Genomic DNA, 57017 nt, shown 5'->3' with positions numbered 1-57017 from the left:
CCATTCGGCCGTGTCTTGACCGCCATGGTCACGCCGTTCGACGAGAACGGTGAGCTCGATGTGGCGCTCGCACAGGAGCTCGCCACGTACCTGGTTGATCGAGTCGGGAACGACGGGCTGGTCGTCAACGGCACGACCGGGGAGAGCCCGACGACCACCGACGAGGAGAAAGAACGACTCCTGCGCGCGGTGGTGGAAGCAGTCGGTGACCGCGCGACCGTGGTGGCCGGCGCCGGGACGAACAACACCGAGCACTCGGTGGAGCTGGCCCGGTCCGCGGAGAAGGCCGGCGCACATGGTCTGCTGGTGGTCACCCCCTACTACTCCCGGCCGCCGCAGGAAGGGCTCTACCAGCACTTCTGGACGGTTGCCGATGCCACCGACCTGCCGGTGATGCTCTACGACATCCCGCCGCGGTCGGTGGTGCCGATCCAGATCGACACGCTCAAGCGGCTGGCCGAACACCCGCGGATCAAGGCGGTCAAGGATTCCAAGCACGACCTGCTGGCCGGCAGCGAGGTCATGGCGGCCACCGACTTGGCCTACTACTCGGGTGAGGACCCGCTGAACCTGCCGTGGCTCTCGGTGGGCGCGGTCGGTTTCGTCAGCGTGATCGGGCACGTGGTGGGTGACCGGTTGCGCAAGATGCTGGACGCCTACGAGTCCGGTGACATCAAGACCGCCCACGAAATCCACTATGGACTTCTGCCGGTCTACCGAGCGATGAACGGGGTGGGCGGGGTAATCTTCGCCAAGACCGCGCTCCGGCTGTGCGGCTACGACACGGGGCAGCCTCGGCTGCCGCTGCCCGCCGCCACCGACGAGCAGGTCCGGTTGATCACTAGCGACCTATGGGACGCTGGCCTGGTATTGGTCAATCCTGACGCCAATCCAGACGCCGCAGCAGAGGTGACCCAGCATTGAACGTGAAGGCGACAGCCACCGAGCACCACGTGCTCGCCCCTACCTCGTCAACACCGCCGCCACCGCTGGCGGAGGGAGGTCTCCGGGTGGTGGCACTCGGTGGCATCGGCGAGGTCGGCCGCAACATGACGGTGTTCGAGTTCGCCGGCCGGCTGCTGATCGTTGACTGCGGGGTGTTGTTCCCCGAGGACGACGCGCCCGGCGTGGACTTGATCCTGCCGGACTTCGCACCGATCGAGGACCGCCTGGACGACATCGACGCCTTGGTGCTCACCCACGGGCACGAGGACCACATCGGTGCGGTCCCGTTCCTGCTGCGGATGCGTCCGGACGTGCCGATCATCGGTTCGCGGTTCACCCTCGCCCTGGTCGCCGCCAAATGCCGGGAGCACCGGCTGGAGCCCACGCTGATCGAGGTCGCCGAAGGCCAGCGCAGCAAGCACGGCGAGTTCGACCTGGAGTTCTTCGCGGTCAACCACTCGATCCCGGACGCGCTGGCGGTGGCCATCCGCACCCCGGCCGGCGTGGTGCTGCACACCGGGGACATCAAGCTGGACCAGCTGCCGCTGGACAACCGGCTGACCGACCTGGCCGGGTTCTCCCGGTTGGGCGACGAGGGCGTCGACCTGCTGCTGGTGGACTCCACGAACGCCGAGGTTCCGGGCTTCGTGCCGCCGGAGCGGGACATCGGCCCGGTGCTGGACGGCGTGATCGGCAAGGCCAGCCAGCGGGTGATCGTGGCGTGCTTCGCCAGCCACGTGCACCGCGTGCAGCAGGTGCTGGACGTCGCCAAGAGCCACGGCCGCAAGGTGTGCTTCGTCGGCCGCTCCATGGTCCGCAACATGGGCATCGCCGCTGATCTCGGCCTGCTGGAGGTGCCGGAGGGCCTGCTGGTGGAGCTGGACGAGGCGCTGACGATGCCCGAGGACATGGTGGTGTTCGTCTCCACCGGTTCGCAGGGCGAGCCGCTGTCGGCGCTGTCCCGCATGGCGCGCGGCGAGCACAAGCAGATCCGCATCCGCGCCGGCGACACCGTGGTGCTGGCCAGTTCGCTGATCCCGGGCAACGAGACCGCGGTGTTCGGGGTGGTCAACGGGCTGATCCGGCTGGGCGCGGAGGTGGTGCACCAGGCGAACGCGAAGGTGCACGTCTCCGGGCACGCGTCGGCGGGCGAGCTGCTCTACCTGTACAACGCGGTGCGCCCGAGCAACGTGATGCCGGTGCACGGCGAGTGGCGGCACTTGCGGGCGAACGCCGAGTTGGCCCGGTTGACGGGCGTGCCGGCGGACCGGGTGGTGATCGCCGAGGACGGCGTGGTCGTGGACCTGGTGGACGGCATCGCCAGCATCGCCGGCAGGTTCGAGGTGGGCCACGTCTACGTGGACGGTCTTTCGGTCGGGGACGTGGGCGAGTCCACGTTGTCCGACCGGCTGATCCTCGGCGAGGGCGGTTTCATCTCGATCAACGTGGCGGTGGACGTGTCCACGGGCCGCGCGGTGTCGTCGCCGACGATTTCCGGCCGCGGGTTCTCCGACGACCCGAAGGCGCTGGACGACGTGGTGCAGCTGGTGGAGATGGAGTTGGCGCGCACCGAGGCGGAGGGCATCACCGACACGCACCGGATCGCCCAGGCGGTGCGCCGGGTGGTGGGCCGCTGGGTGGCCGAGACCTACCGCCGTCGGCCGATGATCGTGCCGAACGTGCTGCCGGTGGAGTCCTGAGCTGTTCCGCTGCGCTCGGTCTGCTGCCGGCAAACCGGTTTCGCGTTTCGCGGTGTTGCGCGGTTTTCGCTGGACGTGAGCCAGGGGCCGGGGTTCTTGCCCGGCCCCTGGTTTTCGTTCGCCGCCTGGTTCATCGGTAGGCGGGCACGCTGCGCAGCGCTTGGACCATTTCGTTGAGGGCGGCGGTGAGCCTCCGGTTGTCGGCGGGGACCAGGTTGAGCCATTCCCGCCCGTCTCCGCTGGGTTTGCGCTGCACCAGGTAGCTGCCGTTCTCGGTGGTCATGAACTGCAGCTTGACCGGGTGCTTGTTGGTCTTGCGGATCTTCTGGTCGTAGGCGCGGACGCTGAACACTCCTTCCCGGAGGCGTTTGCTGCCGTAGGCCTCGGCGAGTGTTTTGGCGTCGTTGCTGCGGATTCCGCTGGAGGTGAACGCCGCGATCAGGCCGGCGCCGTTGCCGCGCAACCGCTCGCGGGCCTGGTCGAAGTAGTCGGCGGGCACGGAGACGGAGGCGCTGCGGGCCGGGGTGAGCTGCCCGACGAGGTTGGCGGCGTTGCCGACGGGCCCGCCGTATTCCTGCCGGGTGATGAGGATGTTCTGCAGCTCGGTGGCTTGTTCTCCGTCGGCTTGGTAGGCCTGGATGGTGGCCCGCCCGTATTCCACGAAGACGGCGTTGTAGCTTTCGCCTTCGCGGGAGTGCACGGCGAGTCCGACGGCCAGGGGCGGTCGGGCCAGCAGGTGGATGGCGTCTTCGAGGAACGGGTCGAGGTCCTCGTGCTGGAGGAGGCCTTGCTGGGCGAGTTGCTGCCGTCCCCGGTCCAGGGCTTGCCGCTGTTGTTGTTCGGTGGCTTCGACGGGCATCCAGCCGACCCGCAGCAGCGGGTGCAGCATGAGGTCGAAGCGGCTGCACAGGTAGTAGGCCGCAGCGGGTGGCAGAACGATTTGTGGTGCGGCCACTTAGTTACCTCCCGTTGTTCCAGTCGCCGAACACGGGCGGGGCGACCGGGTCCATGTCGTCCAGGAAGATGTCGTCGTTCTCCAGCAGCCAGCTGGGGCGGTCGTGCTCTTCGTCTTCGCCGCCTTGGCCGCCGCGGGCTGCCCCGGCGCCGCCCATGGCGCCGCCGGCCATGCCGCCGCGTCCCGCACCGGCTCCAGCGCCGGGGCCTCCAGCTGCGGCGGGGTTACCGGCTCCAGCGCCCACGGCGCCGACACCGGCACGGCCTCCGGCTCCGAGCTGGCCACCAGCGCCGGCACCAGCACCGGCTCCGGCTCCAGCGCCAGCTCCGAGGGCCCCGGCGCCGCCGGCCATGCCACCGCGGCCGCCCATGCCGCTGGCTCCAGCACCGCGGCCGCCCATGCCGCCGGGTCCGTGCGGGGCGGGGGCCCACTTGCCGTTGTAGGGGTTTTGCCGTTCCCACTGCCCGGTGTGCGGGTTCTGCCGGTAGAGGGTGCCGTCCGGGCCGCGCACCACTCCCGGGGGCAGGGCTGGGCTGCCGGCCCAGGACGAGCCGGTGCTGGCCGGGACTCCACCGCCGGCGCTGCTGCCCCCGCCGCCCGGCGTGGCGGTGCTGGGCAGGCTGCCGCTGCCGGAGGGGGAGGCCCAGGCCGAGCTGGTGCTGGCCGGGGTGGACGGGGTGCTCATGGTGGTGTTGGCCATGTAGCTGCTGGCCGGCGGCTGGGACGACTGCGGGGGCAGCTGCCGCTCCTCCGGAGGCTTCTCCTCAGGCTGGAACTGGGGCAGACGGCCGACCACGCCCTCGGTTTTGGCCTGGTAGCCGGACATGACCAGCTGGGCCTTCTCATTGGTGGCGTGGAAGGCCTCTTGGCGTTCTTCGTAGTCGCTCATCCAGCTGGTGAGCGCGAACTCATCCAACCCCCAGTTTTCAACCCAGCCCTTCTGGGGCGGATCGAACTGCATATCCACGCCGTTGGGCAGCTTCTGCCCCGGCGCGGGTAGTTCGTGAAAAGTGCTGTTCTGGTTGTTTACTTGTTCTTGGAGAGCAGCTCGGACTTTGTTAACAGCATTGGCAGCTTGACCAAAACGCTCATCAAGCTTACCGATCGAGGCCTGGGCTGCCTCGCTGGCTTCGCCTTCATGCGCCTCCGCAGCCCTCTTCAAGGCTGCCTGGAGGTCTGTCCGAAGCTTTTGAAGCTGACTTTCCACTTCCTGCCATTGCGGAATGGCTTCTTGAGTTGGCTTCGGCAGCTCGGTGGCCTCGAAAGATCCGGCCATCTGCTTGCGGTACTCTTTCGCCGGACTGACATAGCACGGCTCTACTGATTCTGAATCAAGCGGCAGCGGAATGCTCATGAAGATCCCCCATTCCTAGTTGTTCAGTTAGCTGCCGGAAGATTTGGAACCGCTGCTTCGAGAGCTTTCCGGGCAGGGCCGCAAGCGTCGGTTTGAGAGGAATCCCTGCCTGAAGCGACTAGAATTTGATTGGTGTTTGTGGCGAGGAAAAAGTCGCAGAATCCGTACTTGGCAGGTTCGCCCTGGTTGGCTCGGATGGCGGGATGGCCATCGACGGTGAATTCTTCGTAGTCTACGTAAGCTTCTTTACTGTTGCGAAATTCTTGAAGGCTACGATTAGACAATACCGTCAAGGTGACGATTTTAGAAAGGTCTTCTGTGTACCAGTCGCACCCGGCGCCTTCGTCAGTCTTTCTGCCTTCTGGTTCCAGTCCGAGTTCCACCCTGGTTTGTTCAGGAAGCATGTTGCAGGGATCGACAGCGGTGGCGTCTTTGGGATTGGGAACTTGGACCGCAGAGGCCTCTGATGTAGTTGGTTGAGGTGGCTGGGCAGCTGGTTCTTCACTAGAGCACGCGGTGAGCGACATGGCCGCTGCGAGCACGGCAAAGGACCAAGTTTGTCCCTTGCTGCAACCTTGTTTCATTTCAGACCTCCTGCTTAATCTTTCCGGAATCAATAGAAGCGTTGTCTTCCGCTCTCTTGTATTCTTCGAGAACAGCCCTGTATGATTCTACTTTTTCTTCGACGATTTTTAATATTTCATTCGTTTCCGCTAGGAATGAATTTTTTTCGTTTAGGGCTATGTCTTTAAAGGCCTGGTGAGCGCCTCGCGTATGCTTGTCTCCCGCGCTGAGTTCTCCTGGGACCAAGTTGGCGGTTTTTCGGCGTAAATCGTTTATAGAAAACTGGAGATCTCTTAGGTCTTTAATGGCCTTCTCGAGGGCGTCTGGGTCGAGTTGGTAGCCGGGCACTGTTTCCCCCTCTTGTTGCGGCTGACTAGTGTCCAGTCATACAAACTAGGCGTGCGGATGGTAGCGGTGGGCCGGCATGCTTGTATCGTTCACCCGTACGCCGTAGTACCGTTATGATCTTGCAACCTTTGGTGTGATGTGAATCGCTCGTCTAGTGAAGACTGTCGAGCTCAGCTGCTGTTTTGATCGGTGAGGTGTGCTGTTGGTGCAGCCTGGTGCCTGTGGGACAGGACTGCATGCCTCGCAGGGGCCTACAGCAGTTGACTGTCTCTTGAGTGCTTGGGCGCCGAACGTTGCGATGGAAGCCTGTCTGGTCTGCTCGGTGATGCTCACGAGCTGGGCCGGGTAGCGCCACAAGTGGTCGTTTGAGCTGTTGTGAAGCCTCGTCCCTTGATTGGTTAGTTGGCCGCTGGGAGGTTCGGCACAGCTGCTTCCAATGACTTTTGGGCCAACCCGCAGGGGTCAATAATTGGGAGGTCCATTGTGGTTACAGTCAGTACCTGGTTGTCATTTATAGCGACAGCCATGGCGCAAATACCATCAGCTGAGGGGTCTCCTTGGTTTGCGCGGACGGCTGGATATCCCGCGATGGTGAATTCCCGGTAGTCTGGGTAGAACGACTTGTCGTCGTAGTAATCTTGAATTTTCCTATCCATGACACCAAGAGAGACGCTCCGCTCGCCGTTCTCCGTTTCCCAGATGCATAGCTCATCTGGGCTGTCTGGTGAGGGTATACCTTCCCGCTTGAAGCCAAGCGAGCTCGCGTCCTCTGAGGACAAGAAGTCGCAGGGATGAGTATTTGCCGCATTCTTGGGGTTTTCTACTTTCGACTCTGCCTGCGGCTGGTTGTTGGATGTAGATGCTTCACCTGCTGTACTAGCGTTGTCTTCGCTGCATCCTCCTAGAAGTAGGGAGAAGGCCATGAATGCAGAGACGAGGAAAGGAGAAACGATCGACTTCATCTGACTCCTTGTTTTGATTTTTACCAACAAAATATCGCTTCTACCTGGTGGCGTCTATCTTTCCCTAAAAGATGGATTGAATGGGCAGTCCTATCGGCCTAACCTTTCTGTAGTAGCTGTGTGCTGAAACAATCTATCAGTTCATGCTCGTTATTGTGGTTTTCTAATTGGCCGAGGGTAAATTCGGAATAGCTGCTTCTAGTGATTTTTGGGCTAGGCTACAAGGGTCGGTGTAGGAAGAGTCTCTGGCTGTGGCGTACAGGACTTGGTTGCTGTTTGTGGCGAGGAAGATGTCGCAATGGCCATCTTCTGTGGGGTTGCTTCGGTTTGCGCGAACTGCAGGGTGTTCGGCGATGGTGAGTTCTCCGTAGTCCGCATAAGTGGATTTGTTTTCGTAGTATTCTTGTATGCTGCGATTTTCTATTGGAGACAGAGAAGCATATAGTGAAAAATCTTCTGAAGCCCATTGGCAAGAGTTTTCTTGCTTCGAAGGTCTGCCCTTGGGGCGTAATCCGAGCTCAACCGCAGTTTGCTCGGTAAGCATGTCGCAGGGATCCACAGCGGTGGCGTCTTTGGGGTTGGGGACCTGCACGCCAGAGGACTCGGCCGAGTTGGTGGGCTGGGGTGGTTGGGCGGCTGGTTCTTCGCTGGAGCACGCGGTGAGCGACATGGTCGCTGCGAGCGCTGCGATGGACCAAGCCCGAACCTTGCTGCAACCCATTCCCGTGGTCACCCTTCCTTGGAAACCCCTGCACATCCGCTTCTTGCGGCGAATCCCGCCAACACCGACCTGACCAGCCCGCTGTGCCATGGGCGAAACCAGCCCTGGTCAGCGCGGTCGAACACCACCAGCAGGCCCCGGTGCGGCCGGTCGATGCCCAGCCATGCAAACTAGGCGCACCCGAGATCGCCGTGGGGCGGAGTAGCAGCACCGTTCACCTGCGCGCCGCGAAGCCGTTGCGGTCTTGAAACCTGCGCGCCTGCCTACCGCTCTCGCCTGCTGCCGAGCGGCGCGCGACAAGCCGGCAAAAGCCGCACCGAATTGCTCCACCACTTTGATCCGCATGCCGCAGCAAGATCATTCGGTCAGCTCTCGTCCCACCCGACACCACCGCCATAGCGTCACCGGGGAGAAGTGAAAAGGTGGTGGGGGACTTGGACTTCACGTCACTGGTGGTGCTGAAAACCAAGGAAGGTGAGCGCAAAGCCCTCGAAGAAGCCAAGAACGCCGAAACAGCAGGAATGCGCATCTGCCTGGAACTCACCGACAGGCAAGACCCGATGCCTCGAAAATGGGCAGAACTCGTCGCCAAACAGCGGCTGAGCGGGACCACCTTCCTCGTTGATGCCACCCGGCTGGAGCAAGTCAGCCCGAACCAGTTCGAGGGGCCGCTGGGTTACGCGTCCGACCAAGTGATCAAGCAGATGGGGTTGCTGCAGCGGTGCCCCTTCATCCCCGTGGTGCCGCTCAACGCCCGCGAAGAGCACATCCCCGAAGCGGCAGCCCTGCGCGAAGAGCACGACAGCCTCATCGGCGTGCGAATCCAGGTGGCCGGGCAACACCCCCAGGAGGCGGTCGAGCTGCTCCAGCGCCGCATGAAGCAGCTCCGCGTCGAACCCGACATGGTCGCGCTGCTGCTCGACACCGAATACCTCGCGTCCGAAGAAGTTCAGCAGCGGCGAGCCGCGCAGTGCGCTGCTCTCCTCGCCGAAACAGCCCGCCTCCCATTCGAATCCACGACCCTGCTCGGCAGCTCAATACCGCCCGGCAACAAGCGGTCCCAACTGAAGCCGGGGAATTTGATCCGGCACGAGCTGCGGCTCTGGCGCCAATTCAAGAAGACCAACCCGGCGCTGCACTACGGGGACTACGGGGTCGTCCACCCCGTACCGGCCGAGCCACCCGCACAGGTGGGCGGTGGCAAGTTCAACCCCTACCTCTTCTACACGGCAGGTGAGCGCTCCCACTTCTCGCTGCGGAAACTGGACCGCGATCCCCGCACCGGGAAAGTGCTGGACAGCGAAGACCCCGCCGAGCACTTCCAAGACCTGGCCGAAGAGGTCATCAACTCCGACTACTACCAGCAGCACAGCACCGACAGCTGGGGAGACGAGTGCCTGCAGAAATGCGCTAAGGGGAACGAAAGGGCTGGTAGCCCGGCGAAGTGGATCGCCATCGGCACCTCGCACCACCTCGCCCACCTCAGCCGGAAGACCGGCTAGTACCGCCCCCTTGACGTTCCGAGGAAGCGGACCTGCGGAAAACCACTCCCGCTGGAGAACCGGGGGGCACAACACCTCCCCGTGGACCGCGCGGGACTCGTGCCGCGAGGTGCTGCGCCCGACGCGCCACGCGCGAGCAGAACGAGCGAACATCTGCCGAACTTCGCCCTCGGCGGGGCTCTGCCGGCGAGAATCGAGCCCATGGGTGGGCAGGAGCGGGCCGAGAAGTCCAGGCACAAGGTGGCGGTGCTGGTGCGGGACGGGCTGCTGCCGATGGAACTGGGGCTGGTGCACCAGCTCTTCGGCCAAGCCGCGGACGGAGAACCGCTGTACGAGCTGGTGACGTGCACGTTGGTGTCGGGCCTGGTGCGCACGGACGCGGACTTCCCGATCCTGGTGCAGCACGGCCCGGAAGCGTTGGCCGATGCCGACACGGTGCTCATCCCCGCCTCCCACGAGCTGGACATGACCGAAACCGAAGGGCGGCTGCCAGGGCTGCTGGCGGAAGCATTGGCCCAGATCCGGCCGGGCGCCCGCTTGGCCTCCATCTGCACCGGGGCGTTCGTGCTGGCCGCGGCGGGCAAACTGGACGGGCGCCGGGCGACCATGCACTGGAAATCGGTGGACAAGTTCCGCCAGCTGTACCCGAAGGTGCTGCTGGACCCGAACGTGCTCTACACCGACGAAGGGGACGTGCTCACCTCGGCGGGAGAAGCAGCCGGGATCGACCTGTGCCTGCACATGATCCGCAGCGACCACGGCGCCGCGGTGGCCAACGAGGTGGCGCGGGCGACGGTGGTGCCGCCGCACCGGGACGGCGGGCAAGCGCAGTTCATCAAAATCCCCGTCCCGGAGCCGCGGAGCCCGTCCACCTGGCGAGCACGCGCGTGGGCGCTGGAGAACCTGCACCTGCGGTTCACGCTCAAAGACCTGGCCGACAAAGAAGCGATGAGCGTCCGGACCTTCACCCGCCGGTTCCGCGCCGAAGTGGGGGTGCCACCGGGGCAGTGGCTGCTGCAGCAACGCCTCCAACGCGCCCGGCAACTGCTGGAAGAAACCGACCTGCCGGTGGAACAGGTGGCGGCGCGAACCGGGTTCGGCACCACGGTGTCGCTGCGGCAGCACTTCCAAACCGCGCTGGGGGTGTCGCCGAGCGCTTACCGCAGCACCTTCCGCGGTCGGTCCACTGCGGAACCCCGGGCGAGCGCGGGGCGGGGATAGCCGACCACCGCGTCCGCGTTCCTCCACTGTGGTCCCGCGGGGCAGCGGGAGGTTCAGCTCGCCGGACGCCACGGGCTGCGCTTGCCCGACACCGGTCGCGTCGGGTCCGCCAGCCGCGGCTCCTCCGGCTCGTCGGCGCGCAGCGGCGCGAGGTTGGCGGTGATCGAACGCATGATCCGGTCCCGCGCCCGAGCCGCGTCACCCACTCGACCGGCCGACAGCCCGCTCAGGTCCACCGGTTCGCCGAAGTGCACCTGGAGGACCGGTCGGCGGCGCAGCGCCTGCAACCAGGAGAAGAACAGCACCCACACGTCCCGCAGCCCGGTCACCCGCACCATGCCGTAGCACATGGCCTCGTGCGCGCCCCACTGGCTGACCGGGATCACCACCGCCCCGGACGCCAACGCCATCCGGGCCACCCCGGTCTTGCCGCGCTCCGGCCACAACCCCGGCTCCAAGCTGATCCGGCCCTCCGGGTAGACCACCACCGGTCGGGGCGAATCGCGCAGCGCTTCCACCACCCGGTCCAGCGCGTGCGCCGCGCTGCTCTTGCCCCGGTCCGCCCGGATGTGCCCGCACGCCCGCAGCACCTGGCCCAGCACCGGGGTGTCGAACAGCCCGCCCGTGGCCACGAACCGCGGCGCCAACCGCTGCTTCCGGCACGCCGCCAGCAGCACCAGCGGGTCCGCGTTCCCGATGTGGTTGGAGGCCAACAGCACCGGGCGGTCCCGCAAGTCCTCCGGCACCTCCCCGGTGACCACCAGCCGCCCGGTCAGCACGACCAGCAGCGCGTCCAGCTGCATCAGCAGTCGCCACAGCAGCGGGGTGCGCCGGAACCGCTCGCGGCGACGCTCCCGGGAAGACGGCTGGGCCGGTTCGGACGGCAGGGCAACCATGCTTGTGAGGATGGCACGCCAACCCGTCCGGAGGGGCCCGGGGCGGGGAAGTCGCAGCACATCGCTGTGGCTGGAGTGACTGATGGGACAGCGCCAGCTACCGTGTCAAGCATGGCGAGCCGGACAACGAATCGTGGCACGGGCTCGACGCGTACCCGCAAGACGAGCAGCAGCAAATCCACCGCGAAAACCCGCGGACCGGCGAAAACCCGCAGCAGTACGCGCAGCCGCTCCGGCTCCCGCACCAAGCCCCGCCGGTCCCGCGCCGGCAGTTCCAGCCTCGCTCGCGGCGTGGGCACCGTCGTGCGCGCGGTGGGCAAGACCAAGGAGATCGACCCGGCCCACCGCCGGGACGGCCTGGCCCTGCTGTACCTGGGGCTGGCCGTCATCGCCGCCGCCGGCGTGTGGTGGCAAGCCGGCGGTCCCGTGGGCCACTGGTTCGACTGGGTGGTGCGGTTCATCATCGGCTCCGCCGCCATCGCGCTGCCCCTCGTGCTGCTGGGCGCCGCGATCGTGCTGATGCGCACCGAGCACAACCCGCAAGCCCGGCCGCAGATCGTCCTCGGCAACCTCCTGCTGGGCGCCTGCGTGCAGGGCAACCTGCACATCTTCGGCGGCGCACCGCTCGAACCGAAGGACTGGACGCAAGCCGGCGGTGCCCTCGGGTTCGTCGCCGGCGGCCCGCTCGCCTACGGGCTCACCGCGTGGGTGGCGGTGCCGGTGCTGCTGCTCGTCGGGTTCTTCGGGCTGCTGGTGAGCACCGGAACACCGCTGCGGGAAATCCCCACCAAGCTGCGCCAGCTCGGCCAGGAAGCCGAAGCGGAGCAGCGCAAGAACAGCGCGGGGAAGGAGGAGAAGGCGGACACCGCCGCCACCGTCAAGCTCCGCCGACCGGCCCGCCGCCGGCAAGCCGCCATGGCGGCCGGAACCGCGCCGGAACCCGCCGAGGAACCCAGCACCAAGCCGGTGGCGAAACCAGCTGCCAAGCCGGCGAAGACCCCCAAGGCCGAACCCGAGCCGGTGGCCACCGCGGCTCGCACCACCGCCGCCGAACCGGCGCGCAGCAGCGGGAAGCCGAAGCGCAGCCGGGACGTGGAAGGCGACTACAAGCTCCCGCCGCTGGAACTGCTCACCGAAGGTTCCGCGCCGAAGAGCCACAGCAAGGCCAACGACGCCATGATCGAGGCGATCAACGGCGTCCTCGAGCAGTTCAAGGTCGACGCCGAAGTCACCGGGTTCACCCGCGGCCCGACCGTCACGCGCTACGAGGTCGAACTCGGTCCCGGGGTGAAGGTCGAGAAGATCACCGCGCTCACCAAGAACATCGCCTACGCCGCTGCCACCGACAACGTGCGGCTGCTGGCGCCCATCCCCGGCAAGTCCGCGGTCGGCATCGAAGTTCCCAACACCGACCGGGAAATGGTGCACCTGGGCGACGTGCTGCGCTCCCCGGAAGCGGCCGAGGACTCGCACCCGCTGGTGATGGGGTTGGGCAAGGACATCGAAGGCCGCATGCTGACCGCCAACCTGGCCGCCATGCCGCACCTGCTGGTGGCCGGGTCCACCGGCTCCGGCAAGTCCAGCTTCGTCAACTCGCTGCTGGTGTCCCTGCTGTCCCGGGCCACGCCGCAAGAAGTGCGGATGATCCTCATCGACCCCAAGATGGTCGAGCTCACCCCGTACGAGGGCATCCCGCACCTGATCACCCCGATCATCACCCAGCCGAAGAAGGCCGCCGCCGCGCTGGCCTGGCTGGTGGAGGAGATGGAGCAGCGCTACCAGGACATGCAGGCCAGCCGGGTGCGGCACATCGACGACTTCAACCGCAAGGTCAAGTCCGGGGAGATCACCACCCCGCCCGGCAGCGAGCGGGAATACCGGCCCTACCCGTACATCCTGGCGATCGTCGACGAGCTGGCCGACCTGATGATGACCTCGCCGCGCGACGTCGAGGACGCCATCGTGCGGATCACCCAGAAGGCCCGCGCCGCCGGCATCCACCTCGTCCTGGCCACCCAGCGGCCCTCGGTGGACGTGGTGACCGGGTTGATCAAGACCAACGTCCCGTCCCGGTTGGCGTTCGCCACCTCTTCGCTGACCGACTCCCGGGTCATCCTCGACCAGGCCGGTGCGGAGAAGCTGATCGGCATGGGCGACGCCCTGTACTTGCCGATGGGGTCGTCCCGCCCGGTCCGGGTGCAGGGGGCCTACGTCAGCGACGAGGAGATCCAGCGGGTCGTCTCGTTCACCAAGGAGCAGGCCGAACCGGAGTACACCGACGGGGTCACCAGCGGGAAGTCGGGGTCGAAGAAGCAGGTGGACGCCGACATCGGGGACGACATGGACCTGCTGCTGCAGGCCGCGGAACTGGTCGTCACCAGCCAGTTCGGGTCCACTTCGATGCTGCAGCGCAAGCTGCGGGTCGGGTTCGCCAAGGCCGGTCGGTTGATGGACCTGCTGGAGTCCCGCGGGGTCGTCGGCCCCTCCGAAGGGTCCAAGGCCCGCGAAGTGCTGGTGAAGCCGGAGGAGTTGGAGAACACCTTGATCGCCATCCGCGGCGGCAGCGCCGACGAGGACGGCTGATCGACGAGTCGCGCCGTGTCGTCCAGTTGGGACGGACCGCCGCCGGCTCCGATGTGGAGCGCCGGCGGCGGTCGCGCGTTCCAGGCGGGGTCAGGGCTCGACCGGGACCGCGGTTTCGGCACCTCCCGCGGTGCGGGCCCGGTATTCGAGCAGCCGACCGGACTCGTCGCGCACCGGGCGGATCTGGGCGTTGTCGATCGCCTCGGCGGTGGAGCTGGCGATCCCGCCGAACTCCCGCACCGCCAGGTAGTACACCTCGGCGGTGGCCTGGCACAGCCGGTCGGTGCCGCACGTGGAGCGCATGTCGGTGCGGAACTGGACGTCGATGCGCAACCGGTTGTCCTCGGTGAACCGCTCCTGCCGCTGGTAGTTGCGGTAGCCGAAGTCGTGCCGGTGGCAGCTCTCCAGGAACGAGTAGCCCAACGGCTCGTCCGGGGACAGCGAGCAGCCGTCGGAGTCCCAGTCGAGCTGGTCGGCGTGGGGCCGTTCGGCGCGGATCTCGGTGAACTCGGGCAGTGGGACGCCGAAGAGGTACTCGTCGGTGACCGCGTGCAGTTCGCGCTGGCTGAGTTCGGCGTGCGCGGGCGCGGCGGTCAGCAGCAGGGCGCAGGCGGTTGCGGCGACAGCGGCGGATGCGCTTCGAATGACCACGGGCGTTCCCCTCGACTCGGAGTTGATCACTGCCCGTGTTATATCGGCTGCAGATGACGATCGCCCGGTGCTCGGGCGTGGTTTACATCAACGGTGGACACCCGATCGGCCAGCCGGGTGCTGGTCCAGTTCCAGCAGCATGCGGGTGTTCCCCAGGGTGTTGGGTTTGACGTGGGCCAGGTCGAGGAACTGGGCGACCCCGGCGTCGGGGGAGCGGCGCAGTTCTTCGTACACTTCCGGGCTGACCGGGGTGCCGTCGATCGGTTTGAACCCGTGGCGGCCGAAGAACTCGGTTTCGAAGGTGAGCACGAAGATCCGTTCCAGTCCGAGTTCCCGGGCCAGGTCGATCAGCCGGGTCACCAGGAGGTGCCCGACGCCGCGGCCCTTGACCGCCGGGTCGACGGCGACCGTGCGGATCTCGGCGATGTCCTCCCACAGCACGTGCAGGGCACCGCAGCCGACGATGCGACCGTTGAGCTCGGCCACCCAGAACTCCTGGAGGTCTTCGTAGAGAGTGACCAGTTCCTTGGCGAGCAGGACTTTGCCCGCGTAGATGTCGATCAGCGCCTTGATCGGGCGGACGTCGCTCGTGCGCGCCCGCCGAATTATTATTTTCGGCGCCGAATAATCATTCATGGGTGTCATGGTAGCGCCGCCACCGGTGCAGATCACCACCTGCCATGACATTTCCAACGCGGACCAACCGCTGGTCGGCGCAGCTCTCCGGCGGTGCTCGGGGCGGAACACCCGCAGGTTAGGCTCAGGGCTATGGCAATCGAGCAGCAATCCGTCCCAGCAGACTCGCAGGCGAGGCGCCGAGTCGCCATGGTCACGCTCGGTTGCGCACGGAACGAAGTCGACTCCGAGGAGCTCGCCGGCAACCTCGACCAGGCCGGTTGGGAGCTCGCCGACCCCGAACAGGCCGACGTCGTGGTGGTCAACACCTGCGGCTTCGTGGAATCGGCGAAGAAGGACTCGGTCGACACCCTGCTGGCCGCCGCCGACACCGGGGCGAAAGTCGTCGCCGTCGGGTGCATGGCCGAGCGCTACGGGGCCGAACTGGCCGAACACCTGCCGGAAGCCGACGCGGTGCTGGGCTTCGACCACTACGCGAACCTGGCCGAACGGCTCGACGACGTGCTGGCCGGCAAGACCATCCCCGCCCACCAGCCGCGCGACCGCCGCAAGATGCTGCCCATCACCCCGGTCGAGCGGCCCGCCGCCGCGGCCAACGGGGTGGCGGTCCCCGGGCACGGCTGGGTGCCGACCTCGCGGGGCGTGGCGCGCCGGCGCCTGGACGACTCCCCGGTGGCCTCCCTGAAGCTGGCCTCCGGCTGCGACCGCCGCTGCTCGTTCTGCGCCATCCCGTCCTTCCGCGGTTCCTTCCTGTCCCGGCCGCCCGAGGAAGTGCTGGGCGAAGCGGCCTGGCTGGCCCAGCAGGGGGCGAAGGAGCTGTTCCTGGTCAGCGAGAACTCCACCTCCTACGGCAAGGACCTCGCCGACCCGCGGGCGCTGGAGCAGCTGCTGCCCCAGCTGGCCGCCGTGCCGGGGGTGGAGCGGGTGCGGGTCTCCTACCTGCAGCCCGCCGAGATGCGGCCCGGCCTGATCCGCGCCATCGCCGGAACCGAAGGGGTCGCCAAGTACTTCGACCTCTCCTTCCAGCACGCCAGCCACTCCGTGCTGCGCCGGATGCGCCGGTTCGGCTCCACCGAGTCGTTCCTGCAGCTGATCGACCAGATCCGCGAACTGGCGCCGGAAGCCGGCATCCGCAGCAACTTCATCGTCGGCTTCCCCGGCGAAACCGAAGAGGACTTCGCCGAACTGGCGGAGTTCATCACCCGGGCCCGACTGGACGCCGTCGGGATCTTCGGCTACTCCGACGAGGAGGGCACCGAAGCGGCCGGGTTCGCCGACAAGGTCGACCCGGACGTCGTCGACGAGCGGGTCGGCCACCTCTCCGACCTGGTCGACGAACTCGTGGTGCAGCGGGCGGAGGACCGGATCGGCACCGAAGTGGACGTGCTGGTGGAACGCGTGGGCGAGGAGTGCGCCGGACGAGCCGAGCACCAAGGACCGGAAGTGGACGGCGAGTGCCTCGTGACCGACCCCGGCCCCGTGCAGGTGGGTGAGGTGCTGCGCTGCCAGGTGGTGGACACCGACGGGGTCGACCTGGTGGTGCGCCCGGTCGGGGACGCGAACCGGTCCGAGGGGTAGGTATGGCCGCCGACGGCAGAGCTCCGGGAACGCAGGGCGGTTCCGCTCCGGTGCCGTTGCTGAACATCGCCAACGTGCTGACCATCTCCCGGTTGGTGCTGGTCCCGCTCTTCTTGGTGGCCTTGTTCTGGGGCGGCGGGCAGGACTCGACCTGGCGGCTGGTCGCCACCGCGATCTTCGTCCTCGCCTCGATCACCGACCGGGTGGACGGGGAATTGGCCCGCCGGCGCGGGCTGGTCACCGACTTCGGCAAGATCGCCGACCCGATCGCGGACAAGGCGCTCACCGGGTCCGCGCTGGTGGCGCTGAGCATGCTCGGCGAACTCGGCTGGTGGGTGACCTGGGTGATCCTCGGCCGCGAGTTCGGGGTCACCGCGCTGCGGTTCTGGGTGATCCGGCACGGCGTGATCGCCGCCAGCCGGGGCGGCAAGCTCAAGACGCTGCTGCAGATCGTCGCGATCTGCCTGTACCTGCTGCCGGTCGATCCGTCCGGCGGGGTGCTCCGGCTCGTCCTGATGGGGGCTGCGCTGCTGGTCACCGTGGTCACCGGGGTCGACTACGCGGTGCGGGCGGTGCGGCTGCGCATCTCCGGGCAGCGGGCGGGGGCCTCGTGATCGCCGAAGCGCTCGGGGTCGATCGCGAGCAGGTCGCCGACGTGCTGGAGCAGCTGCGCCAGCGCGGGCAGACCGTGGCCACGGCCGAATCGCTCACCGCCGGCCTGCTGTGCGCGGTGCTCACCGAGGTGCCCGGGGCCAGTGCGGTGGTGCGCGGCGGCCTGGTGGTCTACGCGACGGACCTCAAGGCCGGGCTGGCCGGGGTGGACCGGCAGCTGCTGGCCGAGCGCGGTGCGGTGGACCCGGAGGTCGCGCGGCAGCTCGCCGCAGGAGCGCGGGAGCGCTGCGGTGCCGACTGGGGCGTGGGCTTGACCGGAGTGGCCGGGCCGGACCCGCAGGACGGGGTCGCGCCGGGCACCGTGCACATCGGGATCGCAGGTCCGGGCGGTGATTCTGGGCACACCCTGCAGTCTGGTGGTGATCGTCACATGATCCGGGCTGCGGCCGTTCGGGTGGCGTTGGAACACTTCGGGCAGCTGCTTCGTTGACCGGACGTGAGGCTATACGCTCCGGAAACGAGTTGGGGCAGGCCGGCTGGCATGCGTCGGGAAACGTTCGCCCTGGGCGGACTTCCTTGCGATCGTTCTCCTTTCGGCTTCTGGATGAGTAACGTAGGGGGCGCGTCGCGCACGCGAAGCGACGGAGGAAGGGAGGCGTGCGATGACCGTTTTGCTGCGGGAAGCGGTCGGTGAACGGCTGCGCCGCGCTCGGACCGCTCAGTCCCGCACCCTGCGGGACGTTTCGCGCGCTGCCCGCGTGAGTCTCGGCTACCTCTCCGAGGTGGAGAGGGGGCGCAAAGAGGCATCCAGCGAACTGCTCGCCTCCATCTGCGAAGCCCTCGACCTCCCGCTGCCGGAACTGCTCGTGACCGTTGCCGGTGACCTCGACGCCTCGAAGGTGACCGCCCCCGTGGTGCAGCAGCGGCCGACGCAGGACGCGCCGGTGCCCAGCCTGGTCGGCGCCCAGCTCGCGGAGACCGAGACGGCCGAGAAGCAGCTGGAGGGGGCTGGCGCGGACGGCGAGGTCAAGGCCTCCGACGGCAGTGGCCGCCTGCAGCCGGTGCTCAGCCAGCGGATCAGCGCTCCGGGCCGCACCGCCGGCAAGGTCGTCGTCGCTGCCTGACACTGGGGAGACCCCGGTGTCGCCGGCCGAGCGGCACCTGGTTCGATCTTGGGGACAGATCCGGGAAAACCCGGAGATGTACCCGTTTTGGTGGAAGCTGGCAAGCTGACCTGACACGATAGAACCGGGCGCGCCCGGCGGCGGTGTGTCCGACGCAGCTGAGCAGTAGGAGAAGGCAGGCGGAGGAGATGGCCAACCCGTTCTCGAAGTTCTGGAAGTACCTGATGGCGTCGTTCTCGTCGAAAGTCGACGAGCACGCCGATCCCAAGGTGCAGATCCAGCAGGCCATCGAAGAAGCGCAGCGCCAGCACCAGGCGCTTTCCCAGCAGGCCGCCTCGGTCATCGGCAACCAGCGGCAACTGGAGATGAAGCTGAACCGGCAGCTCGGCGAGGTGGAGAAGCTGCAGGCCTCCGCCAAGCAGGCGTTGACGATGGCGGACCAGGCCCGGGCCGAAGGGGACGAGGCCAAGGCGCAGCGCTACGAGGAGACCGCGACGCAGCTCGCCAGCCAGCTGGTGGCCGCTGAGCAGAGCGTGGAAGACCTCAAGACCCTGCACGACCAGGCGATCCAGGCGGCTGAGCAGGCCAAGCAGGCCGTGGAGCGCAACGCCCAGATGCTGCAGCAGAAGCTGGCCGAGCGCAGCAAGCTGCTCAGCCAGCTGGAGCAGGCCAAGATGCAGGAGCAGGTGTCCAACTCGCTGCGGCAGATGACCGAGCTCTCCGCGCCGGGAAGCACCCCGTCGCTGGAAGAGGTCCGGGACAAGATCGAGCGCCGGTACAGCACCGCGCTGGGCCAGGCCGAGCTGGCCAAGAACAGCGCCCAGGGGCGGCTGCTGGAGGTGCAGCAGGCGTCCCTCGACGCCGCTGGTGCCAACCGGTTGGCGCAGTTGCGCGCTTCCATGAACGCCGGCAACAACCAGGTGTCCGGCGGCCAGCAACAGCAGCAGATCACCGGTGGCCAGCAGCAGGCGCCGGCCCCCAACCCGGCGCAGCAGCAACAGCAGCAGAACCCGCAAGCCGGGCAGGCCTGAGGGACGTCCCGTGAAACCCCGCGGCCAGGAGATCGTGCAGTGGGGGGAAGCCGCCCTGGAGCAGCTGTGCGGCCCCGTTTTCGAGCAGGTCCGCAACAAGTTCGCCCAGTGGCGGGATCCGCGGGCCCGGTTGTTGCGCCAGCGCCGCCGGGCCAAGCGCGCCACCACTGCGGGAACCGTGAGCACCGGGGTCCTCGGTGCTGGGGCGGTCACCTCCGCCGCGGCTGATTCGTTCTGGGCCTTCCTCCCCGCCGCGCAGGACATCACCACGTTCGGCTTGGGTGGTCTGGCGGTGGCGACCGGTATCGGCGCGGTCGGCGCGGGAGCCAGGTACTTCCGGCTCAAGCGCACTCCGCTGCCGCCGCCGGGGCCACCGCCGGCCGCACTGCCGCCGCAAGGCTCGCAGGCGCGCGAACCCGTGCAGCGCCTGCGGGACGCCGAACGCGCCCTGCACTCCGCGCTGCGGCAGCTGAACAGCGCGGGGGCGGCCGAGCTCGTCGCCGACACCCAGCGCACGGCCGACAGCGCCGCCGCCGAGCTGCGCCAGGTGGCGCAGCGGTTGACCGCGGTCGAAGCGGCGCTCAAGCACGCCCCCGAAGCGGACAAGCCCGCGCTGCAGGAGGACATCCGCCGGTTGCGGGCCGAATTGGACGAAGGCGTGGACGGCTACGGGGGCATCGTCGCCGCGGCCGGTCGCGCGGTGGCGGCCAGCGGGGTGAGCGAGCAGAAGCACCTGCTGCAGGACGCCGCGGACCGGTTGGCCGGGCTGGCCAGCGGGCTGCGCGAACTGCGCTCGACCTCCCAGCTGCCGCCCACCGACCCCACCCGTCCGCCGGAGCAGCACAGGTGAGTTCTCACTGCTCGTAGTTTTGTTTTTGCTTTCACTTCGGCGAGTTAGTTTGATTGTGTGATGCCAAATAGTAATCTCCCTCTTGTCGCTACGTGCCGTTGAAGTGTTAGCGCTTGAGGGCTCGCCGGGGAGGACGATGTGGCGTTGTGGACCGTGCACGGCAACGGTCGACACCTGGAGGACAACGCCGTAGTTTCTTCCCGCGAGCGGGCCAATTGGCCGCTCACGGTCGGCTTCGGCGTCCAGCACCTGCTGGCGATGTTCGGCACCACCACGCTGGTGCCGCTGTTGACCGGCTTCCCGGTGAGCACCACCCTGCTCCTCTCCGGAGCGGGCACGCTGCTGTTCCTGGTGCTGACCCGCAACCGGATCCCCGCCTACCTCGGTGCCTCGGTGGCCTTCGTCGTCCCGCTGAACACCGCCGTCGACCAGGTCGGCGCCAAACCAGGAGCCCTGCTCGGCGGGATCATGGTCGTCGGGCTGGTGGTGGTCGCGGTCGGTGTCGCGGTCAAAGCCCTCGGGGTGCGGCTGCTCGAATCAGCGCTGCCGCCGGTGGTCACCGGGGCGATCGTGCTCATGGTCGGGCTCACCCTCGCCCCGCAATCGGTGTCCTCCTTCGACCAGCAGCCGGTGCCGGCCGGACTGACCCTGCTCACCGTGCTGCTGCTCATCGTCTTCAGCCGAGGCCTGGCCCGCCGCCTGTCGGTGCTCATCGCGGTGCTGGTCGGCTGGGCGGCCGCGGTGGTCTCCGACGACATCAACCCGCAGCGGATCGAAGAACTGCGCGCGGCGCCGTGGTTCGCGGCACCGCAGCTGATGTCCCCGCACATCCACCTCTCGGTCATGCCGTTCGTGCTGCCGCTGGTGATCGTGCTGGTGGCAGAGCACCTCGCCTACCTGAAAGCGGTGGCGGAGATGAGCGGCAGGAACCTGGACCCGCACGCCGGGGACGCGCTGATCAGCGGGGGACTGGCCGCGGCCCTGTCCGGAGGGGTCGGTGGATCGGCGTTGAGCAGCTACCCGGCCAACATCGGGGTCATGGCGGCCACCCGGGTCTACTCCACGGCGGCGTGCCTGGTGGCGGCGCTGGCGTCGATCGTGCTGTCGTTCTGCCCGAAGTTCTGCGCCCTGCTCAACACGATCCCGCTCGGCGTGCTGGGGGGAGCCACCCTGGTGCTGTTCGGCCTGCTGGCCATGGTCGGTGTGCGGATCTGGATGAACGCCGGGGTCGACTTCCACGACCCGGTCAACCTCGCGGTGCTGGGCACCGCGGTGATCGCCGGGGTCGGCGACCTGACCCTGTCGGTGGGCGAGCTGCGGATCACCGGCCTGGTGTGGGGTTCGGTCGGCATCGTGCTGGTCTACCCGCTGCTGCGCAGCCTCGCCGACCTGCGGGACTCCCGCTGAAGCTCCGCTAGCGCTGGCACACCGGGCAGTAGTAGGTCTCCCGCGCGGTCACCCCGCTGCCCTGCTCGCCGTGGCGCACCCTGCTGCCGCAGCGCAGGCAGGTGCGCCGGTCGTAGACCCAGTGCTGCGCGCCGGGCCGCAACTCCCCGGTGGTCGACTGCTGCGGTCGCCAAGCGTTGCGCACCAGCAGTTCCCGGGCGAGCCGGACCACCCGCTGCGGGTCCACTTCGGAAACCGGGGTGTCGGGCCGTCGGCGGAGCAGGAAGCAGATTTCGGTGCGGTACAGGTTCCCCAACCCGGCCATCACCGACTGGTCGAGCAGGGCCAGGCCCAGTTCCCTCCCCGGATCGGCGGTGAGCCGGCGGACGGCTTCGGCTTCCAGCTCCGGCCCCCAGTCCGGGGACAGCAGGTCCGGGCCGAGGTGGCCGATGAGCCGGTGCTCCTGGTCGGTGGGCAACCAGTGCATGTCGTGCAGGTGGAAGCCGACCGCGGTGCGCTCCGGAACGGCCAGCACGGCGCGGACCTGGTGGGCGGGGCGCCGCCACCGGTCGCCGGGGCGGTACAGGTGCCAGGCGCCGTCCATCCGCAGGTGGCTGTGCAGGGTGTGGCCGTCGTCGAACCGCATCAGCAGGTGCTTGCCCGCCGGGCGGACCTCGGTCAAGCGCCGCCCGGCCAGCTCCACCAAGGCCAGCCGGGGATGGCGGAGGTCCCCGTGGGACAGGACGCGCCCCGCGAGCGCCCCGTGCAGGCGGTGACAGGTGAGGAACACGGTGTCCCCTTCCGGCACGGCCGATCACCGCCTCTCGCGGAGCCGCTCAGGCGAGCTGCTCGTCCTCTTCGTCTTCCTCGGGGTAGTAGCGGGTCCGCCCGGCCCGGAGGGTGCGGGCCAGCAGCACGTTGAAGGCCAGCGAGACCTCCCGCGCCCCGGGCGTGCCCCACTGGTGGATCGGCAGGCAAGCCCCCTGGGCCTGCTGCACCGCCAACCGGTCCGGCAGCGCCACCGGCATCACCAGCGGCCCGAATATCTCCCGCAGCTCCTGCAGCCGGAACTGGTGTTCGTGGGAGCGCGGCCGCACCCGGTTGACCACCACGCCCAGCGGCTGCAGCCGCGGGTTGTTCTTCTCCCGCTCGGCCTGCACCGCTTCGAAGGCGCGCTGCACCCCGGACACCGCGAAGATCGTGGGCTCGGTGACCAGCAGCGCCCGGTCGGCGGCCACCAGCGCGGAGCGGGTCAAACCGCCCAGCGAGGGCGGGCAGTCCAACAGCACCAGCTGGTAGGGCAGTTCCCCCGCGTCGACCAGGGTGCCCAGTTCGGACAGCGCCTCGGTCAGCCGGGTCAGCTGACCGCTCTCGTGGTGTCCGTTGTGGACCTCTGCGTCCTCGGAGCCGACCAGCACGTCGACTTCTTCGCCCCACGCGCTGCCGGCTATCGCCGAGCGCAGCACGGCCGGCCGCGGATCGGCGAGGACTTCGTTGAGACCGCTCCCGGTGTCCTCCGGCTCCAAGCATGCGGTCGCATTGCACTGCGGGTCGAGGTCGACCACCAGCGTGCGCACGCCGCGCCGCATGGCCGCCGACGCGAGACCGAGCACCACGGTCGTCTTCCCCACGCCGCCTTTGAGGCTGAGCACTGCCACCGTCTGCACGCTCGTAGCCTACGGAAACCGAGTGCGAAGTGGGATGCTTCGGGCGATTGATGATCCGCACGTCTTTCCAGGGCGCCGCGAACGCGGCATTAGGCTGCTAACCATGAGAGCCGACGCCGTCCACCGGGTGCTGGAAGCGGAACTGGCCGATGCGCGCCGACGGAAAGGTGGTGCACGCCCCCATGTGCTGGACGTGGGGGGCGGTAGCGGAGTGTGGGCAGTGCCCCTGGCGCTGGCGGGCTGCTCGGTGACGGTGGTGGACCCCAGCCCGAACGCGCTGGCCACGCTGCAGCGCCGGGCCACCGACGCGGGGGTGGCCGACCTGATCACCCCGCTGCAGGGGGACACCGATGCGCTGGCCGCGCTCAGCCCCGCGGGGGGAGCGGACCTGGTGCTGGCGCACGGCCTGCTGGAAGTGGTCGACGACGCGGCCGAGGCGCTCGCCACCATCGCCGCCGCCACCGCGCCCGGCGGGGCGGTTTCGGTGCTGGTGTCGAACCGGTACGCGGCGGTGCTCAGCCGGGTGCTGGCCGGTCGCTTCGCCGAGGCGCTGGACGTGCTGCAGGCCACCGACGGCAAGGCCAGCAGCGACAGCGACACCTTGCAGCGCCGCTTCGACGCGGAGGGCCTGCGGGAGCTGCTGAGCGCTGCCGGGCTGGAGGTCAAGCTCCTGCAAGGGCAGGGGGTGTTCAGCGACCTGGTGCCCGGCTCCGCGGCGGAGAAGAACTCGGCCACGGGCGAGGCGCTGGACGAGCTCGAACTGGCGGCCGCCGGCCAGCCCCCGCTGCGCGACATCGCCACCCGGCTGCACGCCATCGCGCACACCCCTGCCGAGTGAGCGCTGACCCCTGGGAAGGGGTAAGTCCCGAGCCACTGCCCCAACGGGATGATGTCGGCTACCTTGCCCCTTTTCTCTTCCAGGGACCGGGTAGTCGTCGCGTCACGGGAACCGTATCCTCGATAGTGACGCCCCCAAGCGTTCGCCGGTGCCGGACTAGCTTCCGGGTGCTCCGGCGCCACCGATAGACCTGTGCCGGAGGAGAAGCCATGCCACTCTCCGAGCACGAGCAGCGATTGCTCGACCAGATCGAGCGCGCGCTCTACGCCGAGGACCCCAAATTCGCGTCCACCGTGCGGGGAGGAGGATTCCACCGTCCTTCTCGTCGTCGGCGGCTGCAGGGCATCGCCGTTTTCGTGCTGGGTTTGATTCTGTTGGTGCTCGGTGTGGTGATACCGGTCAAGCCAGCCGACATCCCGGTGGTCAGCGTTCTCGGGTTCCTCGTCATGTTCGGCGGAGCTGTCATGCTGCTCTCCGCTTTCCGAGGCGGCGGAGAAAGCGCTGATGAAGCACCGGAAGGCGTAGGCGGCAGCCGGGCGAGCCGCAAGCACAAGAACCCGGGCGGCCGGAGTTCGTTCGCACAGCGAATGGAAGAGCGCTTCCGCAGGCGCTTCGAGCAGTAGCCGCCGGGCACGGGCGCACCGGACTGATCACCACCGGGGGTGGGGCACGAGCCCTGCCCCCGGTTTTGCACGTGCTCCTGCCGAGGCTCGGCTCACCGCGCCCCGGTGGTCTTCTCCACCCGCCGCGGTGCCACGGCCGCCAGCAGCGACGGTGGGAACAACCGGGCCCGCCAGGGCAGTGGATCGGTCCGGCGCAGGAACCCGACGACCGTATTGAGCGCCTCCAGCACTCCTCCGGCGGAGTTGTTCGCCGGGGAAGGCGCGTACCACTCCCGCTCCACCGCCCGCACCAGCTCGTCCAGCGCCGCAGCGGCCTGCTCGTCCAACTGGTGCCGGTCGACCAGGTCGCGGGCCAGCGCCCGCGCGGTGGCGGAGGCAGCCGGTTCGGTGCCCCGGTCCCGGAACTCGTCCAGCACTTCCCGCCAGGCGATGCTCGCCGCGCGGGGCGAGCCGGCGTTGATGGCCTGCAGCCGCTGGCGCCGCCGCAGCTCGCGCAGCAGGGCCGGCAGCCCGAGCAGGGCCGCCAGCAGCACCACGCCCGCGGTCGCGGTCAGCCACCCGCCGCCGTCCTCCTCGACCACCGGGCGCCGGGCGTCCTGCTGCTCCTGGTCAGCAGGCTGCTCCGGTTGCGCCTCCGGGCTGCGGGGATCGGTCTCGGACTGGGACGGCGCGCTGCTCTCCTCCGGCGGCGCCGGGTTCAGCTCCTGCTCCAGGAACTGCGGAACCGAGCCGCGGCCGTCCTGCAGCGGGGTCGGGTCGAAGATCTGCCAACCCCACCCCGGGAAGTACGCCTCCACCCAGGCGTGCGCGTCGTCGGTGGTGATCACCCGCTCCTCGCCGTCCTGGTAGCCCGGGGTGAAGCCGACGGCCACCCGGGACGGGATGCCCACCGCGCGCAGCAGCACCGCCATCGCCGAGGCGTACTGCTCGCAGAACCCGCGCTTGCCCTGGAACAGGAAGTGGGTCAGCGCATCGGTGCCGGCCTCCGGTGCGGTCTGCACGTCGTAGACGAAACCGTTCTCCGGCTCGGTGAAGAACCGGTTGATGGCGACGGCCTTGTCGAAGTCGGTGGGGGCTTGGCTGGTCAACCGCTGGGCCAGCTCGGTGATCTGCGGCGGAACCCCGGTGGTGTCCAGGTAGGCGGGGGCGATCGCCAGCGGCCCGTGCGCGGTGCGCAGGTCGGTGGCCGTCGGCGTGGGCAGGGTGAACTGCTCCACGTACGGGCGGCTCTCCTGGGTGGTCTGGGTGAACACGATGCCGGCCGCCGGGTCGTAGCGCCAGTTCGGACCCATCCCGGACACCGAGGACGGCACCCCGAAGATCGGCAGCCACGGGTCGCGGTACCCGGTGGGTTCGATCTCCACCCGGTAGTGCCGGCCGTTGTTGATGGTGGTGCCTTCCGGCAGCGGGAGCTCCAGGCTCGCGTCCACCCCCTGGGTGAGCCCGTCCAGTTCCCACCCGCGTTCGGGGTTGAACTTGCGCAGCGTGATCGCCCGCAGGTAGGTGGGCTCCGACAGGCCGCGCACCCGGAACAGCTCGACCTGCTGCTCCCGGTTGAGCTGCCCGCGCAACGAGGTGAACGGTTTCAAGCCGATTCCGCTGCCGGCCCGGAACCTGGCCGGGCTCTCCCCGGGCAGCCGCCCTTCGGTGCCCACCCCGGTGAACACCACTCCCGCCAGCAGGGCCAGCACGGTGGCCGTTCCGGCCACCACGGCGGCGGTGCGGCCGAACAGGGTTTCGGTCCGCTGCAGCTGGTGCTCCTGCTGCTCCTTGCGGTGCTGCCCGCGGCAGGCCAGCAGCAGGGTGAAGGTGAGGCCGCCGGCCGCGAAGGACCACCACGGCAGCATGTCCCCGGACAGCGAGGCCGGAACCGCCAGCACGCACAGCAGCACCAGACCGGCCACCGCCGGGCTGCCGAAGACGACGACGATCAGGTCGACCAGCACCGCCACCAGACCGAGACCGAGGGTGGCCAGGCACTGCAGCGGCGGGTCGGCGGGCGCGGGCGGAACTCCGGTGCGGACCAGTTCGACGGCTTGGTCCAGCAGGGACAGCAGTTCGTCGATCGACGCCGGGCCCGGCACGGCGCCCAGCCACCCGTGCTCGGTGAACGCGGTGTTCAGGACCACCAGCAGGGCGCCGAGCTGGGCCAGGACGCCCAACGCCGGCTTGACCCGCAACTTCCGGGACCACGCACCGATGCCGGCGACCACGCCCACGGCGACCACCGTCGGCAGCAGCCACCGCCAGTCGGAGAACACCCCGGCCAGCGAAGTGGCGGCGCCGAGCACGGAAAGAGCCCCAGCCCAGGTCGCCACCGAGGTGGGGCTCAGCCGCAGGCGCGGTGTCCAGGCGGTCACGACACGGCCTCCGATCCGACGGTGCTGCTCTGGCACAACTGCTGCCAAACCCGGGGGACGGGGGTGCTCGCCGAGGCCACCTCGACCGCCCACCCGGCTGCCCGCAGCTGTCCGGCCGCCTCGGACACCACGGCGGAGCTGCCCCCGCCCGACCAGCTCCGCGCGTCGAGGAGGATGGCGGAGCTGCGGGCGTGCCGGGGACGCAGCCGGAGCAGTTCGCGCACCCCGGCCGGGCTGATCTCGCCGAGGACGGCGATCAGCTGCTGGCCGTTGCCGGGGTCGCGGGGGAAGACCAGGTCCCGGCGGGGGGAGCTGCGCAGCGCCGCCAACGCCTCCAGCGTCGCCGCTCCCGGCGCCTGCCCCGGCCTGCCGGCGTTCGAGATCTGCTGGCCGTCCTCGGTGATCAGTTCGACCTGCTTGCCGTGCTGCTGCAGGTGCAGGTAGATGCTGGCGGCCGCGGACACCGCCCACTCCAAGCTGGAGTGGGGACCGCTGCCTCGGTGGGCGGCCGACCGGCGGTCCAGCAGCACGGTGGTCCCGCCGTGCCAGGGGTGCTCCTCGGCGCGCACCATCAGCTCGTCGCGCCGGGCAGTGGCCTTCCAGTGCACCCGCCGGATGTCGTCGCCCTGCCGGTACTGGCGGACCATCACGTCGTCCTCGCCGTGGCCGGCCTGCCGCTGGGCGGTGCCGGAGGAAGCGGAGTCGGCGGTGCCGAAGCCGGCGGGGAAGTCGGTGAGGGTGAACACCTCGGGCACCGCGACGAGGCGGCTGGGTTCGGCCAGTTCGCGGTTGAACTCCGAAAGCCCGAACGGGTCGCCGATCCGGGCCTGCAGCGGGCCGATGTGGTGGATCCCGCGCAGCACCGGCTTCACGGTGTAGGCCAGGGTGGTGCCCGAGTGGGCCAGGTCGTGCACCCGGAACTGGCGGGAACCGCCCAGCGTCCACGGCACCTTGTCCTCCAGGGCGAGGCCGCTGAGCGGCAGCCGGCTAGCGCCCGTCAACTCCAGGCGCACGGTGGTCGGGGAGCCGACGGGGGTTCGCGACGGGTCCACGGACCTGCTGCCGCGCACCGCGAACCGGGTGCGGCTGGTCAGCAGCAGGGCCAGCAGCGGCAGCGAGATGATGAACGCGGCCAAGCGCAGCAGGTCCCGCTCGTCCAGCAGCAGTGCGCACGCTCCGGCTGCCACGCCAGCTGCCAGCAGGCAGCGCCCGCGAATGGTCAGCCCGGAGAACATCGCACTCCTACCTCTAGCCCTTGTCGCCGCGCGGCACAGCGATCCGGTTCAACAGCTGGCGCACCAGGTCCGAGGCGGTGCGCCGAGCAGCCCGGGCTTCGCTGGTCAGCACCAGCCGGTGGGCCAGCACCGGGACGGCCACCGCCTGCACGTCATCGGGTATGACGAAGTCCCGGCCGGCGAGGGCTGCTTGGGCCCGGGCGGTGCGCACCAGCTGGAGCGTCGAGCGGGGCGAGGCGCCCAACCGCAGCTCCGGGAGCTCCCGGGTGGCACTGACCAGCTCTATCACGTACCGGCGGATCTCCGTGGAGAGGTGGATGTGCCGGACCGCCTTCAGCAGCGCCCGCACTTCCTCGGCGTCGGTGACGGGGCGCAACTCGGCCAGCGGGTCCTGGGCGGCGTGCTCGTCGACCATGGCCAGCTCGGCCTGGGGGTCCGGGTAGCCGATGGACACCCGGGCGGTGAACCGGTCGCGCTGCGCCTCTGGAAGAGCGTAGGTGCCTTCCATCTCGATCGGGTTCTGGGTGGCGATCACCATGAACGGCGCTGCCAGCTCGTAGGTCCGGCCGTCCACGGTGACCTGGTTCTCCTCCATGCACTCCAGCAGCGCGGACTGGGTCTTCGGGGAGGCCCGGTTGATCTCGTCGCCGACGACGATGTTGGCGAACACCGGTCCGGGGCGGAATTCGAAGTTCTCGGTCTGCCGGTTGTAGATGGACACCCCGGTGAGATCGCTGGGCAGCAGGTCCGGGGTGAACTGGACGCGGCTGACCGTGCAGTCGATGGAGCGCGCCAAGGCCTTGGCCAGCGAGGTCTTGCCGACCCCGGGCACGTCTTCGACCAGCAGGTGGCCTTCGGCGAGCAGGGTGACGAGGGCGATGCGCACCACGTCCGGTTTGCCGACCAGCACCTGGCCGACGTTGTCGGCGATCCGCTGGACGGTGCTGTACACCTCGTCGAGCTCTATCGGTTCCTCGGTGGCCGAGCTGGTGGTAGACGTGCCGGACAGTTGAGCTTTGGGCGTCACGCCACCTCCTGCGACTTGCGGGACCGCGTCCGCGCAGCGGACGAGCCGCGATGAACCGATCCCGCCCTCTACACCAGAGCGCCCATGCAGTGTGCCAAACCGGCGTGCGCTGTGGGGCACCCTTGCCCGACCTCCGGGGGGTGTCCGGGTGGCTGTGCTGGTCGACCACCGCCGATGCGGTGGGGGGCGGGACCGCGGGCCGGCGAAAGCATAACCGCGCGCTCCGGATGTTGATCAACTGTTGCCCCCAGGCGTGGTCCCCCACTTCGCCCCACGCGTGCTCACCAGTGCAAACGGTGGGTGTACGGCCGAGGGAACCGGCTCGTGTCGTGTTGACGTTGGTGCGGAGTGGGGTAGGGTGGGGCGCCGTGGGGCAAATGGTTGTCCCACTGCTTCCGCGGTCGCTGCGTCGTCGGCCTCGGAGGCACCGGCTTGGGGCAGCGGCCGGCCCGGTGGTGACCGCGTCCGCGGGGTGGCCCGGGACATCGGTGGTGTTCGGTCAGGGGAGGTGCGCCGGGTGTTCCTCGGTACCCACCATCCCAAGCTGGACGACAAGGGGCGACTGACACTCCCGGCGAAGTACCGGGAAGCACTGGCAGGGGGGCTGATGGTCACCAAGGGACAGGACCACTGCCTCTACGTCTTCCCGCGCGAGGAGTTCGAGCAGATCGCCCGCAAGGTCGCCCAGGCGCCGTTCGCCAACAAGGCGGTGCGGGCCTGGCAGCGCTACTTGTTCGCCGGCACCGACGAGCAGCAGCCCGACGGCCAGGGGCGGATCTCGATCACCTCGGAGCTGCGCCAGTACGCCGGGTTGTCCAAGGAGTGCGTGGTCATCGGCGCGATCAACCGGTTGGAGATCTGGGACGCCCAGCGCTGGCAGGACTACCTCGACGAGCACGAGGAGGAGTACTCCGCAGCGCAGGAGGAGGTGCTGCCGGGGGTGTTCTGACGCCCCGTTGTCCGGACGCGGATTTCGTGAGGCCTCGGTCCGCTCGGCCACTGCTCGCCTGGTGCATCTTCCCCGGCGCCAGGAGGCAGCGAGCGGGCGGGGACCTGACGGGATCCGCGGCGGCGGGTGTTCGGGCACCGCACGCCGGTGGGGCGCGCTGGCCGTGATGTCATGTGTGGCCGGAGGGGGGAGGCCGCGATGATCGACAGCAATCGCCGTCGACCCCATGACGACCGGCAAGCTCAGGAGGAGGAAATGCACGCCGGCACCGCCGCGGAGCGGCACATCCCGGTTCTGCTGGAGCGCACCGCTGAACTGCTGGAGCCGGCGTTGGCCGGGAAACCAGCGGTGCTGGTGGACGCCACCCTGGGCATGGGCGGGCACACCGAGGCGCTGCTGCGCCGCTTGCCCGAGCTCACCGTGATCGGCCTGGACCGGGACACCGAGGCGCTGCGCCTGGCCGGGGAACGGCTGGAGCCCTTCTCCGACCGGCTCCACCTGGTGCACGCCGTCTACGACGAGTGGAGCGACGTGCTCTCCCGCCTGGGCGTGTCCGAAGTCGACGGTGCCCTGTTCGACCTGGGGGTCTCCTCGCTGCAGCTGGACGAAGCCGACCGGGGGTTCGCCTACGCCCAGGACGCGCCGCTGGACATGCGGATGGACCCGACCGCGGAGCGCACCGCCGCGGACGTGCTGAACACCTACTCGGCCGAGGACCTCACCAGGATCCTGCGGACCTACGGCGAGGAGCGGTTCGCCGGCAAGATCGCCGCGGCGATCGTGCGGGAACGGCGCAAGGAGCCGTTCACCTCCAGCGCGCGCCTGGTCCAGCTGCTCTACGACACCATTCCGGCGGCGAGCCGGCGCAGCGGCGGCCACCCGGCCAAGCGCACCTTCCAGGCGCTGCGCATCGAGGTCAACTCCGAACTGGACGTCTTGCGCCGAGCACTGCCGGCGGCGCTGGATTCGCTGGCGGTGGGCGGCCGCATCGTCGTGATGTCCTACCACTCCTTGGAGGACCGCATCGTCAAACGGGCGCTCGTCGAGCGCACCAGATCGCGGACCCCGGTGGACCTTCCGGTGGAACTGCCCGGGCACGGGCCCGACTTCCGCATGCTCACCCGCGGGGCGGAACTCGCCGACGAGGACGAGGTGGCGGCCAACCCGCGGGCCGCTTCGGTGCGGTTGCGCGCTGCGGAGCGGATCGGGGAGGTCCGATGAGCCGCGGACAGCAGCAGGGCGGTGCCGGGTTCCAGGCAGCAACTGATCCCCGCACATTCCGGGAGACGGCATGACAGCACCGACACGCGGGAAGAAGCCCGCGCCGCGCACCGGTGAGCGGCGGCGAACGCGTTCCGCGGCCGGGGAACGCGCGTACGCGCGCCGGGAGGAGCGGCGGGAGCGGTCGTTGCGGGAGCTCTCCCGTCGGCCCAGCAAGCGCCAGGCGGGCGGTGGTCGGAAGCCGACCGTGGCGGCCACCCGCAAGGCCAGGCAGCTGCAGGAGAAGGTCACCCACTCCCGGGTGTCCATGGTCGTCGTGGTGATGTCGGTGCTGGGCGTGGGACTGGCCGCCATCCTCTGGCTGTCCATCGCCGCGGTCAGCGGCAGCTACCAGCTGCAGCAGGCCGAGGCCCGGGTCAACGAGCTGAGCGAGCGCAAGGAAGAGCTGATCCGCGAGGTCAGCCAGCTCAACTCGCCCGCGGTGCTGCAGCGGCGGGCGGAGGAGCTCGGCATGCGACCGGGCCCGCCGGCCATCCACCTGGTGGTGCAACCGGACGGCACGGTGCTGCCGGTCGGGGAGTCGGCCGACTCCGGCCCGGTGGTGCCGGCGCCACCCGCGCCGCAGCCCTCGCACCCGGAGCCGGCGGAGGCGCCCTGATGGGCAAGCGCACGACGCGGCTGGTCCGGGGGCGGCGCACCGCGCGCACCGATGTCGCCGGCAGTGCGCGGCGGCTGCGGGTCGCCCGGATCATCATGGTGGTGCTGCTGCTGGCGACCGGCGGCAAGCTGATCCAGATCCAGGGCTTCCAAGCCAGCGCTCTCTCCGAGCGTTCGGAGAAGCAGCGGGTCACCAAGGAGCCGATCCCCGCCGAGCGCGGGTCCATCATGGACCGCAACGGCAACCTGCTGGCGTTCAGCGGGGAAGCCCGCCAGCTGTACGCCAATCCGCGCATGCTCACCGAGGACTTGGCGGAAGCCCACGCCAACGATCCCAGTCGGCCCAGCCCGCAGGAGTACAAGGCCGAGATGGCCCGCTACATCGACCAGGTGCTGGGCGACCAGATCACCGAGCAGGAAGTCCTGGAGGCGCTGAACTCCGACGTGCCGTTCACCTACTTCGGACCGAAGGTGGATCCCGGCAAGGCGCGGCAGATCATCGAGAAGTACCCGCAGATCGGCGCCGAGTACCGGGCCACTCGCGAGTACCCGGCCGGTGAGGTCGCGGCGAACATCATCGGTGCGGCGAACTGGCGCATGGACGAGCAGAAGGTCCGCGGCCAGATGGGGTTGGAGTACTCCTTGGACTCGCTGCTGGCCGGCAAGGACGGGGTCAAGGTCTCCGACACCGCCATGGGCAGTTCGAACCTGGTGATCCCGGGGACGGAGGAGCTCGAGCCGGCCACCCCCGGGTCCAGTGTGGAGCTGACCATCGACTCCGACCTGCAGTACGTGCTGCAGACCAAGCTCGCCGACTACGCCCAGCGGGCGGGTGCCCGCAGCGCCAGCGGGGTCGTGCTGGACGCCAAGACCGGCGAGATCTACGCGCTGGCCAACGACAAGACGTTCGACCCCAACGGCCCCTGGAACGAGCACACCGGCAACCCGGCGGTGACCACGCCGTACGAGCCCGGCTCGGTCAACAAGGTCATCACCGCCGCCGGGGCGATCGAGGACGGCATCGTCCAGCCCGACACGGTGCTGCAGGTGCCGGGGTCGATCAAGGTCGCCGACCGGGTGATCGGGGACGCGTGGGAGCACGGCACGGTGCCGATGACCTTCACCGGAGTGCTGGCCAAATCGTCCAACGTCGGCACCTTGATGGTGGCCGAGAAGCTCGGCGAGCAGCGGTTCTACGAGCTGGCGCGCAAGTTCGGGCTCGGGGAGAAGACCGGTTCCGGGCTTCCCGGGGAGAGCGGTGGCTACCTGCCGGCGCCGGAGGACTGGTCCGGGACCACCTTCGCGAACTTGCCGATCGGCCAGGGGCTCTCGATGACCGTGTTGCAGATGGCCGGCATGTACCAGGCCATCGCCAACGACGGGGTGCGGATCCCGCCCCGGGTGATCGCCGCCGAGATCAAACCGGACGGCACCCGGGTGGAGCGGCCGCGACCGGAGGGGATCCGGGTGGTCAGCCCGGAAACCGCCCGCACGGTGCGGCACATGCTGCAGGCGGTGGTGCAGGACGAGCCGGGGCAGCAGGGGACCGCGCCGCAGGCCGGCGTGGAGGGGTACCAGATCGCCGGCAAGACCGGCACGGCCCAGCAGATCGATCCGGAGTGCCGCTGCTACAGCCACTCTGACTACTGGATCACCTTCGCCGGGATCGTCCCGGACGACAACCCCCGGTTCGTGGTGGGGTTGATGCTGGACGCCCCCTCCGCGGGCACACCGGAGGCGAGGTCCGCGGGGCCGCTGTTCCACGACCTGGCGGTGTACCTGACCCAGCGGTACGAGATCCCGCTCTCCCGGCAGGAGTCGCCGGTGCAGACGCTGCAGCTGCCCTGACGCTCGCGGCCGGGTGTGGCTGTTCTCACTTTCGCCGCGCCCACCCGGGCAGGTGATTGTGCGGAGCCGGTGCCCGGGTGTGGGTCGGCCGCGCCGCGGGGCCGCTCCGGTGCGCGGTCCGGGCGGTGGTCGGTATTGCTCGGCGGGAATGACCGGAAAGCGGGGCGGAAACGGTGTTGATGCGCCGGGCCACCGGGAAAACCGGGAAAGTTTGCGTGGTGAACCGGTGGTTCGGCGAAATCTTTTTCGCATGAATTCGCGCGGTGCTGGCGCCGTTACCGGAGGCTCGGTGTGCAGGGCTTTTCCGGTGTTCGCGAGCGCTGGGCAGCGGGTGTGCGCCGAAGGCGAGGCCCGCTCGGGCGGTTTTGCGCAATGGTCGGTTGCGGTTTCCGGGAATCGGTGGGGAAATTCCACCGCTGGCTTCCCGGCATCTGGTTAACGAACATTTACCTGTTTTGCCGGTCCAACCCGCCGCCGCGCCGACGCGGCCCGGGGATCGCACCAACGGTCGATGAAGACGGTGACTTCCGGCGCGGCGGACCGACCATGGGAATGCGGCGAGCGGTGCTCCGGGTAGCCTGCGCCACGTGCCTTCAGCTGTCGCGACAGTCCCGCCCCGCCCGGCTCGAGTGGAGCCGGTGCGGGTCGACGTGCTCGCCGGACACATCGGCGCGCAAGTGTTCCGAAGCCCAGGTCAGGGCGAGGCCACCCCGGTGACCGGGGCGACCCTGCGGGCCCAGCACGTGCGCCCCGGCGACCTGTTCGCCGCTCTGCCGGGAACCCGGTTCCACGGCGCGGACTTCGCTTCGGAAGCGATCGCCGCCGGGGCCGTTGCGGTCCTCACCGACCAGGCCGGTGTCGAGCGGACCAAGCTCACCGAGCACCCGGCCGTTCGCTCCGGGAAGGTCTCGCTGCTGCTGCACCCCGATCCGCGCGGAGTGCTCGGGGCCGCTTCCGCCCTCGTCTACGGCAACCCGTCGCAGCGGTTGAACGTGCTCGGGGTCACCGGCACGTCCGGCAAGACCACCACCACCTACCTGCTGGAGTCGGCGCTGCGCGCCGCCGGGTTCACCACCGGCCTGGTCGGCACGGTGGAGACCCGCATCGCCGGAGAACGGTTGGACAGCGCCTTCACCACCCCGGAAGCGCCGGACCTGCAGGCGCTGCTGGCGGTCATGGTGGAGAACGGGGTGACCTACGTGCCCATGGAGGTGTCCAGCCACGCGCTGGCCCTGCACCGGGTGGCCGGCACCCAGTTCGCCGTCGGCGCCTTCACCAACCTGTCCCAGGACCACCTGGACTTCCACCGGGACATGGAGGACTACTTCCAGGCCAAGGCGATGCTCTTCGACGGCCGCTCCAAGCGGGAAGTCGTCTGCGTGGACACCGAGTGGGGCGCGCGGCTGGCCGGGCCCTCCACCGTCACCGTCGCCACCTCCACCGATGCCGCCTGGACGGTTTCCGACGTGCAGGCGCTGCCGACCGGGGAGCAGACCTTCACCGCGCACGGCCCGGACGGCGCGAAGCTGGACGTCCGGCTGCGCCTGCCCGGACCGTTCAACGTGGCCAACGCCCTGGTGGCGATCGGCGTGCTGCACTCCGCGGGAGTGCCGGCGTGGGCCATCGAGCGAGGCTTGGCCGAAGTCGACGTGCCCGGCCGGATGGAGCGGGTCGCGATGGGGCAGGACTTCACCGCGGTGGTGGACTACTCGCACAAGCCCGGGGCGGTGGCCGCGGTCCTGGATGCGGCCCGCGCGCAGGTCGATGGCAGAGTGATCGTTGTCCTTGGTTGCGGTGGCGACCGGGACGTGGCGAAACGTCCGCTGATGGGCGAAGCCGCGGCTCGTCGCAGCGAACTGCTGATCGTCACCGACGACAACCCGCGCAGCGAGGACCCGGCGAAGATCCGGGCGGCGATGCTGGCGGGGGCCCAGGCGGTACCCGAGGAGGAACGCGGCGAGATCATCGAGATCGGTGACCGGCGCGCGGCCATCGCCGAGGCAGTGCGGCAGGCCCGGGCCGGTGACATCGTGGTCGTCGCAGGAAAGGGCCACGAGACAGGACAGGAGGTCGCGGGCGTGGTGCACCCCTTCTCCGACCGGGAAGAGCTGGCCGCCGCGCTCCGCGAACGGTTCGGAGATCCACAGGAGAACGATGTTCGTCGGGGGCAGGGCGACGAGGAGGCAAGGTGATCCGGCTCAGCCTCGCTGACATCGCGAACGCGGTGGGCGGCAGGCTTCATCGTGCACAAGGCTCGGAGGTTGTGACCGCGGGAGTGGAGTTCGACTCCCGCAAGATCCAGCCCGGCGGACTTTTCGTGGCCGTGCCGGGTGAACGGGTCGATGGGCACGACTTCGCCGCACCGGCGGTGCGCGCCGGCGCGGTGGGTGTACTTGCTGCTAAGGAAGTGGACGCACCGGCGGTGGTCGTTCCGCCCGTGCCGGTGGCCGAGCGGTCGAGCGTGATGGCGTTGGCCGGCGACACCGACGGCTCGGGAGCCGCGGTGCTGGCAGCGCTGGCGAAGCTGGCCCGCCACGTGGTGGACCGGTTGCCGCAGCTGACCGTGGTGGGGGTCACCGGCTCGTCCGGCAAGACCTCCACAAAGGACTTGATCAAGCAGTTGCTGGAACCGGTGGGGCCGACCGTCGCGCCACCGGGCTCGTTCAACAACGAACTCGGCCACCCGTGGACCGTGCTGCGCGCGGACACCGGAACCCGGCACCTGGTGCTGGAGCTGTCCGCCCGCGGGACCGGGCACATCGCCAACCTGTGCCAGGCGGCCCCGCCGCGCATCGGCGCGGTGCTCAACGTCGGCCACGCGCACCTGGGCGAGTTCGGCTCCCAGGAGGCCGTGGCCGAGGCCAAGGGCGAACTGGTCGAGGCGCTGCCGGAAGACGGGGTGGCGATCCTCAACGCCGACGACCCGCTGGTCGCCGCCATGGCGGAGCGCACCAGGGCTCGCGTGGTGTTCGTCGGGGAGAACCCGAAGGCCCACGTGCGGGCGGAGAACATCGAGGTCGACGAGCAGGCCCGGCCGCGGTTCACCCTGGTCACCGAGCAGGGCGAGGCCCCGGTCGCGCTTCCGCTGCACGGCGAGCACCAGGTCGGCAACGCGCTGGTCGCCGCGGCGGTGGCGCTGCAGCTGGGAGTCCCGCTGGAGCAGGTCGCCGAGCGGTTGAACGCCGTGCAGCGGCTTTCCGCCCGTCGCATGGAGGTCGCCCGGACCCCCGACGGGATCACGGTCGTCAACGACGCCTACAACGCCAACCCGGAGTCGGTGCGGGCCGCCCTGAAGACGCTGGCGGCCATGACCCGCGGCCGCCCCGGTCGGGCGTGGGCGGTGCTCGGTCCGATGGCCGAACTGGGGCAGGCAGAAGCGGAGGCGTACGACGAGATCGGTCGCCTCGCGGTGCGGTTGAACATCGAGCGGTTGGTGGTCGTCGGCGAACAAGCCCGGGTGATGCACCAGGCCGCTTCGTTAGAAGGATCGTGGGGAGAGGAGTCGACCCTGGTGCCAGACGTCGATGCAGCTGTCGCGTTGCTGCGCGCCGAGCTGCGTCCCGGTGACGTGGTGCTGGCCAAGGCATCGAACTCGGCAGGGCTGTGGCGAGTCGCCGAGGCGCTGCTGGGCGAAGGCGGTGGTGCGGCGTGAAGCCGATCCTCGTCGCCGCCGCGGTGTCGCTGGTGGTGTCGATCCTCTTCACCCCCTACCTGATCCGCGTCTTCTCCCGGCACGGCTTCGGCCAGGAGATCCGGGAAGAGGTGCAGGGGCAGCACGGCTCGAAGCGCGGTACCCCCACCATGGGCGGAATGGCGATCTTGATCGCCATGTGGGCCGGTTACCTGGTCACGCACCTGACGGTGACCGAGGAGCCGCCCAGCGTGTCCGCACTGCTGGTGCTCGGGTTGACCACCGCGCTGGGGCTGGTCGGTTTCATCGACGACTTCATCAAGATCCGCAAGCAGCGCAACCTGGGTCTGAACAAGACCGCGAAGCTGATCGGCCAGCTGATCGCTTCCGTGCTGTTCGCCGTCCTGGCCATCCAGTTCGCCGACGAGAACGGGATCACCCCCGCGTCGCAGCACCTGTCGTTCATCCGCGACATCACGGTGATCTCCTTCGGCGCGATCGGGTTCGTGATCTTCGCCTACGTGGCGATCAGCGGCTGGTCGAACGCGGTGAACTTCACCGACGGGATGGACGGCCTGGCCGGTGGCACCGCGGCCATGGTGCTGGCGGTCTACGTGCTGATCTCGTTCTGGCAGCTGCGCAACACGTGCGCCTCGCCGGTGGGGCCGGCTCCCGGCTGCTACACCGTCCGCGACCCGCTGGACATCGCGATCGTGGCGGCCGCGGCGATGGCCGCGTGCGTCGGCTTCCTGTGGTGGAACGCCGCGCCGGCGAAGATCTTCATGGGTGACACCGGTTCGCTGGCCCTGGGCGGTCTGATCGCCGGGCTGTCGATGGTGACCCGCACCGAGCTGCTGATGATCGTCATCGGTGGTCTGTTCGTGGTGGAAGCGCTGTCGGTGGTGCTGCAGATCGTGGTGTTCCGAACCACCCGCCGCCGGCTGTTCCGCATGGCACCGTTCCACCACCACTTCGAGCTCGCCGGCTGGGCCGAGACCACGGTGATCATCCGCTTCTGGATCCTGTCGGCGATGTGCTGCATGTTCGGGGTCGGCTTGTTCTACGCGGACTGGTTGACCGAAGTCGAAGGCCTCTTCTGAGGCCCAGCTGTTCGGGGACGGGTCTTCGGCCCGTCCCCGGGAGATTCAGGGAGGAGCCGCGGTGGCTAGTCGTTTCGATGGCCGCAACGTGCTGGTGGCGGGGGCCGGGGTGTCCGGCCGGTCGGCCGCGCAGGCACTGCTGGGTGCAGGAGCGGCCGTCACCGTGACCGACGCCTCCGCCGACCGCCTGGCAGCACTGGCGTCCTTGCAGGCGCACGGGGCCGAACTGGTCCCCGGGTTGGACGAGCCCCCGGCGGGCACCGACCTGGTGGTGACCAGCCCGGGGTGGAAACCGGAGGCCCCGCTGCTGGCGGCGGCCACCGAAGCCGGTCTGGAAGTGGTCGGCGAAGTCGAGCTCGCCTGGCGGCTGAACCAGGAGCAGGACACGCCGGCCGACTGGATCGCGGTCACCGGCACCAACGGCAAGACCACCACCGTCGGAATGCTCGAAGCCATCTTGCAGGCCGCCGAGCTGGACGCGGTGGCCTGCGGCAACGTCGGCCTGCCGGTGGTGGACGCGGTCCGGGCCGGGCACCGGGTGCTGGCGGTGGAGCTGTCCAGCTTCCAGCTGCACTGGTCCTCCTCGCTGGCGCCGGTCTCCGGGGCGGTGCTCAACCTCGCCGCCGACCACCTGGACTGGCACGGCTCGATGGAGGCGTACGGGGCCGCCAAGGCGAAGATCTTCACCGGCAACCGGGTGGCGGTCAGCAACGCCGACGACTCCTGGTCCTCCCGCCTGGCAGCCGGTTCCGGGGCCGCGGAACAGGTCTCGTTCACCCTGTCCGAACCGGAGCGGGGACAGCTGGGCGTCCGCGATGGACACCTGGTGGACCGGGCCTTCGCGGACGACGCGGTGCTCCTCCCGGTCTCCGAGGTGCACCCGCCGGGGCCGCACAACCTGGCCAACGCGTTGGCCGCCGCAGCGCTGGCCCGGGGGTACGGGGTGGCTCCGGAAGCGGTCGCCGCGGGCCTGCGGGCGTTCCAACCCGGGGCGCACCGCTCGGTGCAGGTCGCCGAAGCCGGCGGCGTGTCCTACGTGGATGACTCGAAGGCGACCAACCCGCACGCGGCCGACGCGGCCCTGCGCGCCCACCAGAAGGTGGTGTGGATCGCCGGCGGGCTGCTCAAAGGCGCCGATGTGGACGATCTGGTGGCCCGCAACGCCCAACGGCTGCAGGCCGTGGTGCTGATCGGCCGCGACCGCGCGCAGTTCTCCGCCGCACTGTCCCGACACGCGCCGGAAGTGCCGGTGCACGAGGTCGATTCGGGGGACGATGCGGGCATGCTCGAAGCCGTTCGGCTGGCCCAGCGCCACGCCCAGCCCGGGTCGGTCGTGCTGCTGGCGCCGGCAGCCGCCTCGATGGACATGTTCCGCGACTACGCCCACCGCGGGCAGGCGTTCGCCGAGGCGGTGCGCACCGTGCTGACCGGCCCGGTTCCGGAGTCCTCCCCGTCGTCCACGGGGTGAGCGCGATGGCCACGGCGACCAAGAGGGGATCCGGGCGGTCCGGCAAGCGCCGCGGCCGCTCCGGCGCGCTGTCCGCGCTGACCGCCTGGTTGACCCGGCCGCTGGCCTCCTTCCACCTGCTGCTGGCCGTTTTCGGGCTGCTGACGGTCTTCGGCCTGGTGATGGTGCTCTCGGCGTCCAGCGTCGACTCCTTCACCAAGGCCGGCTCGTCCTACAGCGTCTTCGGCAAGCAGGTGCTGTACTGCTTGGCGGGGCTGGTCGGCTTCTACGCCGCGCTGCGCATCCCGGTGCGGTTGCTGCGCCGGTTCAGCCTGGTGCTGCTGGTCTTCTGCCTGGCGCTGCTGGTCCTGGTGCTCACGCCGCTGGGCACCGAGTTGAACGGGGCGCGCAGCTGGTTCGTGGTGGCCGGGGTGTCGATCCAGCCGGTGGAGTTCGCCAAGGTGGCGTTCGCCCTGTGGGGCGCGCACGTGCTGGTCACCAAGCGCGCGCTGCTGGGGCAGTACCGGCATCTGCTGGTTCCGGTGGTGCCGGCGGCCATGCTGATGTTCACCCTGGTCATGCTGCAGCCCGACCTGGGGTCGACGATCACCCTGTTCCTGGTGCTGATCGGGCTGCTGTGGTTCGCCGGCGCCCCCCTGCGCCTGTTCGCGATAATGCTGCTCGGCGGGATCACCGGTGCGGTGGTGCTGGCGATGGTCGCCGACTACCGGGTGGCCCGGCTCACCGCGTTCCTGGATCCGGCCGCGGACCCCACCGGGCACGGCTACCAGTCGATGCAGGCCCTGTTCGCCTTGGCGGACGGCGGGCTGATGGGCCGCGGCCTGGGGCAGGGCTGGTCGAAGTGGCAGTACCTGCCGAACGTGCACAACGACTTCATCTTCGCCGTGATCGGGGAGGAGCTCGGGTTCGTCGGCTGCGTGGTGGTGCTGATCCTGTTCGGGCTCACCGGCTACGTGGGCATGCGGATCGCGTCCCGCAACACCGACCCGTTCATCCGGCTGGCTTCGGCGACGCTGACGACCTGGTTGGTGGGGCAGGCCATAATCAACATGGGTTATGTGGTGGGCTTGCTGCCGACCACAGGTCTTCCGCTTCCGCTGATTTCCTCGGGCGGGTCCTCAGTGGTCACCAGCATGCTGGTGTTCGGCCTGCTGGCGAACTTCGCCCGGCATGAGCCGGAGGCGATCGCCGCGCTACGGTCGTTGGGACCAGGTCGAGTCGGTAAGCTGCTGCGGTTGCCCACTCCGGCGCCGTACCGGCCACCGGCCAGGCGCCGCCCGGCCCGCACGGCCACCCCACCAAGCCGGCCCCGGGCCAAGACTTCCGGGACGGCAGCGACCCGCCGGGGAAGCGGACACGCCCGCAAGCGCGTTCCGCGCGGGAGCCCCGGCCCCCGGATGCAGACACGAGGAGGACACCGTTGAGCGGGGACGAGCAGACGGTCCGGATCAACACCGGCACGGGTGGCAGCTTCGCGCACGCGAACCGGGGCGCCGGTGTGCCGCCCAATGCTGCTCAACGCACCCTGTCGGTGGTCGTGGCCGGAGGTGGCACGGCCGGGCACATCGAGCCGGCGCTGGCGCTGGCGGACGCGGTGCGGCGGATCCGCCCGGACGCCCGGGTGACCGCGCTGGGCACCGAGCGCGGCCTGGAGAACCGGCTGGTTCCGGCCCGCGGCTATCCGCTCGAGCTGATCCCGCCGGTGCCGCTGCCCCGCAAGCCCACCCCCGAGCTGCTGCGCTTGCCGCTGAAGGTGCGCGACGCGGTCAAGAAGACCCGGGACGTGCTGGACCGGGTCCAGGCCGATGTGGTGGTCGGGTTCGGCGGCTACGTCTCCCTGCCGGCGTACCTGGCGGCGCGGGGGAAGGTGCCGATCGTGGTGCACGAGGCCAACGCCCGCGCCGGACTGGCGAACAAGGTCGGCGCCAAGTTCGCCGAGCGGGTCCTGGCGGCCACCCCGGACAGCGGCCTGCCGAACGCGCAGACGATCGGCATCCCGCTGCGGGAGTCGATCACCCGCCTGGACCGGTACTCCTTACGAGCCAAGGCGCGCGCGCACTTCGGGCTGCACCCCCACGCGCCGACCATCCTGGTCTTCGGCGGTTCGCAGGGGGCGCGCACGTTGAACACGGCGTTCTCCGGGGCGGCGGAGGCCCTCGGCCGCGCGGGCATCGGGGTGCTGCACGCCCACGGCCCGAAGAACTCCCTCGCGGTGCAGCAGGTGACGGGGGCGCCGGCCTACGTGACGGTGCCGTACCTGGAGCAGATGGACTTGGCCTACGCGGCGGCGGACCTGGTGGTGTGCCGCGCGGGCGCGATGACGGTGGCGGAGGTGTCGGCGGTCGGGCTGCCGGCGGTGTTCGTGCCGCTACCGCACGGCAACGGCGAGCAGGCGTTGAACGCCCAGCCGGTGGTGTCGGCCGGTGGTGCCCGGCTGATTTCGGACGAGGAGATGACTTCCCAGCGCGTGGTCGACGAAATCCTCCCCTTGGCTCGTGATCCGCAGCGGCTGCGGGAGATGAGCCGCGCCACGCTCAACAGCGGTCACCGGGAGGCCGACCAGGTGCTGGCGCGAATAGTGCTGGAGGTAGCCGGCAAATGACCGATCCGACCGCTTCGGATCTTGCCGAGACGCTGGACCGGGTGCACCTGGTCGGCATCGGCGGTGCGGGGATGAGCGGGATCGCCAGGATCCTGCTCGCCCGCGGCAAGCAGGTGTCCGGTTCGGACGCGCGGGATTCCCGCACCGTGATGGCGTTGCGCGCGCAGGGCGCGCGGATCGGTGTCGGCCACCGGGCGGAAAACCTCGACCAGTTCGCCCAACCGCTGAGCGCGCTCGTGGTGTCCACCGCGATCAAACCGGACAACCCCGAGCTCGTCGCGGCCGAGCAGCGGGGGATCCCGGTGCTGCGCCGGGCCGAGGCGCTGGCGGCGCTGATGGCCGGGCACCGGGTGGCGTGCGTGGCGGGCACGCACGGCAAGACGTCGACGACGTCGATGCTGACGGTGGCGCTGCAGCACTGCCGGCTCGACCCGTCGTTCGCCATCGGCGGGGACCTCAACGACTCCGGCGCCAACGCCCACCACGGCAGCGGCGAGGTCTTCGTCGCCGAGGCGGACGAGAGCGACGGCTCGTTCCTGTGCTTCGAGCCCTCGGTGGCGGTGGTGACCAACGTCGAGCCGGACCACCTGGACCACCACGGCACGGCCGAGGCCTACACCCGGGTGTTCGAGGAGTTCGTGCGGCGCATCGAACCGGGCGGGGTGCTGATCGCCTGCGCGGACGACCCGGGCGCCGCGGAGCTGGCGGACCGGGCCGAGAAGGCGGGCGTCCGGGTGCGCCGCTACGGCAAGTCGGTGACCGGTCCCGGCGCGGCCCGGCTGGTCGGCTACCGGTTGGAGAACGGCGCCGGGGTGGTGACCGTGGAGCTGGCCGGGGCGGAGACCGCCGAGCGGGAGCGCATCGACGTGCGGGTCTCGGTGCCGGGCGAGCACATGGCCGGCAACGCGGTGGCCGCGCTGGTGGCCGGACTGGAGTTGGGGGCCCCGTTGGAGGGGTTGCTGGACGGCCTGGCCGCTTTCGGCGGTGTCCGGCGGCGCTTCGAGTTCAAGGGCCTGACCAGGGGCGTGCGGGTCTACGACGACTACGCGCACCACCCCACGGAGGTGGAGGCCCAGCTGCGGGCGGCCCGCCCGGTGGCGGGCAACGGCCGGCTGGTGGTGGTGTTCCAGCCGCACCTGTACTCCCGCACCGCCGCGTTCGCCACCGAGTTCGCCACCGCGTTGGGGCTGGCCGACGAGGTCGTGGTGCTGGACGTCTACGGGGCCCGGGAGGACCCGCAGCCGGGTGTGACGGGTCAGTTGATCTCGGACGCGGTGCCGCTGGCGCCGGAGCGGGTGCACTACGAACCGTCGTTCACCGAAGTTCCGTCGCTGGTCGCCCGACTGGTCGAATCGGGTGACTTGGTGCTGACGATGGGGGCCGGTGATGTGACGATGCTCGGCCCGGAGATCATCAGCGAGATCGAGCGGCTGTCGGCGGGTCCTGCGGAGGCGTGATGGCGACGCGCCGTCGTGGCCCCGCCCGCCCCGGCAAGCGCAGCACGCGGGGACGGCCGGTGCGGGCTGGTGGGCAGTCGGGCCTGCGGTGGCGGCGGATCGGTTTGCTGCTGGTGCTGACCGCGTTCACGGCGTTCGCGGTGGCGGCGTACTTCACCCCGGTGCTGGGGGTGAAGACGGTCCAGGTGGTCGGCAGCACCACTGTGGACGACCAGCAGGTGCGCGCGGTGGCCGGGATCGAACCGGGAACCCCGATGTTGCGGGTGGACGCCGCGCAGGTGAGCGATCGGGTGAAGGCGTTGCCGAAGATCGCTTCGGTGACGGTGACCCGCTCCTGGCCTTCCACCGTGCGCATCCAGGTCGTCGAACGGGAAGCGGTCGCGTTCTTCGTGGCGCGCAACGGCGTTCAGCTGGTCGATGCCGAGGGCGTGCCGTTCGAGCAGGTTTCGCGGAAGCCGGAGGAGCTGCCGGAGCTGAAGGTGCGCGCGGTTTCCGAAGTCGATCCGGCGACCGACGCGGCGCTCACCGCGCTGATGGCGCTGTCCGGGGAGCTGCGCGCCCAGGTGGCGGTGGTTTCGGCGGAGAAGCCCACCGATGTGCGGATGGTGCTGCGGGACGGTCGGGAAGTGCACTGGGGGGACAATCGGGAGGCGGAGCGGAAGGCGGCCATCCTGCCGCCGCTGCTGACCCGTCCCGGCAAGGTCTACGACGTGACCGCGCCGTCGTTGCCGACCGTGGCCTGACCGAGCTGGTGGGCCGCGCGGCGGTGCGCCGTGGTGAGTTCGGGCGCTGCCGTGGGGGCCGTTCGGCGGAAAATCGTCGTTTCCGGGGTTTTTGCCCCAAAATCGTGTGATCTCCGTCCCGTTTTTGGCTATTTTCCTGCTAAGACTGGTGATCCCGGCAGGAGGGGACGGGATGACGCAGAGCTTTTCGGGAGATCTGGGGGCTGTGGCGGCCGGCGCCGCGATAGCGGGGTTCGGGCGCTCCGTGGCCGGGCTGCAGGCGCTTCGGAAGCAGACCGACGAGTTCGAGAAAGGCCTCTCGGAGGGCCGGTTCACGGTCAATCCGGAGGCCGCTCACAAGGCCGCGCGAGCGTACGAGGACGCCGCATCGCAGGTGAGCTCGCTGTCGCGGAAAGTCATGCGCCTCAACCGGGTTGACGGGCTGGGGGAGTACAACTCGGCGCGCGTGCTGGCGGCCAAGTTCGGCCAGAAGGCCGACGGCGCCAACGGGGCGGCCGACCTGCTGTCGCAGCTGAAGGACGAACTGCTCAGGAAAGCCGAGTTGCTCAAGGTCGCGGCCAGGGACTACGCCACGACCAACAGCGAGATCAGCGAGGAATTCAAGAGGAGCGTTCAGCAATGAGAAGAGGCGCGCAGCCGTTGTTCTTCGGTGCTCTGGTGGCGGCGCTGGCCGTTTCCGGTTGCGGCAGCGGTTCCGACACCAGCGCTGCCCCCGACGGTGACCAACCCTCGAGCGCCGAACAACAGGAACAAGGGCTGCGCGACGTCGACCCGTGCCAGCTGTTGACCCCGGAAGAAGCGGCCGAGTTCGGTTTCTCCGGAGAGGGCTACGACGAGACGCTCGTCGACACCGAACCCGCCTGCGGATTCGACGGTGGACCGTTCGGGGCCACTTTCACCGTGAGCCGGGAGAACACGGTGGAGACGTACGGCCAGGGGGACAACTGGGCGCGGTTCGACCGCATCGAGATCGACGGTCGCGCCGCTGCGCGGGCCGTGGACGAGAGCGCGAGCAGCAGCGGTGATTTCTGCACCGTGATGTTCGACGCCGGGGGTGGTGCCATCACCATCGACGTCTCGGAGTTCCGGAATCCCGAGAACGTCGATCCTTGCGACTTCGCTCAGCAGATCGCCGAGGTGATCGCGCCGCGAATGCCGAGATGAGCCGGGCGGACTGAGGAAACGGGCTGGGGGACAAGTAAAAATGGGATTCACGGACTTCATGGGCAAAGTCGGTGGAGCCATCGGCGACGCGGTCGACGCGGTCGGTGACGCCGTCGGTGACGCGGTCGACGCGGTCGGCGATGCTGCTGGTGCCGTGGTCGACGCGGTCGGCGACATCGCCAGCGACGTGTTCACCTCCCTCGGCGACGTGGTGGGCGCGCTCCTCCCGGGCGGGTCGGTGTCGCCGGGAATGATCGCGATGCCGCCCAGGCGCAGCCCGCTGCCCCCGGGGTTGGAATACGACCCGCCGTCCATCACCCAGCCGGAGAACTGGCAGGCCTACAGCCACCAGGAGATCTACAGCATCAACCAGCGTTCCCTGGACGAAGGGAAAACCGCCGCGGTGGCTGACGGCTGGCGGGAGATCGCCGAATCGTTGCGGGAGGTCGGTGAAACCCTCCAGCGGGACGCCACCTCCGCCATCGAGGGCGGTTGGGAAGGCGAAGCCGCCGACCGGGCCAGCGATTCCGTGCGTCCCGTCGTCGAATGGACCCAGCTCACCTCCGAGGCGTTCGACGTGATCGGCTCCAGGCTGCAGGAAGCCGGTGAGGCAGCTGGTCAGGCGAAGGAAGCCGTTCCGGAGCCGGAAGGGCACAGCATCGGTCGGACGCTGACGGCCACCGTCCTGGGCGGGCCGATCGGCGCGGGAGTGGACGCGCTCCTCCAGATGCGCAACCGCCAGGAGGCGGAACGCGGCGCGCAGGACGCCATGGCAAGACTGCTGACCCCCGCCTACCTGGGCGTGGACCAGTCGGTGCCGACGCTGCCCGGGTTGGACGGTGGGCCGGCCTCGCCGCCGCGGGTCGATCCCGACGTGGTGATCGATCCGCCACCTCCCCCGGTCGGCATCGGGGGCCCGAGCCCGGCGCCGGCGACGCCGTTCCACGTCGACCCGGACGGTTCGGGCGACAGGAACGACCCGAGCGGCAAACCCACCCCCGCTCCGGACGACAAGGGCGGCACGAGCAAGAAACCCACCACTCCTCCGCCCAGCACCGATCCGTCCTGGGTGCCGGACCGCCCACCCGGTGGCGGTGTCGGGGTGCCCGCCCCTGCTGGCCCGGGTCCCGGCCCCGGGGGCAGGGAAGGAGCTCCCGGCGGCATGGTGCCACCGGGCGCGTGGGGTGCCGGTGGAGGCGCCGGTGCCGGTGCTGGTGGTGCCGGCGGTGCGGGTGTCGGCCGAGCCGGCGGTGCGGGTGTCGGCCGAGCCGGCGGTGCGGCCGCGGGGAGAGCCGGCGGATTCGGCGGTGGTGCCGGTGGCGCGGGAGCCGGTGCGCTGGGACCCGGTGGTCGAGCCGGGGTGGGCGCTCCCGGCGGTGCTGGGGGCGGAGCTGGTGGCGCGGCCGCCGGTGCCGGGGCGGCTTCCGCCACGGGCCGCGGCGGAATGATGGGCGCCGGGATGGGGGCCGGTGCGGCCCGCGGTGCCCAGGGCGGGGACGACCAGGAGCACGACCGTCCCAGCTGGCTCGAGGAGAACGACGACGTCTGGTTGGACGACATGCCGAAGACCGCACCACCTGTTTTCGGCGCTTGATCGGCACCCGGAGCATCGACCTGTTGGGAGGGAACGTGGCCATCGCAGGCCGCTGGCAGCTCCACCCGCTTCACCTGTACCTGGTGCGCGTGTACCTGGGGATCGGCGACCTGACCCTGCCGCTGGAAGGCCCGGCGTACGGTCGCACGCTGCGCCAGCTCGGTGAAATCGGAAAACGTGAAGCGCCGACGATGGAACGACTCGGAATCCTCGTCGACGACGAGGTCCACCCCGGGTTGAAGGCGGCGCTGGAAGTCCTCGCCAAGCCGTACCTGTGGATGGACTCGCTGTGGTTCCCGGTCTTGGGCGAGGAGGCGGCTTGGCGGGTGGTGGCCGCGCAGACCGACGGCGACCGGGTGGTGCTCGGTGTGCAGGGCCCGGGGGAGGACGACCGGTTCGGCGGCGTGCTCACCGTGGAGGTCCACGAGAAGACGCCGCTCCCGCAAGTGCTGCTGGCGACCTTCCCGGCGGCCCCGCCCGGCAGGCGGCCCACCGTGCGGGTTCCGGAGAGCTCGTTCCGCTCCGACGAGCAGCAGGACGAGCCGCCGGAGAGCTACCTGCAACAGGCGCAGCAGCCCAGGATGAGCAGCGGAGACCGGCAGCTGGCCGCCTACCGGGAACTCGCTGCCACCGCGCACGCGCGGGCGGGGCAGTTCGCGGCCAACCGGCGCGACCCCCACGGGCTGCTCAAGCGCTCATCTGTGGTGCGCTGGTTCGACAACCCCGCGCCCGACGGGCGCTACCTCGACTACGCCGAGCCGGGCAGCACGGGGGAAACGATGCACGTCGCGGAACCGGCGGACGCCCGCCGCGTCAGGTCCAAATTGGAAGAACTGCTCAATTCCGTGCGCTGATCGGCACCGGGTGGGGAGGGGGACGCTCCGCCGCGCGGCACCTCGCGTCCGGGCACCGGCGCGGTCGTGCGGCGCCACCGGCGCATCGCTGGCCAATTCCGGACAATCCCACCGCGCGGACCCGAGACCGGGCATGATCGGCTCCGCCACCCCTGTCCACGAAGGAGTGATCATGCTTCGCGTGCCGGTCAGGATCGTTTCTCTGCTGGTGTTGTCGTTGTTCGCCTTCACCGGGATCACCACCGCGGTCGCGCCGGAAGCCGCCGCCTACGAGTGGAGCCGGGAGCTCGAGGAAGGCGACACCGGGGAGGACGTGCGGGAGTTGCAGATCCGCATCGCCGGTTGGGCCGCCGACGGCGCCGAGCAGACCTACGTCGCGGTGGACGGCGTGTTCGGCCCGGGCACGAAAGCCGCTCTGCAGCGCTTCCAGAAGGCCTACGGGCTCTCGGTCACCGGTGTGGTCGACACGGCGACCCAGGAGGCGTTGAACGCGCTGGAAGACCCGGACGGCTCCACCGTTCACTTCGACTTCGCCGAGTTCGAGTCCAAGGACGGTTCCGGGTTCAGCGGCGGCAACGTCGACGCCGCCACGGTCAAGGAGAACGTGCGGCGGTTGATGTACAAACTGGAGGCGGTGCGCAAGAAGGCCGGTGACGCGCCGATCACCATCAACTCCGGTTTCCGCAGCAAGGCCCACAACGACAGCGTCGGGGGCGCCCCCAACAGCCAGCACACCTACGGCATCGCCGCCGACATCGTGATCAGCGGCCACAGCGTTTCCGAAACCATCGGCTACGCCCAGACCTCCGGTTTCTCCGGCATCATCCGCTACGACACCTTCACCCACGTGGACAGCCGGGTCGAGTACGACTACGGCGCCGGCAGCTGGTACTGGAACGTCTGAGCGGGAACCGGCCGCCACCCAACGGTCGGCCTTCGGGAACAGCAAGGGAACTTTTCCGCCGCATCAGGCAGGAAAGTTCCCTTGCTCGTTCACCAGCCGGATTTCCGGCGGGCGCCGGTGGTCAGCGGGGCTGGTCCGCCGGGGAGAACCGCCACTGGTGCAGCCGCCGGTTGATCACGTCGACCAGCAGGTTCGCGTCGTGCACCGGTAGCGAGTGCTCGTCCTCATCGGTGCGCAGCAGCACGGCCGGGCCGGGCTCGGCGGTGACTTCGGTCCCGTTCGGGAACACCAGCCACGGCTGGTGGGAATCCGCCAGGGAAGTCGGTTTCACCCCGCGCAGCCGGTGGAACGGGATGGTCAGCTCAGCGCCCCCGGTCCTGCCCGCTCTCGACCGCACGTCCCAGCTCACCTGATCCCGGTCGACGACCAGCCTCGCCGTCACCGGGCCGCTGGTGCGCAGCGGGAAGCGGAGCCGCAGCGCGGTCGACCCGAGCTCGGGAACCAACGGGTGGAGCACGACGCGCCGGGCTCGGTGGGCCAGCAGCGAACTGGCCGCCACGACCGCTGCGCCCGCGATGGCCGGCACAGCCCCCCGGGCTTGGCCGGTCAACAGCGACACCGGCAGCACACCGGCAACGAACTGCACCCCACCGGTGAGCAGGACCGCCCGAGGCCAGCGGCCCGGATCGCGAAGTCCACTCCGGACCAGCCAGAACAGGTGCGCGGCGGCGGGAAGGACCGCTGCGACGAGGACGATCCCGGCGACCGGCGCGTTCGGCGCGTCCAGCACCAGCAGTGCGATGCAGACGGCGGCCAGCAGCACCGTTCCCGTTTCGGCCGCGGCCAACTGGCGTTTCGCGCGCTGCCAGCGCGCGCGGGCGCCGGGCGCAGCGACTTCGGTTAACTGCGAAGTAGGCACACCAGGACATTGGCATGCCGCTCAGCGGCGGTTCAACGGACCCGGTTCGAGTTCGGGGCGCTACCGGTAGTCGTTCGGATCGCCCTCTCCGCCCGCCCACTCGACTTCCAGCGCGTACCGCCAGGAATCGGGTTGCGAACCGTCGATGTCGGTGAAGCCGTACTCCTTGGCCAGCTGTCCGCTGGACAGCGATCGGGTGTTCCAACGCGCCACGTCCGGGTCGGTGGCCAGCGCGACCACCGCGCGTCCGACGAAGGCCGGGGATTCGGAAACCGCGAAGCCCGGCAGGTCCTTGGCCGCATCCCGCCAGTTGTCCTCGGTGACCCCCAGTTCGTCGAGCATCATCTCCGAGCGCAACCACCCGGGGGTCAGCGACACCGCGGTGCAGCCGTGCGGCGCCAGTTCTTCGCCCTGCGCCCGGGCCATCCGGTGCGCGGCCACCTTCGCCAGGTCGAAGAAGGCGCCGCCCCAGCTGCGGTAGTACTTGCGGTTCACCTCAGCGGTGCCGTCGGTGAGCTCCACGACCAGCCCGCCCGGGCGGCGGATCAGCAGCGGCAGCGCGAAGTGGCTGGTGATCAGGTGCGCTTCGATCCCGGTTCGCAGCCGCTGCAACCCCTTCTGCAGGTCCGCCTCCCACAGCGGTTTCTTCCACTCCATCAGGTGTTCGCCGCCGAGGTCGTTGACCAGGACGTCCAGCCTGCCCTGTTCGGCATCGATGCGCTGCACCAGCTCCTGGACCTGCTCGGGAACGGTGTGGTCCACCTGCACCGCGATGCCCTCGCCGCCGGCTCGGGTGACGAGCTCGGCGGTCTCCTCGATGGTCTCCGGTCGACCGTAGTCCGAGGGCCGGGCGCGGGTGGTGCGCCCCGTGCCGTAGACGGTCGCGCCCGCGGTTCCCAGGGCGACGGCGATTCCTCGACCGGCTCCTCGGGTGGCGCCGGCGACCAGCGCGACCTTTCCTCGCAAAGATCTACTCATCCGTGTGGCCTCCCGCCTTTTACCAGGTCACATGGTCGCCGATGGGGCCACTCGGAGGGAGGACATCCAGCCAATTCGGGGATTTTCTGTCCTGGTGCCTCGAGCAGGTGAGCGCACCTCGGGGTACGGTGTCGTCGGTGATCACTTCGATGATCCACCGTTCAAGGGGAGGAAATCAGCTCGATGCGCCGACCGCGGACGCGTCCGAGCGAAGAACCGATCAAGGCGGAAGCGACGAGTTGCCTGGCGAAACGTACCTGCCACCGACTTCGGCGTGGCTGCTGGACTCAGGGGCGGTCCGCTGCCTACGGTCCGCAGCGGGAATGGGATCAGGCTCGGGGCGGTCCCGGCAGTCAGGGGGTCAACCAGTGTCTTTGCCCATACCCATGAATCCAATGGCAGCGACCGGCACAGCGACCGTCTTGGCGGTCGACGCAGAGAGTGCAGAGCCACGATCAGGAAGGCGGATCCGATGACGCCCCCGCACAACTATCTCGCGGTGATCAAGGTCGTCGGCATCGGAGGCGGCGGCGTCAATGCCGTGAACCGCATGATCGAGGTCGGGCTCAAGGGTGTCGAGTTCATCGCGATCAACACCGATGCGCAGGCCCTGCTGATGTCCGACGCCGACGTGAAGCTCGACATCGGCCGTGAGTTGACTCGCGGTCTCGGTGCCGGTGCGGCGCCGGAAGTCGGCCGCCAAGCCGCGGAGGACCACAAGGAAGAGATCGAAGAGGTCCTCAAGGGCGCTGACATGGTGTTCGTGACCGCCGGGGAAGGCGGTGGCACCGGAACCGGCGGTGCCCCGGTCGTCGCGTCGGTCGCGCGCAAACTCGGTGCACTGACCATCGGTGTAGTCACCCGGCCGTTCTCATTCGAGGGCAAGCGGCGCGCCCAGCAGGCGGAGGAGGGCATCAAGGCGTTGCGCGAGGAGTGCGACACCTTGATCGTCATTCCGAACGACCGGCTGCTGCAGCTCGGCGACATCGGCGTCAGCCTGATGGACGCCTTCCGCTCCGCTGACGAGGTGCTGCTGTCCGGTGTGCAGGGCATCACCGACCTGATCACGACACCTGGGTTGATCAACCTCGACTTCGCCGACGTCAAGAGCGTCATGTCCGGGGCGGGCAGCGCGCTGATGGGGATCGGCTCGGCGAGGGGGGAGAACCGCGCCGTCGAAGCTGCTCAGAAGGCGATCAACTCGCCGCTGCTGGAAGCTTCGATGGAGGGTGCGCACGGCGTGCTGCTGGCCATCGCCGGCGGGTCGGACCTCGGGTTGTTCGAGATCAACGAATCCGCTTCTTTGGTGCAGGAGGCAGCGCACCCCGAGGCCAACATCATCTTCGGTACGGTCATCGACGATTCGCTCGGTGACGAAGTCCGGGTCACGGTGATCGCGGCCGGTTTCGACTCGGGTGCTCCCACGCACAAGAAACTCGAGCCCACCAAGGTCGGCGGCAAGGACGACGAGGGGTCCTCCGAGCAGTCGAGCGAGGGGACCAAGCAGCAGGCGGCCTCGACGGAGCAGCGCACCGAGGAGACCGCTGGCAACCAGTCCGCGGCGGCGCAGTCGACGCAGCCCGCGCAGCAGCCGGCCCAGCCGCAGCAGTCGCAGTCGCAGCAGCCGGCTCAACCGGCCCAGGCGCAGCCGGGGAGCCAGCAGCAGCAAGCGCCTGCGGAAGCCCCGCAGCAGCCGACCCAGTCGCAGAGCAGTGCGCAACCGCGTTCCAACCTGTTCGGCGGGGACGGTGGCACCATGGGCGGTGTGTCGGTGCCGACGCGGTCCAGCGGCGGCTACCCCACTTACACCGGCATGTCCACCGGTCGGCCGGCGTCTGCCTCGGGGCGGGTGTTCCCGGCGGATGACGACTCGGACGACGACGTGGACATCCCGCCGTTCATGCGGCGCTGAAGGGCCACCGGGAACGCCGCACGAGCAGCGTGCGTGAGAATCGGCACCGGGACGTCTGTTCCGGTGCCGATTCGTGTGCGGTGCCGGGGCCCATTTCGGGAGGCTGACAAGTGCGGATTCGACGCGTGATCACCACGCGGGAGGGCGGCAGTTCCAAGCCGCCGTTCGACTCGTTCAACCTGGGCGGTCGGGTCGGTGACGATCCGGAGGCGGTCGCCGCCAACGTGCGCAAGCTCGCCGGCGGCATCGGCCTGGCCGAAGACCGTCTGGTGTGGATGGAGCAGATCCACGGCCGCACCGCGACGATCGTCCGCGGGCCGCAGCAGCAGCCGGTGGAGGCCACCGACGCGTTGGTGACCGCCGAACCCGGGCTCGCGCTGGTGGTGCTGACCGCGGACTGCGTGCCGGTGCTGCTGGGGGATCCGGAGTCCGGGGTGATCGCCGCGGTGCACGCCGGCCGGGTGGGAGCCCGGATCGGGGTGGTCGTCTCCGCGCTGAAGGCGATGCAGGAGGCCGGTGCCCGGGTGGACCGGGTCGAGGCGGTGCTCGGTCCGGCGGCCTGCGGGGCTTGCTACGAGGTGCCGCCGCACATGCAGGCCGATGTGGAGCAGCACCTGCCCGGCAGCGCCTGCAAGACGAGGAAGGGGACCACCGGGTTGGACCTGCGGGCGGGGCTGTGGGAGCAGCTGGCCGCCGCGGGCATTGCCCGGATCGGTGTCGATCCCCGCTGCACCATCGAGTCCCCGGAGCTGTTCAGCTATCGGCGGGACGGGGGCCGCACCGGCCGTTTCGCCAGTGTGATTTGGGTGGATCCGGAGGGGTGAGGGTGAGCGAAGAACGGCGTCAGGAGCTGGCCGATTCGCTGCGGAAGGTCCGGGAGCGGATCGACCGGGCCTGCCACGAGGCTGGTCGGAGTCCGGAGGAAGTCGAGCTGCTCGCGGTCACCAAGACGTTCCCGGCGACCGATGTGGCCTTGCTGTCCGACCTGGGGTTGACCGAGTTCGCCGAGAACCGCCACCAGGAGGCCCGGGGCAAGGTGGCGGAGTTCGCCGAGCTGCGGCCCCAGGCCGCGGTGCGCTGGCACATGGTGGGGCAGCTGCAGCGCAACAAGGCGCGGGCGGTGGCCCGGTGGGCCGACGTGGTCGAGTCGGTGGACAGCGACCGCCTCGTCGAGACCTTGGACCGGGCGGTGGGCAACGCCTTGGAGGCGGGGGAGCGGCAGCGCCCGATGGAGGTGCTGCTCCAAGTCAGCTTGGACGAGGCGGAGCACCGCGGGGGGTGCCGGCCGGACGACGTGCCCCGACTTGCGGATTTGATCGCGCAGAAGGTGAACGTCCAGTTGCGCGGCGTGATGGCGGTAGCCCCACTTGGGGGTGACCCGGATGTGGCATTTGACACACTTTTCCGGATATCCGAGCGATTACGGCGCGATCACCCGGACGCTGTTGATGTATCCGCGGGGATGAGCGGCGATCTCGAAAGTGCGATCATGCACGGGTCTACCCGGGTGCGTGTCGGAACTGCACTGCTCGGGAGCCGCCCGCTAACCTCGCCTTAGCCGGCGCTAGGGGGTCGCAGGTCGGCCGTCGGGTGTCCGGCACGCAGGAGTCGCACAGGAAGGGCATGCCGATGAGCGCTTTGCACAAGTTGAAGGCCTACTTCGGCATGGTCCCGGCCGACGAGGTCGACGAGTACGGCGAAGACGTCGATTACCGCGACCACTACGCGGACTCCGATTACGACGCCTCCGCGGAGAGCGGCAGGCGGCGCGGCGGTGTTCGTGGAAGCTACCAGCCGGAGACCGAAAGCGAGGCGGACGACTACACCGAGGAGTACCGGGAGTCCGCTCGCCCCCGCAGGCAGTGGCCGGCGACCTCGACGGCGCGCAGCGCGCCGGCCGGTGATTCGCAGCGGGATTCCGCGCGACTGCGTGCTGTCACCGACACCGGTACGCAGTTCAACTTGAGCAAGATCACAACGCTGCACCCGCGCACCTACAGCGAGGCTCGCACCATAGGTGAGCAATATCGCGATGGGACTCCGGTCATCATCAACTTGACCGAGATGGATGAAGCGGACGCGAAGCGCCTCGTGGACTTCGCCGCCGGGCTCGCCTTCGCGCTGCGCGGCTCGATCGACAAGATCACCAATCGAGTGTTCTTGCTCTCACCGCCGAATGTCGATGTAACAGCTGAAGGAAAACGGCGACTTTCCGAGGGCACCTTTTTCAACTACGGGTGAGTGGTGGCACAGTTGAGGCGTGAACTCGGCGCTGATCGTTGTGTTTTACCTACTCTTCTTCTTCTGGCTGCTGCTCACGGCCCGTATTGTGGTGGAGCTCGTCCGGGTGTTCGCCCGCGATTGGCGACCCACTGGGGGGGTTGCAATCGCGTTGGAGAGCATCTACACAGTGACCGACCCGCCGATCCGGTTGCTGCGTCGGATCATTCCGACCGTCCGGATCGGGGGTGTCGGACTGGACCTATCCATTATGGTGCTGCTGCTGGTCGTGTTCATACTGATGCGACTGGTTCAGCCCGGGTGACGGGGAACCCGGGTTCCCGCAGCCGAGGAGTGCGTGAGGTGATCTTGTGGGCCTGACTCCCGCCGACGTGCATAACGTGGCGTTCAGCAAACCTCCGATCGGGAAGCGGGGGTACAACGAGGACGAGGTGGACGCCTTCCTCGACCTCGTTGAAGCCGAGCTTGCCCGCCTGGTGGAGGAGAACCAAGACCTGCGCAACCAGGTGGAGCAGCTGGAGTCCCAGCTGCAGAGCACCCAGGTCGAGCTGGAGGAAGCCCGCAGCCAGGCGTCTGCTGCTCCGGCGGAAGAGCCGCGCCGCCTGACTCCGGTGCCGGCCCCGGCTCCTGCCGAGCAGACTTCCCCGGGTGGCGATCACCACGTGCAGGCGGCCAAGGTGCTCGGCTTGGCGCAGGAGATGGCCGACCGGCTCACCGGTGAGGCCAAGGCCGAGGCCGACACCATGCTGTCGGAGGCGCGCACCAAGTCCGAGCAGCTGCTGTCCGAGGCCCGTTCCAAGGCCGACAGCATGGTCAACGAGGCGCGCACGAGAGCCGAGACGATGCTCAACGACGCCCGCACCCGGGCGGAGACCCTCGAGCGGCAGGCTCGGGAGAAGGCGGCCAACCTGGAGCGCGACGCCCAGCGCAAGCACGCCGAGGTGATGGGCAACATCACGCAGGAGAAGAACGCGCTGGAGAAGAAGATCGAGACGCTTCGCACCTTCGAGCGCGAATACCGCACCCGGTTGCAGACCTACCTCGAGTCCCAGCTCCGCGAACTGCAGGACCGCGGCTCGGCTGCCCCGGCCGAGAGCAGTGGCAGCCGCTCGTCGTCGACGCAGCAGACCAGCTACAGCTTCGGGGCTCGAGCAGCTGAAGCCGGCTGAGTGCCCTGGCTCGCCGGTCGGCGGTGGCAGGTGGTGCCGCGCCTGTTGCCGCCGGCGCCACGGCCAGGGGAGCAGGTGTTGCAGGCGCTGCGCAGTTTCACCGGTGCTGTTGTGCTGGTGACGCACGATCCCGGGGCAGTTCAAGCACTCCAACCGGAGCGGGGCATTTTGCTGCCTGATGGGACTGAAGACCACTGGTCTGACGATTACCTGGAGTTGGTGCAGCTGGCATAAACA

Annotated in this window: 53 protein-coding genes and 1 pseudogene (1 of these 54 running past the window's edge); 38 read left to right on the top strand and 16 right to left on the bottom strand. The window is 69.3% G+C overall.

The annotated features are described in order from the left end of the window. On the top strand, window positions 1-924 hold the 3' portion of the coding sequence (gene dapA / locus SREC43747_RS0101005) for a 4-hydroxy-tetrahydrodipicolinate synthase (protein ID WP_051387500.1). It extends 33 nt beyond the left edge of the window; 924 of the gene's 957 nt are visible here — the last part of the coding sequence; the start codon falls outside the window, past its left edge; its stop codon occupies window positions 922-924. Beyond that, a complete protein-coding gene (locus tag SREC43747_RS0101000) occupies window positions 921-2645 on the top strand; it encodes a ribonuclease J (protein ID WP_051387498.1) in 1725 nt (574 codons plus the stop codon). The genes dapA and SREC43747_RS0101000 overlap by 4 nt, the downstream gene beginning before the upstream one ends. Window positions 2646-2775: 130 nt before the next feature. Here SREC43747_RS0101000 and SREC43747_RS0100995 read toward each other — a convergent pair whose 3' ends face one another. The 6 genes from SREC43747_RS0100995 to SREC43747_RS20405 all read right to left on the bottom strand — a co-directional run bounded on the left by SREC43747_RS0100995 (window position 2776) and on the right by SREC43747_RS20405 (window position 7561). Beyond that, window positions 2776-3600: an ESX secretion-associated protein EspG gene (locus SREC43747_RS0100995; protein WP_029719288.1), complete on the bottom strand. Its 825-nt coding sequence runs from the start codon at window positions 3598-3600 to the stop codon at window positions 2776-2778. A gap of 4 nt (window positions 3601-3604) precedes the next feature. Then, window positions 3605-4489: a hypothetical protein gene (locus SREC43747_RS21225; protein ID WP_160173016.1), complete on the bottom strand. Its 885-nt coding sequence runs from the start codon at window positions 4487-4489 to the stop codon at window positions 3605-3607. Between the two features lie 488 nt (window positions 4490-4977). After that, a complete protein-coding gene (locus tag SREC43747_RS20415; RefSeq protein WP_081722361.1) occupies window positions 4978-5538 on the bottom strand; it encodes a DUF3558 domain-containing protein in 561 nt (186 codons plus the stop codon). Between the two features lies 1 nt (window position 5539). Then, window positions 5540-5866 carry a hypothetical protein gene (locus tag SREC43747_RS20880; protein WP_152528277.1) on the bottom strand — a complete coding sequence of 109 codons (327 nt, stop codon included), beginning with the start codon at window positions 5864-5866 and terminating at the stop codon, window positions 5540-5542. 398 nt (window positions 5867-6264) lie between these two features. After that, window positions 6265-6828 (bottom strand): DUF3558 domain-containing protein, encoded by a 564-nt coding sequence (locus tag SREC43747_RS20410; protein ID WP_081722360.1) that lies wholly within the window; start codon window positions 6826-6828, stop codon window positions 6265-6267. A gap of 163 nt (window positions 6829-6991) precedes the next feature. Beyond that, entirely contained in the window at window positions 6992-7561 is a 570-nt protein-coding gene (locus SREC43747_RS20405) for a DUF3558 domain-containing protein (RefSeq protein WP_160173017.1), read from the bottom strand. 422 nt (window positions 7562-7983) lie between these two features. Here SREC43747_RS20405 and SREC43747_RS0100985 point away from each other — a divergent pair, with 422 nt between their 5' ends. Continuing rightward, complete coding sequence (locus SREC43747_RS0100985) at window positions 7984-9051, top strand: beta family protein (protein WP_160173018.1); 1068 nt, start codon at window positions 7984-7986, stop codon at window positions 9049-9051. A gap of 201 nt (window positions 9052-9252) precedes the next feature. Beyond that, window positions 9253-10272, top strand: coding sequence for a GlxA family transcriptional regulator (locus tag SREC43747_RS0100980; RefSeq protein ID WP_029719285.1), 1020 nt, complete (start codon window positions 9253-9255; stop codon window positions 10270-10272). 53 nt (window positions 10273-10325) lie between these two features. On the opposite strand, the gene SREC43747_RS0100975 is transcribed toward SREC43747_RS0100980, so the two are convergent. Beyond that, entirely contained in the window at window positions 10326-11168 is an 843-nt protein-coding gene (locus SREC43747_RS0100975) for a lysophospholipid acyltransferase family protein (RefSeq protein ID WP_408005210.1), read from the bottom strand. A gap of 111 nt (window positions 11169-11279) precedes the next feature. On the opposite strand from SREC43747_RS0100975, the gene SREC43747_RS0100970 reads away from it, so the two are divergent. Then, window positions 11280-13751: a DNA translocase FtsK gene (locus SREC43747_RS0100970; RefSeq protein ID WP_081722357.1), complete on the top strand. Its 2472-nt coding sequence runs from the start codon at window positions 11280-11282 to the stop codon at window positions 13749-13751. A gap of 90 nt (window positions 13752-13841) precedes the next feature. Here SREC43747_RS0100970 and SREC43747_RS0100965 read toward each other — a convergent pair whose 3' ends face one another. Together SREC43747_RS0100965 and SREC43747_RS0100960 are read right to left on the bottom strand one after the other, a co-directional pair. Further along, window positions 13842-14402, bottom strand: coding sequence for a phospholipase (locus SREC43747_RS0100965; protein WP_029719282.1), 561 nt, complete (start codon window positions 14400-14402; stop codon window positions 13842-13844). A gap of 87 nt (window positions 14403-14489) precedes the next feature. After that, window positions 14490-15038 carry an amino-acid N-acetyltransferase gene (locus tag SREC43747_RS0100960; protein WP_029719281.1) on the bottom strand — a complete coding sequence of 183 codons (549 nt, stop codon included), beginning with the start codon at window positions 15036-15038 and terminating at the stop codon, window positions 14490-14492. A 132-nt stretch (window positions 15039-15170) separates the two neighbouring features. On the opposite strand from SREC43747_RS0100960, the gene rimO reads away from it, so the two are divergent. The 7 genes from rimO to SREC43747_RS0100925 all read left to right on the top strand — a co-directional run bounded on the left by rimO (window position 15171) and on the right by SREC43747_RS0100925 (window position 21640). Beyond that, on the top strand, window positions 15171-16616 hold the full coding sequence (gene rimO, locus SREC43747_RS0100955; RefSeq protein ID WP_037331117.1) for a 30S ribosomal protein S12 methylthiotransferase RimO: 1446 nt from the start codon (window positions 15171-15173) through the stop codon (window positions 16614-16616). A gap of 2 nt (window positions 16617-16618) precedes the next feature. Further along, entirely contained in the window at window positions 16619-17230 is a 612-nt protein-coding gene (gene pgsA / locus SREC43747_RS0100950) for a CDP-diacylglycerol--glycerol-3-phosphate 3-phosphatidyltransferase (RefSeq protein WP_029719279.1), read from the top strand. Further along, window positions 17227-17718 (top strand): CinA family protein, encoded by a 492-nt coding sequence (locus SREC43747_RS0100945; protein WP_029719278.1) that lies wholly within the window; start codon window positions 17227-17229, stop codon window positions 17716-17718. The genes pgsA and SREC43747_RS0100945 overlap by 4 nt, the downstream gene beginning before the upstream one ends. A 172-nt stretch (window positions 17719-17890) precedes the next feature. Then, window positions 17891-18352 carry a helix-turn-helix domain-containing protein gene (locus SREC43747_RS0100940; protein ID WP_029719277.1) on the top strand — a complete coding sequence of 154 codons (462 nt, stop codon included), beginning with the start codon at window positions 17891-17893 and terminating at the stop codon, window positions 18350-18352. 188 nt (window positions 18353-18540) lie between these two features. Next, window positions 18541-19383: a PspA/IM30 family protein gene (locus tag SREC43747_RS0100935; protein ID WP_029719276.1), complete on the top strand. Its 843-nt coding sequence runs from the start codon at window positions 18541-18543 to the stop codon at window positions 19381-19383. 10 nt (window positions 19384-19393) lie between these two features. Continuing rightward, window positions 19394-20233, top strand: coding sequence for a phage shock envelope stress response protein PspM (pspM, locus tag SREC43747_RS0100930; RefSeq protein ID WP_051387492.1), 840 nt, complete (start codon window positions 19394-19396; stop codon window positions 20231-20233). Window positions 20234-20371: 138 nt separating this feature from the next. Then, window positions 20372-21640, top strand: a complete 1269-nt coding sequence (locus SREC43747_RS0100925; protein ID WP_029719274.1) for a uracil-xanthine permease family protein — start codon at window positions 20372-20374, stop codon at window positions 21638-21640. A gap of 7 nt (window positions 21641-21647) precedes the next feature. On the opposite strand, the gene SREC43747_RS0100920 is transcribed toward SREC43747_RS0100925, so the two are convergent. Further along, on the bottom strand, window positions 21648-22427 hold the full coding sequence (locus SREC43747_RS0100920) for a DNA-formamidopyrimidine glycosylase family protein (protein WP_029719273.1): 780 nt from the start codon (window positions 22425-22427) through the stop codon (window positions 21648-21650). A gap of 28 nt (window positions 22428-22455) precedes the next feature. Next, entirely contained in the window at window positions 22456-23286 is an 831-nt protein-coding gene (locus tag SREC43747_RS0100915; protein WP_029719272.1) for a ParA family protein, read from the bottom strand. 103 nt (window positions 23287-23389) lie between these two features. On the opposite strand from SREC43747_RS0100915, the gene SREC43747_RS0100910 reads away from it, so the two are divergent. Together SREC43747_RS0100910 and SREC43747_RS0100905 are read left to right on the top strand one after the other, a co-directional pair. Further along, the gene (locus SREC43747_RS0100910; protein WP_029719271.1) at window positions 23390-24124 is read left to right on the top strand and encodes a class I SAM-dependent methyltransferase; all 735 of its coding nucleotides are present in this window, start codon (window positions 23390-23392) and stop codon (window positions 24122-24124) included. A 209-nt stretch (window positions 24125-24333) separates the two neighbouring features. Continuing rightward, window positions 24334-24747 carry an SCO2097 family morphological protein gene (locus SREC43747_RS0100905; protein ID WP_029719270.1) on the top strand — a complete coding sequence of 138 codons (414 nt, stop codon included), beginning with the start codon at window positions 24334-24336 and terminating at the stop codon, window positions 24745-24747. A 92-nt stretch (window positions 24748-24839) separates the two neighbouring features. Here SREC43747_RS0100905 and SREC43747_RS0100900 read toward each other — a convergent pair whose 3' ends face one another. Genes SREC43747_RS0100900 through SREC43747_RS0100890 form a run of 3 tightly spaced genes read right to left on the bottom strand, consistent with a single transcriptional unit; the run spans window position 24840 to window position 29309 of the window. Then, a complete protein-coding gene (locus tag SREC43747_RS0100900) occupies window positions 24840-27107 on the bottom strand; it encodes a transglutaminase TgpA family protein (RefSeq protein WP_236622952.1) in 2268 nt (755 codons plus the stop codon). Continuing rightward, entirely contained in the window at window positions 27104-28342 is a 1239-nt protein-coding gene (locus tag SREC43747_RS0100895; protein ID WP_029719268.1) for a DUF58 domain-containing protein, read from the bottom strand. Before SREC43747_RS0100895 ends, SREC43747_RS0100900 begins: the two co-directional genes overlap by 4 nt. A gap of 13 nt (window positions 28343-28355) precedes the next feature. Then, a complete protein-coding gene (locus tag SREC43747_RS0100890) occupies window positions 28356-29309 on the bottom strand; it encodes an AAA family ATPase (RefSeq protein ID WP_408005214.1) in 954 nt (317 codons plus the stop codon). 577 nt (window positions 29310-29886) lie between these two features. Here SREC43747_RS0100890 and mraZ point away from each other — a divergent pair. From mraZ to SREC43747_RS0100805, 17 genes are all read left to right on the top strand, one after another. Further along, window positions 29887-30318: a division/cell wall cluster transcriptional repressor MraZ gene (gene mraZ, locus SREC43747_RS0100885; protein WP_029719266.1), complete on the top strand. Its 432-nt coding sequence runs from the start codon at window positions 29887-29889 to the stop codon at window positions 30316-30318. Between the two features lie 198 nt (window positions 30319-30516). Further along, window positions 30517-31539, top strand: a complete 1023-nt coding sequence (gene rsmH / locus SREC43747_RS0100880; protein ID WP_408005211.1) for a 16S rRNA (cytosine(1402)-N(4))-methyltransferase RsmH — start codon at window positions 30517-30519, stop codon at window positions 31537-31539. 70 nt (window positions 31540-31609) lie between these two features. Beyond that, entirely contained in the window at window positions 31610-32197 is a 588-nt protein-coding gene (gene ftsL / locus SREC43747_RS0100875) for a cell division protein FtsL (RefSeq protein ID WP_051387491.1), read from the top strand. Beyond that, complete coding sequence (locus tag SREC43747_RS0100870; RefSeq protein ID WP_029719263.1) at window positions 32197-34044, top strand: peptidoglycan D,D-transpeptidase FtsI family protein; 1848 nt, start codon at window positions 32197-32199, stop codon at window positions 34042-34044. Before ftsL ends, SREC43747_RS0100870 begins: the two co-directional genes overlap by 1 nt. A gap of 587 nt (window positions 34045-34631) precedes the next feature. Then, the gene (locus SREC43747_RS0100865; RefSeq protein WP_236622951.1) at window positions 34632-36236 is read left to right on the top strand and encodes a UDP-N-acetylmuramoyl-L-alanyl-D-glutamate--2,6-diaminopimelate ligase; all 1605 of its coding nucleotides are present in this window, start codon (window positions 34632-34634) and stop codon (window positions 36234-36236) included. Continuing rightward, window positions 36233-37696 (top strand): UDP-N-acetylmuramoyl-tripeptide--D-alanyl-D-alanine ligase, encoded by a 1464-nt coding sequence (locus SREC43747_RS0100860; protein ID WP_029719261.1) that lies wholly within the window; start codon window positions 36233-36235, stop codon window positions 37694-37696. The genes SREC43747_RS0100865 and SREC43747_RS0100860 overlap by 4 nt, the downstream gene beginning before the upstream one ends. After that, window positions 37693-38775, top strand: a complete 1083-nt coding sequence (mraY, locus tag SREC43747_RS0100855) for a phospho-N-acetylmuramoyl-pentapeptide-transferase (protein WP_029719260.1) — start codon at window positions 37693-37695, stop codon at window positions 38773-38775. Before SREC43747_RS0100860 ends, mraY begins: the two co-directional genes overlap by 4 nt. A 61-nt stretch (window positions 38776-38836) precedes the next feature. Next, window positions 38837-40243 (top strand): UDP-N-acetylmuramoyl-L-alanine--D-glutamate ligase, encoded by a 1407-nt coding sequence (gene murD, locus SREC43747_RS0100850; protein WP_029719259.1) that lies wholly within the window; start codon window positions 38837-38839, stop codon window positions 40241-40243. 5 nt (window positions 40244-40248) lie between these two features. Next, window positions 40249-41667, top strand: coding sequence for a putative lipid II flippase FtsW (ftsW, locus tag SREC43747_RS0100845; protein WP_029719258.1), 1419 nt, complete (start codon window positions 40249-40251; stop codon window positions 41665-41667). Window positions 41668-41741: 74 nt separating this feature from the next. Continuing rightward, window positions 41742-42845 carry an undecaprenyldiphospho-muramoylpentapeptide beta-N-acetylglucosaminyltransferase gene (gene murG / locus SREC43747_RS0100840; protein ID WP_029719257.1) on the top strand — a complete coding sequence of 368 codons (1104 nt, stop codon included), beginning with the start codon at window positions 41742-41744 and terminating at the stop codon, window positions 42843-42845. Beyond that, window positions 42842-44302, top strand: a complete 1461-nt coding sequence (murC, locus tag SREC43747_RS0100835) for a UDP-N-acetylmuramate--L-alanine ligase (protein ID WP_029719256.1) — start codon at window positions 42842-42844, stop codon at window positions 44300-44302. The genes murG and murC overlap by 4 nt, the downstream gene beginning before the upstream one ends. After that, on the top strand, window positions 44302-45045 hold the full coding sequence (locus tag SREC43747_RS0100830; protein WP_152528276.1) for a cell division protein FtsQ/DivIB: 744 nt from the start codon (window positions 44302-44304) through the stop codon (window positions 45043-45045). The genes murC and SREC43747_RS0100830 overlap by 1 nt, the downstream gene beginning before the upstream one ends. A 172-nt stretch (window positions 45046-45217) precedes the next feature. Further along, on the top strand, window positions 45218-45667 hold the full coding sequence (locus SREC43747_RS21500; protein WP_029719254.1) for a hypothetical protein: 450 nt from the start codon (window positions 45218-45220) through the stop codon (window positions 45665-45667). Next, window positions 45664-46209, top strand: coding sequence for a DUF3558 domain-containing protein (locus tag SREC43747_RS0100820; protein ID WP_081722354.1), 546 nt, complete (start codon window positions 45664-45666; stop codon window positions 46207-46209). The genes SREC43747_RS21500 and SREC43747_RS0100820 overlap by 4 nt, the downstream gene beginning before the upstream one ends. Before the next feature lie 40 nt (window positions 46210-46249). Beyond that, window positions 46250-47803 (top strand): PPE domain-containing protein, encoded by a 1554-nt coding sequence (locus SREC43747_RS0100815; RefSeq protein ID WP_029719252.1) that lies wholly within the window; start codon window positions 46250-46252, stop codon window positions 47801-47803. Between the two features lie 35 nt (window positions 47804-47838). Beyond that, window positions 47839-48657, top strand: coding sequence for an ESX secretion-associated protein EspG (locus SREC43747_RS0100810; RefSeq protein ID WP_029719251.1), 819 nt, complete (start codon window positions 47839-47841; stop codon window positions 48655-48657). Window positions 48658-48829: 172 nt separating this feature from the next. Continuing rightward, window positions 48830-49561, top strand: coding sequence for a D-Ala-D-Ala carboxypeptidase family metallohydrolase (locus SREC43747_RS0100805; RefSeq protein ID WP_029719250.1), 732 nt, complete (start codon window positions 48830-48832; stop codon window positions 49559-49561). A 121-nt stretch (window positions 49562-49682) separates the two neighbouring features. Here the strand turns inward: SREC43747_RS0100805 and SREC43747_RS19490 are convergent, their stop codons facing one another. Together SREC43747_RS19490 and SREC43747_RS0100795 are read right to left on the bottom strand one after the other, a co-directional pair. Beyond that, complete coding sequence (locus SREC43747_RS19490; protein WP_152528275.1) at window positions 49683-50480, bottom strand: hypothetical protein; 798 nt, start codon at window positions 50478-50480, stop codon at window positions 49683-49685. A gap of 60 nt (window positions 50481-50540) precedes the next feature. Further along, entirely contained in the window at window positions 50541-51458 is a 918-nt protein-coding gene (locus tag SREC43747_RS0100795; RefSeq protein ID WP_029719249.1) for an SDR family oxidoreductase, read from the bottom strand. A 472-nt stretch (window positions 51459-51930) separates the two neighbouring features. On the opposite strand from SREC43747_RS0100795, the gene ftsZ reads away from it, so the two are divergent. From ftsZ to SREC43747_RS21495, 7 genes and pseudogenes are all read left to right on the top strand, one after another. Beyond that, a complete protein-coding gene (gene ftsZ / locus SREC43747_RS0100790; protein WP_029719248.1) occupies window positions 51931-53370 on the top strand; it encodes a cell division protein FtsZ in 1440 nt (479 codons plus the stop codon). A 110-nt stretch (window positions 53371-53480) separates the two neighbouring features. After that, window positions 53481-54194 carry a peptidoglycan editing factor PgeF gene (gene pgeF / locus SREC43747_RS0100785; RefSeq protein WP_029719247.1) on the top strand — a complete coding sequence of 238 codons (714 nt, stop codon included), beginning with the start codon at window positions 53481-53483 and terminating at the stop codon, window positions 54192-54194. 2 nt (window positions 54195-54196) lie between these two features. Further along, window positions 54197-54928: a YggS family pyridoxal phosphate-dependent enzyme gene (locus tag SREC43747_RS0100780; RefSeq protein WP_029719246.1), complete on the top strand. Its 732-nt coding sequence runs from the start codon at window positions 54197-54199 to the stop codon at window positions 54926-54928. A gap of 71 nt (window positions 54929-54999) precedes the next feature. Next, window positions 55000-55611: a cell division protein SepF gene (locus SREC43747_RS0100775; RefSeq protein ID WP_029719245.1), complete on the top strand. Its 612-nt coding sequence runs from the start codon at window positions 55000-55002 to the stop codon at window positions 55609-55611. Window positions 55612-55630: 19 nt separating this feature from the next. After that, window positions 55631-55915, top strand: coding sequence for a YggT family protein (locus SREC43747_RS0100770; RefSeq protein WP_029719244.1), 285 nt, complete (start codon window positions 55631-55633; stop codon window positions 55913-55915). Between the two features lie 46 nt (window positions 55916-55961). After that, a complete protein-coding gene (gene wag31, locus SREC43747_RS0100765; protein WP_029719243.1) occupies window positions 55962-56780 on the top strand; it encodes a DivIVA-like cell division protein Wag31 in 819 nt (272 codons plus the stop codon). 45 nt (window positions 56781-56825) lie between these two features. Next, a pseudogene (locus SREC43747_RS21495) lies at window positions 56826-57014 on the top strand (ABC transporter ATP-binding protein); the annotation flags it as partial. Between the last annotated feature and the right edge of the window lie 3 nt (window positions 57015-57017).

It is taken from the genome of Saccharopolyspora rectivirgula DSM 43747, from assembly GCF_000497205.1.
Classification (GTDB): Bacteria; Actinomycetota; Actinomycetes; order Mycobacteriales; family Pseudonocardiaceae; genus Saccharopolyspora; species Saccharopolyspora rectivirgula.
The sequence above is the reverse complement of the archived record's forward strand: the minus strand, read 5'-3'. Positions and strand labels throughout refer to the sequence as shown.

Coding starts and splice junctions, on each gene's coding strand:
- SREC43747_RS21225 (WP_160173016.1), bottom strand. CDS start 4,489: ATGAGCGACTACGAAGAACGCCAAGAGGCCTTCCACGCCACCAATGAG.
- SREC43747_RS20415 (WP_081722361.1), bottom strand. CDS start 5,538: ATGAAACAAGGTTGCAGCAAGGGACAAACTTGGTCCTTTGCCGTGCTC.
- SREC43747_RS20410 (WP_081722360.1), bottom strand. CDS start 6,828: ATGAAGTCGATCGTTTCTCCTTTCCTCGTCTCTGCATTCATGGCCTTC.
- SREC43747_RS0100980 (WP_029719285.1), top strand. CDS start 9,253: ATGGGTGGGCAGGAGCGGGCCGAGAAGTCCAGGCACAAGGTGGCGGTG.
- SREC43747_RS0100975 (WP_408005210.1), bottom strand. CDS start 11,168: ATGGTTGCCCTGCCGTCCGAACCGGCCCAGCCGTCTTCCCGGGAGCGT.
- SREC43747_RS0100970 (WP_081722357.1), top strand. CDS start 11,280: ATGGCGAGCCGGACAACGAATCGTGGCACGGGCTCGACGCGTACCCGC.
- SREC43747_RS0100960 (WP_029719281.1), bottom strand. CDS start 15,038: ATGAATGATTATTCGGCGCCGAAAATAATAATTCGGCGGGCGCGCACG.
- rimO (WP_037331117.1), top strand. CDS start 15,171: ATGGCAATCGAGCAGCAATCCGTCCCAGCAGACTCGCAGGCGAGGCGC.
- pgsA (WP_029719279.1), top strand. CDS start 16,619: ATGGCCGCCGACGGCAGAGCTCCGGGAACGCAGGGCGGTTCCGCTCCG.
- SREC43747_RS0100940 (WP_029719277.1), top strand. CDS start 17,891: ATGACCGTTTTGCTGCGGGAAGCGGTCGGTGAACGGCTGCGCCGCGCT.
- SREC43747_RS0100935 (WP_029719276.1), top strand. CDS start 18,541: ATGGCCAACCCGTTCTCGAAGTTCTGGAAGTACCTGATGGCGTCGTTC.
- SREC43747_RS0100910 (WP_029719271.1), top strand. CDS start 23,390: ATGAGAGCCGACGCCGTCCACCGGGTGCTGGAAGCGGAACTGGCCGAT.
- SREC43747_RS0100905 (WP_029719270.1), top strand. CDS start 24,334: ATGCCACTCTCCGAGCACGAGCAGCGATTGCTCGACCAGATCGAGCGC.
- SREC43747_RS0100895 (WP_029719268.1), bottom strand. CDS start 28,342: ATGTTCTCCGGGCTGACCATTCGCGGGCGCTGCCTGCTGGCAGCTGGC.
- rsmH (WP_408005211.1), top strand. CDS start 30,517: ATGATCGACAGCAATCGCCGTCGACCCCATGACGACCGGCAAGCTCAG.
- ftsL (WP_051387491.1), top strand. CDS start 31,610: ATGACAGCACCGACACGCGGGAAGAAGCCCGCGCCGCGCACCGGTGAG.
- SREC43747_RS0100870 (WP_029719263.1), top strand. CDS start 32,197: ATGGGCAAGCGCACGACGCGGCTGGTCCGGGGGCGGCGCACCGCGCGC.
- ftsW (WP_029719258.1), top strand. CDS start 40,249: ATGGCCACGGCGACCAAGAGGGGATCCGGGCGGTCCGGCAAGCGCCGC.
- murC (WP_029719256.1), top strand. CDS start 42,842: ATGACCGATCCGACCGCTTCGGATCTTGCCGAGACGCTGGACCGGGTG.
- SREC43747_RS0100830 (WP_152528276.1), top strand. CDS start 44,302: ATGGCGACGCGCCGTCGTGGCCCCGCCCGCCCCGGCAAGCGCAGCACG.
- SREC43747_RS21500 (WP_029719254.1), top strand. CDS start 45,218: ATGACGCAGAGCTTTTCGGGAGATCTGGGGGCTGTGGCGGCCGGCGCC.
- SREC43747_RS0100820 (WP_081722354.1), top strand. CDS start 45,664: ATGAGAAGAGGCGCGCAGCCGTTGTTCTTCGGTGCTCTGGTGGCGGCG.
- SREC43747_RS0100815 (WP_029719252.1), top strand. CDS start 46,250: ATGGGATTCACGGACTTCATGGGCAAAGTCGGTGGAGCCATCGGCGAC.
- SREC43747_RS0100805 (WP_029719250.1), top strand. CDS start 48,830: ATGCTTCGCGTGCCGGTCAGGATCGTTTCTCTGCTGGTGTTGTCGTTG.
- SREC43747_RS0100795 (WP_029719249.1), bottom strand. CDS start 51,458: ATGAGTAGATCTTTGCGAGGAAAGGTCGCGCTGGTCGCCGGCGCCACC.
- ftsZ (WP_029719248.1), top strand. CDS start 51,931: ATGACGCCCCCGCACAACTATCTCGCGGTGATCAAGGTCGTCGGCATC.
- SREC43747_RS0100775 (WP_029719245.1), top strand. CDS start 55,000: ATGAGCGCTTTGCACAAGTTGAAGGCCTACTTCGGCATGGTCCCGGCC.